We start from the raw sequence: 55137 nt of genomic DNA, 5'->3' as shown, positions 1-55137 counted from the left end.
GGTTCAATTGTTTCATTGGTTTCTTTCAAAGATAGTGTCAAAGTGTAAATTATCGGCTCACGTGATTGTTTGATTGAAGTGATTATGAAGTTTGTCTTGATGGAGTTATGCCTCTTACCTTAAGAAAAGGTGGAATTTAAGGTTTAAAAAATTTTTTTTGAAAAGTTTTTAATATACGACTGAAACTGTCGTATACTTATACTATAATTGAATCAAGAGGTGGCAGATATGAAAAAAAGCAGCTATTCAATTAAAGAGTTTACCCAGGAAATGCAGATGGATGATATTCAAGAACTGATGAGACAATCTAAACTTCAGTTTACGAAGCGTTTTGGTTTAGAGTTCTCCAAGGATATATCGGTAACATTGGTGTTTGAAACGAGTTATGATGCGAATGATTTTTATAATGAAATTCGCTTCAATAAAGCCTACAGTATGTTATATCGCGTTGCGTTCAATACGTCTAAAGCGAACAGTTTGATTGTGAGTGGTCAAGCAACTTTATTTGATTACTTTGGAACCAATGAACCCAATCTATTAACCGCAAGTCGTGACTTAGGGCTACAGTTTACCATTGATTTTGTCCAAGATTATACTGGATCGACCTTTAAGGGCAGTGTGATGAATGGTGAATTGCTTGCACGACAATGTATCGTTGAGGTAAGTAGTGTACTTCCTGAGTTAACATTGGGCGGGTTATGTCAGATTGCTGGTTCGTTTGAAGAGTTTGATTTACTCTTAACACGAATCTATACTGTGAGAAGTGAAGCGTTATTATGAGTCGACTTACTGATACCTTACTGATGCTTGATATGCTTTCAACGCGATCAATTGTGTCCATTCAAGAATTGGCCCAAGAATTCAATGTGACACCACGAACTGTACAGCGCATGCGTGATGATTTGGAGTATATCGGTTATCGCATCGAAACGATTATGGGCCCAGGTGGGGGATATAGGCTCATGAATTCATCACAGATTCATCCACTAGCCTTTACCACTGAGGAAATAAATCATGTGAGACAGGGCTTAGAGACGCTGTTGTCGCAACAAGACACTTCCTTTGGAAGTGATTTTGTGCGTGCAATTTCTAAGCTCTATCATCAGTTTGATCTATCCGGAAATCATGTGTCCGTTTCTGCATTTAAAAGTGTTCGTCTGAATGTGGATGGCGTTCAATATCAAACCCATATTAAAACATTAGAACAAGCGATTGAACATCATCAACGGGTATCCATTACCTATCAAAAGAACCCACGTCAAACCAAGAGCTATATCTTTGAACCCTATGAACTGATCTTAGTGGATCAGATATGGTATGTCCATGGGTATATTAAAAACAGCCATCAAGTAAGCTTTAGAGTATCCCGCTTAGTGTCCGTGGACTTATTGGATGAATCGTATCTTGTAGATACTCAATATTCATCAAAAGGTGTCATGAGTGATTTTGGATTTAAAATTAATCCAGTTCGACTTAAAGTCTTAATATCAAGTCGTGATTATTTCAGCGAATACATTTGGGGTGATGATCAAAGGATTGAATGGCTTGATGATAAACAGTATGTGTTGGAAGTAACCTTCCCAAATAAATTTGTGGCGAAGTCCTTTATTTTAGAAGGGGGATCTTCAATGGCAGTCATTGAGCCAGAATCGCTGGTTTCATGGATCAAAGAAGAAGCACAGAAAATAATTCAAACATATTTGTGAAAAGGTTGCCTAATTGAGAATTCTATAATATGCTTTTATAGGACGAAAGAAATTAGGGTGATGAATTTGAGAATTAATTATTCAGAAGTGCTCAATAAAGTTCAAGAAGGAGTGTATGACGTGATTGTTATTGAAGGTGTAGTGGGCGTAGGAAAAAGCTCATTAATGCATATCTTAGGCGATATGGGGTATTTAGAATTCGAGGAACCGGTTGTAGATAATCCGATTTTGGATAAGTTTTATTATGATCGCAAACGCTACTCATTTCCGCTACAAGTGTTCTTCTTAAATAAGCGTTTTGAACATATTAAAAAAGCAAGTCAAGTTAAACATGCCGTGATGGATCGAAGCATCTATGGAGACGCAATCTTTGCACGTATGTTAAACTTAAATGGTGAAATGAGTGATGAAGAGTTTGGCATTTATGTTGAACTGCTGGAGAACATGTTGGAACATGTTGCACGACCAAAGCTCATGGTCTACTTAGAAGTATCGGTTGATGAAGCAATGCGTCGGATTCAAAAACGAGGTCGTGATTACGAATTGGTGGTTGAACGTGATTATTGGGAAAAACTCAACAAAGAATATACAGAATATTTTGATGCGTATACCCTGTCACCCATCCTTAAGATTAACGTAGATCACTTGGATTTTGAAAATAGCGAAGAAGACAGAACGTATGTGATTCAATTAATACAAGAAGCACTAGAAAATAGGGTGAATTAAATACGATGAAATGGATTGAAACCGCAAGAGCCTATAAGAAAATGGATCCTGCTGCACGGTCAATCTTGGAGATTATCCTTTTATATCCAGGATATCATGCGAGTGGGTATTATAGGGTTGCTCATTTCTTTTACACGCATAAAATGTTCTTTATAGCTCGATTTGTATCACATGTCGGGCGCTTTTTCACGCAAATTGAGATTCATCCAGGGGCAACCATTGGTCGAAGATTTGTGATTGATCATGGAGCAGGTGTTGTAATTGGTGAAACTGCGATCGTGGGTGACGACGTCTTTATGTACCACCAAGTAACCTTGGGATCAAAGAGTCATCATGATGAAGGAAAACGCCATCCAACCATTGGCAATCATGTAGTCATTGGTGCGGGTGCCATTGTGTTGGGGGACATTGTGATTGGCGATCACGCTGTGATTGGCGCAAACTCTGTTGTCACCAAAAGCGTGGAACCCGGGTGTGTTGTCGCTGGGAATCCTGCGAAATTATTAAAACGAAATTAAAATGATTATATCTTGACATATCAGCTAAATTTGATAATATATAAGATGTATTAGCACTTATTGGTTTAGAGTGCTAATTTCTAAGGAGGGATTGTATGATAAAACCATTGTATGATCGTGTCTTATTAGAAAAAGTTGAAGTTAAGGCACAAACTGAGAGTGGCATTCTATTGCCCGAATCAAGTAAGGAACAACCAAACCTTGCGAAAGTTATTGCGGTAGGTGAAGGGAAGCGCACAAAAGATGGAACCCTGATACCGATGGGTGTAAAAGTCAACGATACCGTCATCTATAAACAGTTCGCAGCAAGTGACGTTAAATATGAACAAAAAGACTATTTAATTGTTGAGATGAAAGACATTCTTGCTGTTGTAGAGGAGGACGTATAATGCCAAAAGAAGTAAAATATTCAAGAGATTCACGGTCTTCTTTATTAGAAGGCATTGATGCATTAGCAGATGCAGTTAAAATCACATTGGGGCCAAAAGGTCGTAATGTTGTTTTAGAAAAATCCTATGGTTCACCCCTGATTACCAATGATGGTGTAACGATTGCAAAAGAAATCGAACTGGAAGATAAATTTGCCGATATGGGTGCGAAATTATTGTATGAAGTTGCTAATCGAACCAATGATGCAGCAGGAGATGGTACTACAACAGCAACGGTCCTTGCTCAAGCAATTATTCATAAAGGCCTAGAAGCCATTGATAAAGGGGCAAATCCTGTATTAATGCGCGCAGGTATTGAAAAAGCTTCAAAAGAAATATCAAATCACCTCTTATCACAATCCATCAAGATTGAATCCAGCGAAGACATCATGAATGTTGCAGCAATCAGCGCAGGAGATCCTGAGATTGGAAAAATCATTGCTCAAGCAATGGAAAAAGTGGGGCAAGATGGTGTGATTACCGTTGATGAATCCAATACATTTGAAACAGAGTTAGAAGTTGTTGAAGGACTCCAATATGATAAAGGATTTATCTCACCGTATATGGTATCTGATCGTGAAAAAATGGAAATTGAAATGGAAAAACCATTTATCTTGGTCACAGATCACAAGGTCTCAAACATTCAAGAAATCTTACCATTGCTTGAATCAATTGTAAAAGTAAACAAACCATTCTTTGTAATCGCAGAGGATATGGAACAAGAAGTTGTGACAACCTTAGTGTTGAATAAACTTCGTGGTACGTTCAACGTTGCTGCAACCAAAGCACCAAGCTTTGGGGATAACCAAAAAGCAATGCTTGAAGACATTGCCGTTGTAACTGGAGCACAGTTTATCAGTAAAGATTTGAATATGGATCTTAAGGATGTTACCATTGACGACTTAGGAACTGCTCAAAAAGTATTGATCCGTAAAGATGATACAACCATCGTTAAGGGTCAAGGAAACGTGGATGACATTTCAAAACGTGCGGATATGATTCGTGCTCAGATTGCAAACACTGAGAGTGAATATGATATTAAGCGTTTAAATGAACGATTAGCAAAATTAACCAGTGGTGTGGCAGTGATCAAAGTAGGTGCTGCGACAGAATCTGAAATGAAAGAAAAGAAACTACGTATTGAAGATGCACTTAATGCTACCAAAGCAGCGGTCGCTGAAGGGGTTGTATTAGGGGGTGGTTATTCACTTGCTCATGCTTACAAAGATCTTAAAGATAAAGTCAAAGGTGATAACCCAGACGAACAAAAAGGAATTTCTGCTGTCTTTGAAGCAAGCCTCAGACCACTGTGGCAAATTGCTGAAAACGCAGGGTTTGATGGTAATGAAATTGTAAATACACAACATCTCAAAGAACCAAACATTGGCTTTGATGCAAAACGTGGTATCTGGCAAGACCTACAAAAAGAAGGGATTGTTGATCCGACTAAGGTAACACGCAATGCCTTACTCAATGCTGCATCGATTGCAGCACTCTTCTTAACCACGGAAGCAGCAGTTGCTTCAGTTAAAGAAGCACCTTCCAGTGGCCCAGTAATGCCAGAAGGCATGTACTAAGACCAAAAGCACTCAACTTGAGTGCTTTTTTTTGTGCACAAACAAAAAAGACACGTGATTGTGTCTTTGGAGTTATGATTATCTTCGATTCATAATTTGGGATCGTTTAGGTCCATTGGAGACTAAAGCGATGGGTGTTTCAATTAATTGTTCAAGGGCGTCAATATAAGCCTTGCAATTTTCTGGTAATGCATCATAGTCTGTGATATCTGAAATATCAACATTCCACCCTGCAAAAGATTTTATAACAGGCGTTGATTTTTCTAAAACAGATACTGCCCCAAAGTCTTGGGTGATAACGCCTTCGTATTCATAGCCTGTTACGACATTAATCTCATCAAGATAGGAAAGAACATCAATGTTTGTGAGTGCAACATGAGTTGCCCCTTGAACTTTGCACCCATAGCGTGTTGCCACGGCATCAAAGTATCCAACACGACGTGGTCGCCCAGTTGTTGCACCAAATTCCCCAGCATCCCCACCAAGTCTACGGAGTTGGTCTGCTTCTTCGCCAAAGATTTCTGCAACAAAAGGTCCACTTCCAACACAACTTGAATAGGCTTTGGTAACAGCCCATACTTCGTCAATTGCTTTGGGTAACCCTGCTCCAATTGAACCATAATAAGCGAGCGTTGTTGAAGAGGTCGAGTATGGATAAATTCCAAAGTCTGGATCACGAAGTGCTCCAAGTTGACCTTCAAGTAAAATTGTTTTTCCTTGTTTTTGCATATCATCCAAGAGATTGAACACATCCACAACATAGGGTTTAATTAAGTCACGGTATTCATGGAGTTCACGTAAGATTGCTTCTTTTGTCAGTGGTGCTTGATTGTATAAATGCACCATGAGTGCGTTTTTCTGGTCAATAATGCGATCGATTTTTGAGTCTAGCCAAGCATCATTAAAGAGTTCAGATACTTGAAATCCAGTTTTTGCGTATTTATCGGAATAAAATGGTGCAATCCCTGATTTTGTTGAACCAAATTGAGCCTTCCCCAAACGCGCTTCTTCAAGTTCATCAAAGCGAACATGATAGCTCATAACAATTTGAGCACGATCACTCACAACAAGCTTTGGCTTAATGCCTTTTTCTTCAAGTTCACGTAATTCACTGATAAAGGATGGAATATTCAATGCCACACCATTCCCAATCACATTTACCGTATGGTCATAAAATACTCCCGATGGAAGCATGTGCAGTGCAAACTTTCCATAATCATTGATGATTGTATGTCCTGCATTATTTCCCCCTTGAAAGCGAACGATGACATCTGATTCATGTGCGAATACGTCAGTAAGTTTCCCTTTACCTTCGTCACCCCAATTTGCTCCAACAATAGCCTTAATCATTTTGTACCCTCCAGTCAATTAAAATGGGACACAAAGCTGTGTCCCGATGTACACGCATTAGGATACCAAGAACATCCCTTGTTGTCAATGAAAACACGTTGTAAAATGTACCTTTTTTGATGCGTGTGTGGTAAAATTAAGGAAGTCGAAAGGAGATACTCATGAACAAATTTGACAAAATTTATTGTGGTTTTGTAATTGTGCTGGCAGTGACTCTTTTCGGGGTTTCCAAAATCGTTGCAACCGCAATTTCAGTAGATGAAGCAATGGCAGTTGTCTACCATAACGATAAAGAAGTATTGCGTTTACCCATGAATCAAGATGGCCGCTTTAGTGTGAATGGAACATTGGGGGATGTTGTATTAGAGATTAAAGATGGTAGGATTCGCGTGGCAGATGAAATATCTCCGCTTCATTATTGTCAAGTGCAAGGATGGGTAGAACGTACAAACGTCCCAATTGTATGTTTACCAAATGGAATCAAGATTGTGATCGAAAGCGATGATTCACTGATTGATCCAGATGATGGAGATATAACGGTTGGATGAAACGAAATAAAACACGAAGCCTAACGGTTCAGACGATGCTTCTTGCGATGGCGATCACCGTGAGTATGGTTGAATCACAGATTCCACTGGGATTACCAGGCGTACGTCTTGGCCTTGCGAATGTTTTGGGACTGATTGCTTATTATTTCTTTGGCGTTAAAGAAATGATCGTATTAAATATGATGCGCGTATTACTTGTAGGACTAATGCGCGGAACCTTTTTGTTTAGTCCAGGATTCTGGATTAGTTTTTGCGGAACACTGTTAAGCACAATGATGGCAATTGCTGCAGCAAAGTCAAAAGTGTTCTCAGAATATGGAATTTGCCTCGTATCTTCTACATTTCATAATGTTGGACAAGTAATATTTGTAGCATTTCTCACAAATGCACCCATGTTGGTGTTTACTTACCTCCCTTTTTTATTAATTATGGGGATTCCAACAGGAATTGTGACCGGAAAATTGGTAAAGTCACTACACGAACGGTTCAAACAAATGATATAATCTACATAAGGCAAATTAATTGTCTGTTTCTTTAGATATCAGGGGGTTTTTATGGAATTATTAATACATGATTTGCAAGCAATTCAAAATGAGTTGGATTCACGCATTTTCACACTTCATGATACAACACGCGAAAAAACACGCAATGATCGTATTTTAGCATTGCTTGTGGAAACCGGTGAACTTGCAAATGAGACACGCTGTTTTAAGTATTGGAGTCTTCGAGCACCATCTGATAATGAAACAGTGTTTGAAGAGTTTTCGGATGTTTTACACTTTACCTTATCCTTAGGCATTGATATTGACTTCAGTGATGCGTGTATTGTGTATGAGAAATCGAGTTTGATTTTAAACGATCAATTTCATCAAGTATATCGATTAATTCAATTATTCTCTACATCAAATCGTAAGGAAGATTACCGGGCGTTATTTGCTTCGATTTTGAGTTTAGCATACAGCTTGGGGATGAATAATGAAGTGATTCGAAATATGTACTTAATGAAGAATCAAAAGAATCATCAAAGACAGGATGATAAATACTAGGAGGATAGTTTTATGTCTAAAAAGAAAATGGAAGAAGCATACGGTGATGTATCACTCGAAATGCTCGCTGATCTCACGCTAACCAATGGTATTTCAGGACATGAAAGAGATGTTCAAGAAGTATTTAAGGATTGGGTTAAAGAAAGTGTTGACTCAATCGAATATGATAACTTAGGGTCCATCATTGCCATTAAAAAAGGTCAAGAAAATGGGCCGAAAGTGATGTTTGCGGGTCATATTGATGAAATTGGATTTTTAGTTAAGAATATTGATAATAATGGCTACATTCGTCTTCACCCAGTGGGTGGATGGTGGCCCCATGTATTGTTATCGCAACCTGTCACAATCACGACCCGTAAAGGGCATGCATATGTGGGTGTTGTGGGATCAAAAGCACCACATGGTATGAAACCAGAAGTGCGAAATAAAGTATTATCAATGGATGAAATCTTCGTGGATATTGGAGTTTCTTCAAAAGAAGAAGTAGAATTAATTGGGATCCAAATTGGTGACATGGTGACACCGAAAGCTGATTTCCATGTTCTCGCAAATCCTAATTACTTGATGAGTAAAGCATGGGATGATCGTGTGGGAGCTGCAATTGTGATGGATATTATGCGCAACCTTAAAGGGCTTGATCTTGTTTCTACAGTCTATGGTGTTGGTACCGTTCAAGAAGAAGTTGGACTACGTGGTGCAAAAACAGCGGCACAACGCATCAATCCAGATGTGGCAATTACACTTGATGTCACCATCGCAACAGATACACCCGGTGAAGACAACCGCATTAAGTTAGGTGTAGGTGCAACTCTAGAAGTCATGGACGGTTCATACATTGGCCATAAGGGACTGTTGTACATGCTTCAAGATCTTGCAGATGATCTCAAGATTGACACGCAATTTGAAATGCTTGCTGCTGGGGGTACTGACTCAGGAGAAATCCATAAAGTACACGATGGTGTCATTGCACTGACAGTGTCGATTCCAGCGCGATACATCCATTCACATTATGGAATCATTCATCGCAAGGACTATGCCGATACTGTGAAGTTATTAACAGAATTTGTTAAGACATTCGATAATAAACACTTGATAACATTACAAGAATATAAAACAATGCCATTTTAAGCACCCTTCTAGGGTGTTTTTTTATGGGATTGGTGGTATAATATCCTTAACCAAAGTGTACTGGATAAGTACGGATTGCTGGTTAACATTAACTAAGGAGGATAATGCAATGATCTATGTACAATCACCACAAAAAAGAGATTTCATAAAAGAATTACTCGATGGTCAAACCGTTGATGGATGTAAGTTTACATTCGCTAAAATGGATGGTATGAAAATCTACTTTGAAACTGAAGGAGTAGAGCTTGAAAAAGCTGTTTCTATCGCGAAGAGTGAAGTTAAAAAGTCTAAGTATGGGCCTGCATTATATTTCACAGTTCAAATCGCAAAATAAGACTAACGGTCAATTGGCCGTTTTTTTTATATGTTTATGACAGGGTAAACGGTTGTAAAATGTTTCAAAACGTTATAGGTATTGAAAATTCTTTTCATTATATTGAAAATTTATTGAAAGATTTTCTTGACACAGATTTTCACAAGTGATAACATCTTGATATATTAAAGGAGGTTTTTTTATGAAATCATTATACAAGGGATTCATGATTGGGCTTGTGATGCTGTTACTCACTGCTTGTGGATCAGGTGACGGGGATAAGGAATATATTATTGCATCAGACAACGGATATCCACCGTTTGAATGGGCAGAAGCAAGTGGTACATATGTTGGGATTGATGTCGACATTATGAATGCAATTGCTGAAGACCAAGGAATCAAGATTAAAATGGACTTTATTGGATTCACCGGTGCAGTCGCAAGTTTAAAATCAGGACAAGCAGATGCGGTTCTTGCTGGGATGACAATCACAGACGAACGGTTAAAAGTGTATGATTTCTCAGATCCTTATTATGATGTATCCGTTACAATGGCTGTTGCAATTGGCAGTGATATTACTTCATATGAAGATCTCCGAGGAAAACGCGTTGCAATCAAGACTTCAACAAACGGCGCTGATTTCGCAGAATCAATTAAAGAACAATACGGATTCGAAGTGGTGTACTTCGATGATTCCGCTACAATGTATACCGAAGTGGTTTCAGGAAATGCAGTTGCATGTTTTGAAGATGCGCCAGTTATGGAATACAGCATCGCCAAAAATGGTGTCCAACTTGTTACAACAGGTGTTTCTGAAATACCAAGCCAATATGGATTTGCTGTTATGAAAGGTGAAAATGCTGAATTACTTGAAAAATTTAATGCAGGACTTGCGAATATAAAAGCGAATGGAAAATATCAAGAAATTGTAGATAAGTACACGAAGTAGGTTTTTATGATTGACTTAATTATTGAAAACTATCAGTCACTTTTAAGTGGGTTCTATAATACAATCCTCTTATCTGTGGTTTCTATGCTACTTGCCACAATCATTGGACTATTAAGTAGTCTGATGACTTTATCCAAATCAAAAATACTCAATTGGATTGCGAAAGCATATATTTCACTTGTGCGAGGTGTCCCACTGATTGTACTGGGGTTCTTTGTTTACTATGGGATTCCAGGGTTACTAAAAAGTTTTGGAATCAATTTTAGATTTGAACTGTATTATGCAGCAATAACCATCCTGAGTCTCAACTCAGGAGCATACATGTCCGAGATCATTCGTGGAGGGATCTTATCGGTTGATCATGGACAAATGGAAGCAGCGCAAAGTTTAGGGTTACCCCATAAACGAGCGATGCGATTAATTATATTACCACAGGCATTCAAAACCATGGTGCCTTCAATTATTAACCAATACATCATTGCATTTAAAGACACTTCCTTGCTGTCTGTTATTGGATTTGGTGAACTTACCAAACAAACCCAAATTATCATCGGGCGTAATCAACGTCTCTTTGAGATGTGGGCAATTACTGCAGTATTATACTTTGTAGGATGCTCATTGCTTGGGTATTTGGGCCATGTCGTTGAAAGGAAGTGGAATTATGACGCATAAGATAGAAGTAAATAAGCTGAATAAACACTTTGGCCAATTACATGTCCTAAAGGATGTCGACTTAACCATCGATAAACAAGAAGTGCTGTGTATTATTGGCCCTTCAGGAAGTGGAAAGAGTACACTGTTACGGTGTATGAACTTGTTGGAGGATTATGAAAGCGGACAAGTAATCGTGGATGGTGTTGACTTAAAAGCGCCGGACACAAACATTAATAAAGTGCGCGAGAATATTGGTATGGTATTCCAACACTTTAATCTGTTTCCTCATTTGACTGTGCTTGACAACATTACACTCGCACCCGTTCAATTAGGAACCATGACACAAGAAGAAGCGGAAGTAAAAGCGATGGAACTTCTGAATCAAGTTGGAATTCCTGAGAAAGCCCATCTCTATCCACGAAAACTATCAGGTGGACAAAAACAACGGGTTGCGATTGCACGTGCACTCGCAATGAATCCCGATGTGATGCTCTTTGATGAACCAACATCTGCGCTTGACCCTGAAATGGTTAAAGGGGTCTTGAATGTTATGAAAGATCTTGCCTATCAAGGCATGACCATGGTTGTGGTAACCCATGAGATTGGATTTGCACGCGAAGTGTCAGATCGGATCATCTTCATGGATCAAGGGATGATTGTTGAACAAGGCAATCCCAGTGAATTGTTATCCAATCCACAAGAGGAACGAACTAAGTTATTCTTAAGTGAAATTCTATAGCTAAAAACAGGGTGTTATCGATGACATTTAATCATTGATAACACTTTTTATGTGAGGATGGTATAGTTTAGTCGAAAAGTTTGATAAAATAGTACCTAGAAATAATAAAAGGAATGTTAACCTATGAACCATGAAATGAGAAACTCAGTCTTAAAAACATATCGTAAAGAACTGTGGTCACGCTTTATGCGTGCAATCACCGATTATGATTTAATCCAACCCAATGACCGCATCGCAATTTGTATATCCGGAGGCAAGGACTCAATGTTAATGGCACTTATGTTTAAAGTACTTCAAACCTTTAGTGAGGTTCCTTTTGAAGTAAAATATGTAGTCATGGATCCAGGGTATAAAAAAGAGCATCGACAACAGATCATTGATAATGCTCAGAAACTGGATATACCCATCGAAATACATGATTCTCGTATCTTTGAATATGTCGATACATTGCCTAAAAGCCCATGCTATTTGTGTGCACGCATGCGACGTGGTCACCTTTATGCATTTGCGGAAAAGCTTGGGTGCAACAAAATTGCATTAGGACACCACTACGATGATGCCATCGAAACAACACTTCTAAACATCTTCTATGGTGGGCAATTTGGTACAATGCTCCCGCGCCTCAATTCCACCTCCAATCAAGGGATGGAATTAATCCGACCCCTTTATCTTGTGCGTGAAAAATCAATTATCAAATGGGCAACACGCTATAACCTTGAATTTTTGAACTGTGCGTGTTCATTCACTGAAAAGAAACAAACCGACAGTAAACGACTCGAAATCAAGAAACTCATCGAAACACTGTCTGAAACAAACCCCTTCTTAGAAGCGAATATCTTTCGCAGTGTTGAACATGTAAATTTAGGGAAAGTCATGTCATATTATGATGACGATATTGAAGAAGTTAGTTTCTTGGATCAATTCAAAAAAGATAATACATAAATCGAAAGTACTGTGCTTTATGTGTCCATTGTGAACACACAAGACACGGTGCTTTTTGTTTTATGAACTACTTATGAATCAGTGCGCCTTCAAGTTCAAGTAAATATATCTTACGATCAATACCACCTGCATATCCAGTTAGACTACCATCTGTTGAAATGACACGGTGGCAAGGAATGAGGATTGAGAGTGGATTATGACCGACAGCACCACCAACAGCCTGAGATGACATGGAATCAAGTCCTTTACGTTTCGCAAGAATGCGAGAAATCTCACCATAAGAACGTGTTTGTCCATAAGGAATCTCCATCAATATATCCCAAACATCCCGTCTAAAGGGTGTTCCAATTGGGTTGAGGGGTAAGGTGTTAATGCTCGGGTTTTCACCCCTAAAATAAGCATCAAGCCATGCTGTACAGCGTTTAAAGACTTCCAGATTATCAAGCGTGTGTAACTGATCACGCCATACACCCCCAAAATATTTCTGATCTTCAAACCAAAGACCAACTAAATGATCTGTTTCATCACAGCCTAGGGTAATCGTCCCTAAGGGTGATTGATATGTTGTGCAATAAATCATTGTAACCCTCCTTGTTTTAGCGCAAAATAATGATTGAAAAATGCGTAAGAGCGCCAGGGACTCATGTCCTTGAGCTGATCTTGTGTTTTATGTTTTGTTATTTCAGGCAAATCATGAAATACACGGGTTGGATCGATGTAGAGATCGAGCGCGCCTGTTGTTCGAATTGCAAGATAATCTGCGGTCCAACGAGACATACCACAATCTGATTGAAGGGTTTGTATGAGGCTGTCTTTTTGACGGTGAGGTTCGAAACAAACGACATGATCTACGATCCCTTTCGCAAGCAAATAAATGTTTGAAGCATCCTTGTTTGAAAATCCAATACGATTCATACAATCAAAAAACGAAGCACCAAGTGAAACGATATGGTGTGGAGTACAAAATGTATGGGTGATTGTTGGGTTTTTAGTGGGGATTAAAGAACCAAACGCCTTTACAAATTCATGCATCAAGACTGACGCAATATACGCAGGATAATTTTGGTACAAAAGCGTTTGAACTGCTGTTTCAAAAGGATCAATACATCCAGGGATGCGCGTTCCTAAGTAACAACAATCTTTGAGATCATCATGGGATGACATAAGAGACTCATAAATTGTATGCGGTTGACACGATAAGTCAAAGAGGTTTTGAACACGGCTGATAATATATGGGAGCATCACGATTAGAGACTCACTGAGGGTAAGTGATAAAGCATGGTGGTCTTCTTGGTGGCGAACACATATTGTTCCCGAGATTTCCGTATGATCCTTTTTTAAAATACGCAGTGAGCGAAGATACATGTGATCATCACAGTACTCAACACCAGGGATGAGATGGTCTCTTAGGAATTGAAACTGTTGATCCCAAGGGTATGGATCGCGATAGCTCAGAAGCAACGTGAGTTCACGGGTGGGATTTGGGTGTATTTTCTTTCGAATTTGAGAGGGTGTGAGATTGTAACGTTCCTTAAAAAGCGCATTAAATCGACGTAAACTTCCAAACCCACAGGCTAGTGAAACATCTATAATTGATAAATGGGTTTCAGTTAAGAGTTGTTTTGCTAAAAGAAGGCGACAGGTCTGAAGGTATTGGGTTAAAGTAACGTGATATTGATCAAAGAAAACGCGCCGTAAATGACGTGAAGAACATTCAAGTTTATCCGCAATGTCTTCCATCGATAAATCATGACTGCAATTCATTTCAAGTAACACAGCCGCAGCAGTGGCGATCGAATGGGATGCATCCATGACTAAATGACCGGGTGCTAATTCGGGACGGCATAATAGACAGGGACGAAAACCGTTGAGTTCTGCCTCTGCGCAGGTTGCATAAAATGAACAATGTTCAAAGCGTGGCTTCCGTGCTTTACAAATCGGTCGACAATAAATGCCGGTGGTACGGATTCCGACAAAAAACTCACCATCAAACCGTGCATCTTTTGAAACAAACGCTTCGTAGAGACTTGTTGTTTGAGTCAACATTGTAATCACCCCTTTCAAAAGTATCATACCACTAAATGAAACAAATGCTCGCCATATTCGGACATCAAAGTAAAAAAATCGATAATTTAGAATACTAACAAACGCTTATGTGTATTGCGTAGTGTCATCAAGGATTTGTGATAAGTAGCTCAAGGCTTCCTACAAGTGTAAGAGACCAATCATCTCATCCTCCTATGGTCTTCTGATTGGATTAATAAATCCGATCAAGTCATCCTGATAGAAGTCCATACCGTATATGTGAGAAGAGTGCAAAGGATCGTATAGAAAAAAACTCCCAACAAGTGTAAGGAGTTTGTGATTTAAAATTGGAGCGGGTGAGGGGAATCGAACCCCCGTAGCCAGCTTGGAAGGCTGGAGTTTTACCATTAAACTACACCCGCATAATTTAATTTAGATGGTGACCCGTGTAGGACTCGAACCTACGACCCACTGATTAAAAGTCAGTTGCTCTACCACCTGAGCTAACGGGTCACATCGATGGTGGGCAGGGACGGATTCGAACCGCCGAACCCTAAGGAGTAGATTTACAGTCTACCGCGTTTAGCCTCTTCGCTACCTACCCATTAAAAATGGTGCCGATTATAGGACTTGAACCCACAACCTACTGATTACAAATCAGTTGCTCTACCAATTGAGCTAAATCGGCATTTTCTTTAAAAAAAAAGAAATGGTGGAGGATGACGGGCTCGAACCGCCGACCCCCTGCTTGTAAGGCAGGTGCTCTCCCAACTGAGCTAATCCTCCATTGCTTAGTGCTTATATAATATACCATTTAGAAACTTCATAGTCAACAAGAAAATAGAAAAAAATTCAAAAAAATTTTCAGAGCTCTTAATAAGCATGATTTCGGTGTTTTGAGTCCGTTTCGCAGATGAACAAATCTGCTTTATTTAGTAAGGGTTATCGCAATGTATAAGTTTCGAAGTCGATTATTTTGAGAATAACATAGAAATTTACGCACTGTATGTAAATCATTTATAATACTCAGAAACTACTTCAGGGAAGGGAACTCTTGATATAAATTGAATTAATAGATACAAAGCGCTGTGATTACTCACGAATAACTAGGGATTTTCTTCTTTATCCCAAAGATCATAAAAAGTGTACTGTTTAAAGGGTATTTCAAATACAGCACGGGTTTAATATACACCATGAATAAGATATAATATAGAATAGAAAGAGGATTTATAGTCTAAAACTATCGTTTGGTTGTTTCATTGAAACATACAATTTGTTTTTATTTGATAGGTCGCCTATGATGTACGTGATAGTTATTTCACAAGCTAAGGGGATGATCAATAGACGCTTAAGGTGAATATATATGAACTATAGTCAATTACAGTATTTCCTAACATTATCTGAAACATTGCACTTTACCCATGCTGCCCAGTTGCTCTATATCAGTCAACCCAGTTTAAGTGTTGCGATAAGTAACTTAGAAGAAGAATTGGGTGTACCTTTGTTTGAACGAAGCGGTCGTCATGTTGTCCTTACTGAATATGGAAAGGTATTTGGTGCGTATGTTTCAAAATCGATGCATGAGCTCCAACAAGGCATTCAACATCTTAATATCATGAAGGAAAAGATGTCAGAAACCTTGAGGATTGGATTTTTATACTCATTAAGCTCACAATTTATCCCTGAGATTGTAGCAGGGTATAAAAAAGGCGCACCAAAGATACACTTTGATTTATTCGAAAGTGATACAGCAACAGCAGAATGTACGATTGAATTACTGGATGGCTTGAAGCATGGACGCTTTGATTTGGTCTTTATAAATCGAATTTTAAGAGATGATAAAGATCTGAAGTTCATCAAAGTATTTGAACAGAATTATGTAGCGGTTGTGTGTGAAACTTCCTTGCTCAGTCAAAACCAAAGTATAGATTTAAATGACACGATAGGAATCCCATTGATTCAATACAAACGAAAGTTTGGAACCAAAGCAGAAATTAATTCACTCTTCGAAAGTATCGGATGTCCATTTGAAGTAGGTGCGGAATTAGAAGATGAGTCAAGCATCATCAATTATGTAAAACGCGATTTGGGGTTTGCGATTCTCCCTTACTCAGAAAATTTGGAACAACCCGGTGTCACCGTCTTGGAAATTCACAACCCACAGTTTGTGCGCAGTATTTATGTTGGCTATAATAAAATAAAACATGAAAATGTTACAGTAAAACATTTCATTGATTGGATATGTAATCACTTAAGTGTTTAGACATTATTCCTTTTGGAAGTAACACTATCCAGGAGGAGCGTATGAAAAATAATCAGTATTTTAAAACATCGCTTGGGCTTTATATGAATTATTTCGTCCAAGGGATGCAAGCCATTATCATTTCCCAAAATGCATCTTTTTTTGCAGATAAATGGGGAACAGATAGTGCAGGTGTTTTAGGGGTCATTGCGATCATTGGTATTGGAAAAGTCATTATCCTATTGTTTTCAGGATTTCTATCCGATTATTTCGGAAGAAAACCCCTTGTGTATATTGGGATGGCGGGCTATTTATTCTTCTTTGGAGGATTGCTCGTAGCCAATTCAGTAACAATGGCATCAATTGTTGCCTTTTCTGCGGGAGCAGCGACATCCTTTTTAGATGCAGCGACATACCCAGCTTTGATGGAAATCTACCCCGATAAATCCAGTGTTGCAAGTGTGATTGTGAAAGGATTTATTTCGGTTTCTGGATTTATATTCCCCTTGTTTGTGGGTCTATTAACAAAGAATAATGTATGGATTGGTATTTCGATTTTAGTACCTCTTGTTATTGTGGCACTCAATGTTATCTATATGCTGAATAAACGATTTCCGGACAGTGATTTAAAAGAAGGCAACGAAAAGAAGGTTTCAAAACTCATTGAAACACACTTTGCAAACCAACCACGATATTATGTTGAAGGTGCAATCCTCTTAGTATATGCATTTGTGTGCATGGCTTGTTTCTATTCCTATCAACAAGTCATTACTTTGTATGGTCAACAGATTTTAATGATGGATGATTTTTCATCACGCCTTTTACTCTCGCTTTATACATTAGGGTCATTTTGCGCAGTCATTTCTACATCAATCATTATGGCTAAGTTTAAAAATTCGGGATATCGCGATCCTTGTCATCTATACATGTATAACTGCAATCTTTTATATGCTCATTTACTTTGTGCCAAGTCAACCAATGGCACTTGTCGGATCCTTTGTAATTGGGTTTACAGCTGCAGGGGGTGTGCTTCAAATTGGTACTGCATTGATATCGCAGTTCTTTCCAAAATATAAGGGGATTAATACATCTGCATACAGCTTGTTTTTCTCTGCAGCTACGTATGTGATGCCAATCTTGGCAGCACAAACTATTAATACAGATTTCACAGTATTCTTGAAAATTATCATGATTATCTCAATGGTTGGATTTGGATTAATGGTTGTTCTATCATACTTTTATAAACGCACATTTGGTGTGAGTGCATTTTCTAGAAAAGAGGTCGTATAAAAATGAACGTTACAACAATCAAAGGACTTGATAAGAAAGTATCCCGTGTCGTGATGGGGACAGGATGGTTTGCTCCAGAATTTAAAACAGTGATTTATGATTTATTGGATCGCTATGTCGCAGCCGGTGGCAATGTGATCGACACAGGTCGTTTCTATAATGGTGGTAAAAGTGAAGCGATCATTACTGAATGGTTAAATGATCGCAAAAATCGTGACCAACTGATCATCATCAATAAAGCGTGTCATCATTATGTGGACGAAAACAATGTTCATTATCCTGAAAAGAGTCGTGTAAAGCCTGAATACATTACCGAAGATCTTGAATACAGTCTTCAAAATATGGGTGTTGATTACTTCGACATTTACTTACTCCATCGCGATGATGTGAATGAACCGGTTTCAGGTCTGATGGACACCTTGGAGAAGCACCATCTCGAAGGGAAAATTAAAACATATGGTATGTCAAATTGGTCCAATGAACGCATTCAAGAAGCGGTTTCTTATTGCAAGTCAAAAGGATACACAGGGATCCGAGTAAACAGTCCTTCGTACAGCCTTGCAACCATTAATAAACCACGCTGGGTAGGTACAGTTTACGTAGATGCTGATTATGTACAATCATCCAATGAAGAAGGCATCACAATTCTATCATGGGCTGCTCAATCAGCAGGATTCTTTGTGCCTTTGTGGTCCTCAATCGATAGTGAAGCTCCTGAAGATATTAAAAATGCTTACTTTACAGAAGATAACTTTAAGAAACTCAATCGCGTGATTGAAGTTGCCACCAAACGTGGTGGGGGCATTGAACCAGTGAATGTTGCCTTAGCGTATGTCCTTCATCCTAGATTTAATGTATTTGCATCGATTGGTCCTCGTAACATGCATGAACTTGAATCAAGTCTAAAGGCGCTTGACATTGAGCTTACGAAACAAGAAATCGAATATTTGGAACTTAAAACCGATAAATGTGTATAAGAAAAGGGAAGCATTGAACGTGCTTCCCTTTGTTTTAGTCTAAATTATTTCAGTAATGTTTGTGCTGCAGTTATGATTGATAATTTATATACATCTTCTTCATTACAACCACGTGATAAGTCGGACACTGGTTTATTGAGCCCTTGTAAGATTGGTCCAATTGCTTCAAAATCACCAAAGCGTTGTGCAATCTTATAACCAATGTTTCCAGATTGAATTTCAGGGAAAATGAATACGCGTGCTGTTCCAGCAACTTTTGAGTCTGGTGCTTTTAGTTTTGCGACTACAGGCACAAACGCTGCATCAAATTGAAGTTCACCATCAATTTCATATTGTGGTGCAAGTTCTTGAGCGATGCGTGCTGCTTCACTTACTTTATCAACACTTTCACCTTTTGCAGAGCCTTTGGTAGAGAAACTTAACATTGCGACACGAGGATCGATGTCAAAGAGTTCAGCAGTTTTTGCACTTTCAACCGCAATTTCAGCTAATTCTTGAGAATTTGGATTGATGTTGATTGCACAATCTGCAAACAAGTATGTTTCACCACGACGTGACATAATAAATGCACCACTTGTACGGCTTACACCAGGTTTTGTTTTGATGATTTGTAGTGCAGGACGTACAGTATCACCTGTTGAGTGAATTGCACCACTCACCATCGCATCTGCTTTTCCAGTATAGGTAAGCATTGTCCCGAAGTAGTTGCCATCTTTCAGTAAATCACGGGCTTGTTCCACAGTGACTTTACCTTTACGACGTTCAACAAATGCATCAACAAGCGTGTCAACATCATCGTAAGTTTCTGGGTTGATGATTTCAACTTTATCCGTAATAAACCCTTGGTTTCTTCCGATTTCTGTGATTTCTTCTGGGTTTCCCAGTAATATTGGTTTAACAAGACCATCTGCTGCTAAACGTACTGAAGCACCAATAATTCTTACATCATTTCCTTCTGGGAAAACAATGCGAATATCTTTGCCGCTTACTTTATCTTTTAAACGTTCAAATAATTCCATAATATCCTCCTTTAATACACGTATAACTATAACCTTAAATGGCTTTTCTTACAAGGAAACATCATGGATTTTAAGTGGTTTTTGGTCTGTTAAGTAGGTCTAAAAGAATTAAGCGGAAATTTAAGGTGAAAATTACTCGAAATTACTTGCATTTGTTGGCGTGTATGCTATAATTGAAAACGCACCACAGGAAAAAATTGGGCTATAGCCAAGCGGTAAGGCACCAGACTTTGACTCTGGCATTTCCCTGGTTCGAATCCAGGTAGCCCAGCCAATATAAAGAAACACCCACTATCGAGTGGGTTTTTTATTGCTTGGATTTCCAATTGTAACAAATTTGTAACATTTTCGGTTATATTTTATCTAGTTTATCATTTTTCAATTATTGCTGTTCGTCGAAGATGTGTTTGTAATGGGCGTTTAACGTTTCCGCGCTATGGCCTGTCCGTTGGGCAATCTCACAATCTTTTATTCTCCGGTCTTTTTGATGATGTCTACCATCTATTTTATAATTGATCGCATGGTGGGAATTTCATAATTTAACCATAACGCTCATAATGTCTATCTCTTTTGATGGGCACGATTTTTTTATTACAATTTTAATGCTTTGAGACACCATTTAAGCATGCATTGTAGTCTTGCCGATCCCTCTTGCTTTTGATAGCACGTATGCAATTACGCTTTTTTAGTAAATCTTTGAGATTTGATTCCAGTTTGATAGGTGTTGATTTCTTCATAGTGCGAGCCTTTAACCGATCCCTCTTTACACACAATAATAAAAACCCTTGCAGTAGCTGAGGGTTTATGATAGGAAAATAAAAATCTTCTTATTATAGAAAGCATTTTGTATCGCCACTGTATCGCCACAGTGTTTTAGGGTATTAAAAAACCCACTCTTTAGTGGGTTTGAAGACTACTGGTGCCGCCACCGAGATTGTATTAAACGTTATTTATTGTTGAATAGTATCGTATTTAGTGGCTTTTTGAGCATTATAGGCATGCTATTTTATACAGTTTTTAAAAATGTATACCCATTGTATACCCACGCTATAGATTTTTAGACACAATTTCTTCTAACACTTTCAACGCTTCTTCTTCAGTGTCTGACATAGCATGAGTGTACACATTTAATGTAGTGACAACGCTTGCGTGACCAAGTCTTTTAGCTACTAAATTTATTGGAACGCCATTCTCAATGAGATAGGTGGTGTGCGCGTGTCTTAAATCGTGGAACCTACATCCTAGGTTCATCCCTTTGAAGTTGTTCTGAATTGTATTGTTTGGGAAAGCAGAATCATATCCTATTAATAGTTTATCGTCATCATACAATTCCCATTTTACCAGGATTTCTTTCAGCCTTAAAAGCTCATCATTGGTGTATGTGTCTACATTTACAGTTCTGTTTCTAGATGGCCTCTTAGTAGGACCTTTTTTATTGCGATCGCGCTTATCTTTTCCGGATATCGTGTCAATGATTCGTAGTTGCTTATTGTTGAAATGTTTACCGGATAGACCTTTAATTTCTGCCCTACTAAGTCCACAGGTGTACGCTATTAGGACTGTCATTTTAAACCAAACATTATTAGGTGTCTTTTCTTTCAGCTTGTGGTAGGCCTCAAAAAAGGTTTCAGGAGCAGGAACATTATAGTTGAGATTATCTCTTGATGTTTTCTTATATAAGTTCATCCGCAAAGTGGGATCTATTTGGATGTAATCATATGCAATAGCATACTTAATGATAGCTTTGAACATATGTATCATTCTGTTCTTATAAGTAACACTTAGGGGTTTTCCATTTTGCAATTTAAGTTCGTCTAGATCGTTGCGCCATTTTACAGCCTTTGCTGAAGTAATGCCGCCAATAGGTTTATCTGGCATGTAATCATTAATTTGCTGGATACGTTGGTCTTTCGTTTCTGGGAGAATGTCGACAGATTTTTCTTCAATCATCTCTAATCCTATATCCCGCATGGATCGTGTGCTTTTAGGTAGGTCTTCTTTTTTGATATCTCTTAGCATCTTCCGTTCTGCTCTTTCGGCAATCCCTTCGGTTTTGAAGCCTCTGCGTTTTAGACTCTTTCCTTTCCCAGTAGAGTCACGATACTGTATATCAAAGTACCATGTGCCACGCTTTTTATCTTCATATACTGCCACTTTAATCACTCCTTTATATATGATATAATTGGAGTACAGAAAAACCACCTAGCAGTAGTTTAATCTGTACTCATTCACCTCTGTTTGCGCAGGGGTTTTTTATATAATAATCACTTCACTTTAAATTATTAATCTCACTATCTGTCAAAAAAAGGTTAAGCGGATTAATGCCGTATATCTTTGCAAATGGCAACAACCATTCCGTAGGCATTTTGTATGTTCCGCTTTCTATTCTAGAAAGTTTTGACTGTGTGATTTTTATTCCGATACTACTTAACTGATCTACAACTTCAATCTGTGTTAGTCCGGCATTAATCCTCGCCTCTTTAACTAATTCACTAACCTTGCTCATATATTCACCCCTTTATGCTGTATACGCATATTTTAGTATATTTATAACGGAAAGTAAAGGAAAATATGCTATTTTCACATTTTTCTATTGACAGATATGTGATTTTAGCATAATATGTGATTACAGCATATCGCTGTTGAAAGGAGAGCAAAATGGAAAATAGAATTGTTGATGTCTTCGAAATGATTCGAGAAGAAAATAATCTGTCGATGACAGCTATGGCTAGGGAGATAGATATGTCTCAAAGTGTTTATTCACGTAAAGTGAGCGGTGAATATTCGTTTAGCCTGGATGACTTGCGAAATCTGATAATTAAGTTTAATCCACCTTTAGAATTAATTAAGAAATGTATTGGGTATGAGTAAAACATAATTTTTTTAAATATAAATATGCTATTAAAGCATATTACTGAAAGAAAGGAGAATAAACATGACTCAAGAACTAATCTTAAATAGCAAAGGAAATCCTAAGCGCTACATATATGTAACAGACATACGCAACTACATGCAGTGTGGCATCCCCAAATCTAAAGAGATATTTAGCTACGTAAAAGATTATGAACTTGAAACGTATCAATATGAAATGTTTGAAAACAGGGTACCACAGGAGTTATTCCACGAATGGCGTAGAAAGAAGAGGAGAGCGAAATGAAAAAACTAATTAGAAAGATTATCTTATGGGCTTTAGTCGAAGAGAAACTTAAAGCAAAAGTGATACTTACTACCAATCAAGACTATCCAAATGTAATTGTGTTCGAAAAAGAAAACACCTAAATAGGTGCCTCCGTTTTATTTGTTTAGCCATTCGTGGTATGCGCGAACATATTCTAGTGGCAAACTATGTAATCCGATCATCAAGTCATTTGTTAGTTCTACATTACCTTGACTGTCTGTCGAATCGCTTAATACATTATCGAATTCCGCTTTTTTCCCGCTAGACTCAAGCCATTCGATAAAATCTTCGAAAGATTTTCCCATTTCTACACCCCCTTTCTATAGGGGAAGATTACCATATAACAAATTGAAAATAGATAACATTATTTTCTTATAAAAGAAAGGAAATTACTATGAGTAATTTAATACCAATTGAAGCAACAAATAACAGAATTACAGTCAGCGCAAGAGAGTTGCATTTCTTCTTAGAAATTGGAACGCAGTTTAAGGATTGGTTCCCTAGAATGATCGAATACGGTTTTGTTGGAGGCGAGGATTTCAACCCGCTCAAAAAAGAGCAGGTTCGAACCGAAGGAAATCGTGAGGTCAAAAGAGAAATTCAAGACTATCAACTAACCATAGACTGCGCAAAACAAATTTCCATGCTTCAACGTAACGATAAAGGAATGCAAGCACGCAAATATTTCATTGAAGTTGAAAAATCATGGAACACACCAGAGAAAATCATGGCCAGAGCTTTAGAGTTTGCAAAGAAAGAACTAAGCACTCTAGAAATCGAAATGAAAGAGATGCAACCAAAAGTTGAATTCTTTGATCAAGTCGCATCAAGCAAAGATGCAATTGAAATGGGAAAGGTTGCTAAAACATTAAATATTCCAGGATTAGGGCGGAACAAATTATTTGAATTACTAAGGGATAAGGGAATCCTGATGAAAAACAACCTTCCTTATCAAAAATACTGTGATTCTCGTCATTTTAGAGTGATTGAAACAAAATACACGACACCTGACGGAGAAGTGAGAATTAACTTTAAGACGTTGGTTTATCAAAAGGGTTTAGCATATATTAGGAAAATCGTAACAGAAGGACATGATGCGAAATGAAATACGAAGCACAAGAACATGTAAGTGTCTTGGACGGCCAAGGAAACCCCTATTTAATCATTGAGGGTGAAATTGTCATATTAAAGTTTGAAGCGCTGCACAGGGCTTACATTGAATTTAATGGAAAATCGTATAGATTAGATCAACAAAGTTTTAGAGATTCATTTATCAAGGTACCCAGGAGGATTGGCAATGAAATCTAGTAAGGTAATAAAAAAAAGAACACTCATGCTTGCAGGCTATACGGTGTTCTCAACAATTGCGGTTTTAATGCTTTTGTTCATATTCATTTTACAACAAAACAACATCAAATTGCAAATGGAAGTGGATGCATCACTTGAAAAGAGTCAACAACTTATCGAGGTTGCTAAAAGCGAACAGAACGCTTTAGAGCGTGATTTAGCAGAAGTTGAGTATTTATCAAAGTTAGGCTCAAACATCTCTGTATGCGCGCCAAATTCAACGTTTAAATCGTTCATGGACTATCGAGAAATAACTGACGAAACTAGCAATCAATTCGCTTTGCTGCAAAAAGGTTTCTCAATCAGCACTCATGGAATACTTGTCCAGGATGGACGATTTCTAGTGGCTATGAGTAAAGAATATGGCCCTATCGGCACTGACTTAACAATCGTACTAGAAAACGTCACACTGCGCATAAGAATTGCTGATATCAAGCATCAAGGATGCACAAGTGACGACGGTTCAATGCTGGAATTTCTAGTTGATGCTAATAAGGTGTACCCAAACATTCTTGATGATGGCAACTTCAATCTTCTATATGAAGGGCCAATAAAGGAGATACGTTATGGAGATTAGATTTACGTTTGATCAACTGCAGGACATGAAGCAGTGTGTGGGAATTGGAACTATACAAGGCCTTCCAATGATGTATCGGAACTCGTTTGAGTTAGATGCTGACGGAAGTGATAGTTGGGATGAATTAGTAGAGTGGGGATTTGCTCGAAAATTTACTTGTCCTGATACATCAACCTGCTATCAACTCACGGACAAAGGAATCCGTCTCATGGAAATTTTATTTGATGTCAAGAAAAAAGAGTAAAGGAGTGGTTGCATGGGAAAACCGAAAAATCTTAATAAGGAATCAAATCGTCAGTTTTTATTAGACCAAAGGCGCATCATTGATGAAAAATTGAGTGAAGAGCGTGAACTGTATATAGAAGATTTTGAAAGATATCTTGAATTGTATCATAAGGCCCTTGTGAATGCGGAGTTTGCTGAAAAATCGCGTGACAAATACTACCGCAATGCAAAGTGGTTTGTTGAAACGTATACAAAGGATGATGATCCACTCGAAAAGCAAGATGTTATTAAATTCAAGGAAGACCTTCAAAAGAAGTATACCAAGGTATCGACCATCAACAACTATATAACCACAATCAACCGTTTCTTGCATTTTTGTGACTTGGGCAACCTAACAGTTGCTAAGACTAAACAGCAGACCGTGAACGTACTAGATGACCGCTTGTACGACCATGAAGTGGTCCGATTAAGAAACAGGGCCAAAAAGGTAAATATGCAGATGTATTTCATTATTCGCATCATGTCGGAAATGGGCCTGAGAGTCGCAGAACGAGAGTTTATCACTGTTGAGAATATCAAGACAAGGAAATTATCGGTTGAAGTCAACAACAAAGGAAAATGGCGGACTGTTCCGATGCCGCAAGAGTTGGCCAGAGACCTGAGAAAATATGCAAAAGAAAAAAAGATAGAATCAGGTCCGATACTATCTCTAAGTTATGACGATATATACGCTGGTTTAAAGCGTATTGCTGGTTGTTGCAAGATCAACAAAAGCAAAGTGCATCCTCACGCATTAAGGCACTATTTCGGATTTAGATTCGTCCAGGTTAATGGTAATGCATCCATCACTCAGTTAGCAGATATCATGGGCCATGAATCGATACAAACCACACAGATTTACACTCGTGGAACAAGCCAGGATTACAGAAAGGCCATCGAGAAGATGGTTTAGGAGGGTAACTTATGAATGCATCATTAATAGTAACGTACTGCGCTTTAATATCAATACTCGTTACAAAAAAAATAGACAAAAACAATACAATGCCTTGGTTTCCATATTACGCATTGGTCGTTTCAACTCTATTCATTTTACTTAATTAAGTTTAATTCATCTCTTAAACATTCAGCAATTTCAGAGATTTTCTCGTTTAGCAACACCGCTTTTTCATTCCTTTCTGGACTAGAAAGAGCTCCTGGCCTTTCAACTATTTCATCAATTACTCTTAATGTTCTTATTGAATTAGGTTCAGCTAATATCAATACACGTCCATATAGCTTCTTGTATTCGATTTTAGCTGCATAGTTTCCACTAGAGGAATTTAAAGTCACAATATAATCCGCTAATGTTTCCATATACTCCAGATATAATCCTCTCTTTACATCTATTATGTCTGACCTAATTTGTGTTTGTAATTCTATCCTTTTCATAAGTGCAAGATGTCTGTTATTTATAAAGGCAGTAACAGATGGTGCAAACAATGCAACAATTGCCAACACGATTGAAATGGTAATGGTGGAGTCAAAGTTTGAAGATTCGGCTGCAATTAAGAACATAAAAAATACCTCGTTTCCTAAATAAATATACCACACTTCTAGGTATCAAAAAACCTAATAAGTATGATTTTAGAAAAATACACTCACACCCACTTATAAGTGGACGAAATGCAATAAAAGAATTTCAAAATAATATACAGGTTATCTGTCACAGAAAAGGAGTCTAAAATGGACGTCAAAGACAAAGAATATTATGAAAAAAAACGCAATGAAGTGATTGAACGATTAAAGCCAATTGGCGATCAAATCGGTATCAAAGTAGATTATGTAATTGACTTTGAAAACAATCGAGAATACTTGACTTGCAACGGACAAAACATATGCACTAACAGCACGAGTTTATACGGAATCGAGAACGAGTTTTGGGGTTATGTGTTCTTGAATAAATACGAGAGATATCATAGCTTTAGAAAACATCAAGAGAACGTTATTAAAAGGTATTGGTATGATGATAATTTCAATCAGCCTTGGTGTAAGTGGAATTGAAATAGTTTTAGGAGGAAATTATATGGTAGACAATCCAAGTTATTACTCTGTAACACCTGCAGACGTCAGATATGACAATAGATTAACGGATAGTGAGAAGTTATTGTATTCGGAAATCACAGCTCTGACACAATCAAGTGGTGAATGTTGGGCAACTAACGAATACTTTGCAAATTTGTATGACGTACACATCACAACCATCTCTAGGCGCATAGCAAATTTAAAGAAATATGGCTATATCGATGTTGTAATGATCTACAAGCAAAACAAAAAACAGATAGAGAAACGTATTATCAGAATTGCTAATACGTATACGCAGGATTGCTTAGGGGGTATTAGCAGAAATGCGAACACCCCTATTAGCAGAAATGCTAAGGAGAATAATACAAGTAATTACAATAATACAAGTATTAATAATAATACTAAAGTCGAAAAACAAGACTTTACAGGTCATATGAATGAGTTTTGGAGTGAGTATCCTAGAAAAGAAAAAAGGAAGAATGCATTTGAGAAGCTAAAAAAGATTCTAAAACAGGAACCGAGTGTATTCAACCAAATCATACTAGATGTCAGAAAGAGAAAAAAATCGGAACAATGGCTAAAGGAAAACGGAAAATACATTCCTATGCCAACCACTTACTTGAATGAAAGAAGATGGGAAGATGAAGATTGGAGCGTAAATGAAAAAGATAAACACTCAAGTGAAGCATTTTAAGCTCACTGACGAAGATTTAAGAAAAATTGAGATTGCTAGACAACGTGCGCTCAAATATCTTCCAGATGGGATGAAACTTAGACATCACGATGCAACAGAGGATGATGATCCAACCTACATCACTTTTGAAGATGAGATTGGGTATGAATATCACCTAAGAACACCAGAAGGGAATCGTATTAGAGCGATGCGCAGGCTTAAAGCCAGTGGATTAGATAGCGTTGCTGAACGGTATACATTCGATGCATTCACGACAAAGGAACCGTTCCAGGCAAAAATGAAAAAAATCGCATTGCAGTTCACAAGCGATTATCAAGGCAAATGGTTTTCTATGTTAGGACAGTCTGGAGCAGGAAAATCACATTTATGCACTGCTATAGCAGTTGAGCTTATAAAACTCGGCTGTGACGTTGAATACATGCTCTGGGTTGATAAATTGAACGAGGTTCGGTACGACACAGATTATTATCGAAGTTTCATGTATCGAATGAAAAATTGCGAAGTCTTATACATCGATGACCTATTCAAAACAGGAAGAGGGTTCGATAAATTATCCGATTTTGAAGTGAAGGCTGCATTTGAAATATTGAACTACCGTTATAACAAAAGATTAACAACAATCCTCTCAACAGAATTGGGATTTCATGATTTTAAAGAATTAAACTCAGCAGTAATTGGCCGTATCAAAGAAATGTCAAAAGGATACTATGTTGAGTTGGTTTACGACGAAAAAAGAAATTACAGACTACTAGATAAGTAGAAAAAGGAGAAAACAAATGATCACGCAAATTGAAACATATAAATTGGTACCACATCCAGGAAACCCACGAAATGATATGGGAGATTTAACCGAATTAGCAGATAGCATTCGAGAAAATGGAATATTTCAAAACTTAACTGTTGTAAATGCATCGACTGCTGGTGTTTATAAAGTAATCATCGGTCACAGACGTTTAGCAGCTGCAATCTTAGCAGGACTTGAAACTGTGCCATGTGCAATCGTGGATATGGATGAGAAAACTCAATATTCGACAATGCTCTTGGAAAATATGCAAAGGAGCGACCTGACACCTTATGAACAGGCGCAGGGCATCCAACAATGTCTTGATCTCGGAATGTCTGAGGCTGATATTTCTAAGAAAACTGGCTTCAGCAAGAAAACGGTTAAACGCAGATTGAAGATGCTAGAACTTGATCAAGATTTGGTTCGTCAATCGCAAGGTACAATTGATGATTATATCGCTCTAGAAGAGATTGAAGATATCGATGTTAGAAACTCTCTATTAAAACATATCGGTACAAATAATTTTAGGATGGAAGTTGAAAAGGCAAAAACAAAACAAGAAGCATCAGCAACTGAAGTTGAAAAAGCAGAAGTTGAAACTCAAAACGACACTAGTATTGAACAAGAAGAAACAAAAACAATTGAAATGCGTGTTATCGCTAGAGGATTGCGCAAAAAATTTGTGTCGGAAGTGTTCAAAAATAAAATCACTCCAAATCAGGTTGCAACAGCAGTTGGAGTAATTAACGAATCATTTATAGATGGAAATTACAAAAATGACTCAAATATTTTTAATGAATTAACTAACCCTCACAAGTTAAGTAATGAGGGCGCGAAGGAAAGGATGCTTAAGAACCGTTCAAATTATCTAGTTGTAGGAGCATATTCACTTCTCGAAAGAAACAATGACTTAGGGAAATTATACAGCTACTTGGAAGTGTTTGAATATCCAGTCAGTGACGATGAGAAGGAGTTGATTAAAAATGCTTAAGATCCAACTTGATTTAGAAAAAGAAACACATCCTAGTATTGTACGGATTGCACAACATTTACTTGATAACGCAATGAAGGATTCTAGCGTATCAGAATCTCTAGACAAGCCAAACAAATCCTTAGAGGGTATGTATAAATTCGTTACATCTGAGGCTAAGAAAGTCTCACAGAATGGAGCAGCAATGGTTGAAGATGAAACGGTATTTGGGTGGGCCCAACATTATTACGATGAGGATTTGCTAGACTTCGAACCTAAGAAAGGAAAAGACACATCAATGCAAAAAACAGAAGAGTTGGTGCTTCCGGACGAAGATGAAGATGTGTTTGATTTCTAATTATGGATCTATTAGATAAGTTAGCGACTCTCAAATTAAAGGAATACACAGCAAATTCATTTAGAAAATATTGGATGGAAGAAGAAACGTATGGCTCGAGCAGAAAGAAACGCATTCATAAAAAAACTATCTTTGAGGTTTATGAGATTTGGAGAGGGCGGTTAATTTGCCGTCTCTTCTATCTCGAAGAAGGATGCATCAATAAACAAATTTATCGTGAAGCAAGGGAAATAACTAGATATCTAGCAGGCTCAAATAAAAAAATAATAAGCGGAATCATCGCAGGAATGAGCGGAACATTTCCGAATACAGCATTCAGCTTCAACAGTGACACAGGGAGTCTAAAGTGGAAAAAAGTGAACCTTCATAAATATGTACCAGGTGCAAGTTGTGGTTATTACATCGGTACACAGATTACGTGGAAAACTCTCAATGATTATTTGCCAATTCTTAACCAAAGTTGTCACAAATATAGTGCTGCAGAATATGTGTATGACAGAACAGATCATTATCCCGATACATTATTTTATTACCTACACAAATATGACAAGATTCCAATCTTAGAAGTCCTGGTAAAAAAAGGTTTGAACCATTTATTAGACGAAACAAAAATTATGAGGTGGAGCAAATCGACTCTTCCAGAGATATTAGGTATTTCAAGGCAAGACTTTTGCTTCTTAGAAGCTGGGGTATCACTACAATTTTTAAGAAAAAACATTGATTTCATCAAACAAAAGAAATTGAGTTGCGAAGAAACTAAATTATTTGAAGAATTTCATAACGGCAAGTACAAATATTTAAGTGAACACATTACGGTATTGAATAAAAAAACGTTGTCATACATAGTTGCAAATGACTATGAAGTCTCTATTTACAACGATTATTTACGGTTCGCAAAAAAGTTGGGATATGAGCTTTACAGAAATAGAGTTTTATACCCACCTGATCTACACCGCGCTCATGATGATGCATATAAAAATTTAAATGAAGTGGAACTAGAAAAGTATGCAGAGGGATTTAAAATTCATTTCGAAATGAATAAAGCACACATATTGGAACGTGATGGATTATTGATTCGACCTGCTCAGGAACCCTTTGAATTAATTAATGAATCTAAGTTTCTCAAACATTGCGTCAAGTCATATGTAGATAAAGTTGCGGATGGAACGGCTGAAATATTATTCGTTCGAAAAAAGGACACACCAAATGAACCGTATATAACGGTTGAAGTAATGGGGAAAAGAATAACCCAAGCACGAGGGAAAAACAATTGTCCGGCCCCAAAAGAGGTGCAAGAATTCTTGGTTAATTGGAGCAAGAAAAATAAAATAGAATATCATTTCTAGGAGGAATTAAAAATGATAAACAAATCAATATTAGTAGGGAGAATCACCAAAGATCCAACCCTTAAAAAGACACCAACAGGGAAATCGGTAGTATCGTTCACGCTTGCGGTTAATAGGAAGAAATATGGAAATGACAAAGACCAGGCTGACTTTATTAACTGTGTAGCTTGGAACAGTCAAGCAGATTTTCTAGCAAACTACATTGGGAAAGGTAGATTGCTCGGAATTGTTGGGAAGCTTCAAAGCAGAACCTATGAAGATGCAAGTGGTAGAACGGTATATGTGACTGAAGTAGTCACTGATGAAGTCCAAGCGTTGGACTATGCGGAAAACAGAAGAAATACACAATCACAACCAGAGCCTGAAACACATTATCCAAATTATGAACAACATGAAGGACCAATTATCGACATCACATCAGATGATTTACCATTTTAAAGGAGGATGAATATGACATTTGAGAAAAAAGACTACGAAACACTATATGCAGCGGTTGGTATTGCTGACGAAGTCTATAAAGATTCTGTATTAAATATGAGAGCCTTACATGAACAAACGATACATTCGCTTAGATGTGAGATTGTAAAAGAACTGGAAAACAACTTACGTTTAATCAATGTTTATGAACCTGTGCACATTCCCAAACAGCGTCAAACTGTTCATTCAATGAGCGTAACTGTGATTAAGAAAGATTACCTTGAATCGTTATTGGAAAAAGAACAGAAATACGAACGCATCAAAGAGTTCTTATCGTCACTAGAAACGGACGAAAGATACACAGAATCAAAAGAAATCATTAAGGAGCAAGAAGAATGAAATTGTTAAAAATTGGGGATAAGGTTAGGTTTGACGATGGGGAGCAAAAGGGTATCGGTACGATTGTTGCGATTAAGAGAGAGACTGCACCTTATCTCGTTCATTCGGAAGATATAAAAGATGGGCATGATGGGTATCTACAAGACAACAATAACAATTGGTGGTTTTACGAAGACGACTTGGAACTGATAAAGGAGCATGAAGAATGAATGATTTAAGAGAATTGTTGCAAGTGGGGTATATAGTCAAAAGAAGAAGAGAATATGACCTTTGTGTCGGTGAAGATATAACTCAAAACCGTAAAAAGTTTTACAACAAAGACTTAACTCACACCACTCATGAGTCCTATGACATTATGGAGATTCGAAGACCAACTAGCGAACATGGAAAACCTGTAGAATGGATAACTGTATGGGAACGTGAAGCGTCTAAGTATTGGTTGATAGTCAAAGATACAACCGTTGCAAAAGCGATTGGAAACGGATGCTTAAATTATCGTAAAAGCGAAGATGAATACATTTTCTTAGGTCCGTTGGAGAGTGTCGATTTCCAAACTAAATTCACACGATCTGAAATCGAGAAGATATCACCAGTGCTAAGAGATATGTGTGAAGAGATTGAAGTAACAAATGTAACACCTAAAAAAGGAGAAGGAAAATAATGATGAACAAAATTAAATTAAACGTAGAGACCAAAGAAGTAAAAACAATCAATCTATCTGAAATTGAAGCTGGCCAAGTTGTCATGAAGGATGATGCATTCTATCTTTGTCACAAAGATGATCGTGGGGAGTTAAAATTGATGTCACTAAGTACAGAAGTGCCTATATCAAAAAGCATTACTATATTTTCTGCTTCAGGGTGGATTCCTTGTGATGCTACATTAACAGTATCTGCATCTGACGAAGTTTGACACGAAGTAAGAAGGGAAAAGATGAATGATGATAATTGTTGAAGTTAGACGTAATGGTCAGAACTCTTGGTTACATAATCTACCAAGCTTGAAAGCACTACAAGTTAATACTCAAACAGAACGGATGGAATTGTTGGATAAGCTTCATCAAAATAAGTATGGCATAGGACTAAGGGAATATATGCGTTCCCTTCCTGTATCACCCTTGACTGCTCGTGAAAGAAGAGGGGAAAGAGAAACTAAGTACAAGAAAATAGAACTGGAGGTAAAGGATCATGAGTAATTTATGGCCATTCTTGTTTGGGTACATTCTAGGTGGGCTTACTGGCATGTTGGTATTATCAATAATCATTGGTGGCTCCAGAGGTGATTCCGATGACCGATGAACAACGTCAACAAATCAACTATGCTAAGAATGAGTTGAGAAACTACATGTATCTGCTCAATGTTGTGCATGGCTTCGAAGGGAAGATATTGGAAATCGAAACGGAGCTTGAAGGTGTTAGGTCACCTTCTGCTCCAAAAACTCCAGGCAAAAGCTTTATAAGCCCTGAGGAACGTAAGCAGGACTTGCTAACGAAGCTGCAACGGCATCAGTATAGTTTAGCAATGTACAAACACCGAACGGATCATATTGCACAGTTCCTTGACGGTTTATCCTATGAAGAGCGTAAGATTGTGACAGAGGTGTATGTTAACAATGTGAACATAGAAAAGGTAGCAACACTGGCATTATGCAGCGTTAGTAAATTGAAGAGAGATCTAGATAAAATGCTTGAAAATTTTTGAAAGATGACACTCAGTCCGCTATTTTCCGTGATATTATGGTAATGTGGTCTTTTGGCCAAGAGGGACCGCCCTTTTCTAAAAATTCATAGGTTTTCTCCTTATGCTAAATAAAACTCACTGTAGCCCAACGGTGGGTTTTATTGTGTTAGGGGGTGGGGGTGTAGGTGTAAAAAGACCAAAACACACTAAATAAAGGCTGAAATGCAATTTTGCACCCTAAATAAGTGTGGAAAACTCATCAAAAATGTGGAAAACTCGCTCAAAAAGTGACATTTTTATTCCTTTTTGTGATATATTATGGGTGTCATGAGGAGAAAAAGATTAATGGAAAAGATGTGTCAAATTATTATTGCAGAGGGAAATGAGCAAGTAATAGCTCCAAATGGAGCAGTAACAAATAGACTCGTTCAACCTGTTTTAGCTTTTAGGTTACCGTTTGTACCTTCGGCTTTATCATTTCACGTAATGTTTGTTACGACAGGGTATACTTTTAAAGAAGGGTTATCATTTGGGTTTAATATAGAAGATCCAGAAGGTAATAGTGTATTCGGACAAGCCCCTCAAACAATCCCGCCTATTGGACAAGATTTTGATAACTTTAATTTAAATCTTGATGTTAAAAACACTGCATTTATGAAAGTGGGAATCCACACTATTATTGCAACAATTGATGGTGATGTATATAAACTTCGATTTACTATTGAAGCTGATAAAATCTATAAATATGAAGATTGAGACTAATTCAATAACCCTAATCATTGATAAAAATAATGGTAGTCACTACAGAGAAATCATACAAGATTTATCAGATAATAAAACATTACAAAAGGGTAAGTCTCATGCTTCAATTCTATTTCTTACAATTGGTATTGGATTTGCCTCGCTAATTCATGGAAATGTGAATCCCGGATCATTAAAATTGAATGATCCGAAAACTACTGAAAATTATCCGCTATTAAACAATAGTGACACTAGTGTAGGAGGGTATGATATGAGCAACAATGTAAGTCAGGAGACTTTTAATGTATACAAAGATTCTAACGAAAAAAGACTTGAGAATATTGAAAAAAGACTTGATAGTATTGTTATCCTGTTAGAAAAAATTGATGATAAATTGATTACAAAAGAAAGTTTAGAAACTAAATTAGAAAATACTGAAATAAGGTTAAGAAATTGGATTTTAACAACAGCGTTTATCACTGTTCTTGGGTTTTTAGGATGGCTATTTATTTATCTATTCCCAAACGTTGATAAATTATTCAAAGCAATAGAAGCAATAAAATAGAGCCGAACGGCTCTTTTCTTTTACCCAATCATTGGAGGTGATTCAATGGCAAAAGACTTTGCGAAGTCTTTTTATAAATCAAAACAGTGGAGAGTATGCAGAGATGCATATTATGAGTCACAATTTGGAATATGCGAACGTTGTGGTCGTGCTTGTTGGAGACGTAATGATCCACAGTATCTTAAGCTTCGTAAAGAAGGTAAGGAAGTATATTACGGAATCGTGCATCACATTGAAGAACTTAATCCGCGTAATATATCAAACCCATTCGTATCATTAGGATGGAACAATCTAGAATTATTATGTCAAGATTGTCATAATAAACATCATAATTCGAGCAAAGAAGCAATCCCAAACGATGTGTTCTTCGATGAAAATGGGCGATTAACAAAGAAAAAGAGCAGTATTTAAAGCAAGATACCCCCCTATTTAAAAAAAACTCCGTTCCCAAGGGGACCGTCGGTGGGGAGTATAAATTCACACAACCTCGCGCGCGAGGGGGGTGTGGTGTCCGGAAAGGAGGAATTAACGAAAATGCGTGAAATAAATAAAAAAACCGGAGAGCCGTTCACATTGGATGAACTAGTTACACGAGCAAAACGAAAAATCAAAAGCTCATACAAAGCGATGAATCCTGAGAAAAAGAAAATTGCTGAAGGATTGATTGAAAACGGAGCTTTTCTTTATGTCCATCTTTATGAGTTGCAGGAGGCAATTAATGATGAAGGAACTACCATTGAATACCAAAATGGAAAAAATCAATTTGGCACAAAACAAAATCCAGACATATCTACATACAATGCTTTCTTAAAACAATACAAAGAAATCATTAAACAATTGACGGACTTGCTTCCGGAAAATGAAGATATATCAGACAACGACGAATTGCGTGCATTCTTGAAAAAAGGAAAACCGCGATGAATCCAATTTATGAATATTATCAAAAGATTTTGGACGGAACAGAAATTGTTCCGCGCAAGGTGCGAATAACCTATTGGTTTATTATCACAAATGTACTGACTTCCAAAAAATTTGAATATAACGAAGATCTAGCAAATCACGCACTTGATTTTATTCAAACGTTCTGTAAGCACTCAAAAGGTGAAGTTGGTGGAAAACCGTTTATTCTTGAACTTTGGCAAAAAGCATTAGTTGCTGCGATGTTCGGTATCGTACATAGAGGCACAAACATTCGTAAATATCGTTTTGTTATGTTTATGGTCGCACGTAAAAATGGAAAGTCTACCTTGGCAGCGGCAATCAGCTTATACCTTCTCATCGCAGATGGGGAACCTGGGCCTGAAGTATATGCGGTTGCAACCAAACACGCACAAGCCAAGATCATTTGGGAAGAAGCTACGAAGATGATTAACAAGTCTTCTGCTTTGAAAAAATTCGCGAAAGTTAAACACTCCGAAATTATTACAGCTTTCAATGAAGGCAAATACGTACCTTTGGGACGTGATTCAAAATCTCTCGATGGTTTGAATGTGCATGGAGCAACTTTGGACGAAATCGAAGCATGGAAAGACATGAACATGTATGATGTAATGCTTGATGCTACGTCAGCACGTTTGAACTGGATGATTTTTGGAACTACAACGGCAGGAACGGAAAAAAGCGTCGTGTTTGACCGTTTATATTCCGATGCTGAGAATCAAATAAACTTTTTTGAAAAAGGCGAAGATATTGATGAAAACACATTGAATATTATTTACGAGCTTGATAAACGCGACGAATGGAAAGACTTTGAAAATATTCGAAAAGCAAATCCTGGGTTAGGTACAATCAAAAAAGAGAAAACGATTCGAGAAAAGCATAAAAAAGCCTTGCGAAAGCCTGAGCTTGTTCGAAACTTCTTAGCAAAAGATTGTAATGTTCCGGATACGAGTGCTGAAAGTTGGTTCAGTTTGGAAGACATTCAAAACGATGAAAGATTCGTATATTATGCGGATGAACCAAACAATCCGCTCGCGGTTAAACCTAAATATGTATTTGGTGGTTTTGACTTATCTGAGACGATAGATATGACATGTGCCACAATTTTATTTATGTCACATAGTGATGAAAAAATGTACATGGATCAAATGTATTGGATTCCGGAGGATTCATTGGAAGATAGAGAATCAGATGGAATTGTGCCCTATCGAAAATGGATTAATGATGGTTATTTAAGGACGTGTCAGGGAAACAGAGTCAATCATAAGGATGTACTCGAATGGTTTGTTGAAATGCAACGCAAACATCGGTTTATGTATTATCGAATCGGTTATGACCGTTACTCAGCAAATTATCTTGTGCAAGAAATGAAAGATCAATTTGGTGATATCGTTATGGATCAAGTTATTCAAGGTGTTTACACGCTGTCTGCACCGATGTATCAACTAACGGCCGACATGAAATCGAGCAAACTGGTATATAATCAAAACCCTATTTTTGAATGGTGTAGCATGAACGTTAAGGTTATTCCAGATAAAAACGGAAATATTATGCCAATGAAAATCAAAACATCGAAACAACGGATTGATGGGTTTGCATCTGCATTAAATGCGTACGTTTCAATGGAGCGTAACAGAAGTGAATATATAGGATTTATTAGATAGGAGGTTAATGTGGGATTCTTTGATTTTTTATTCAAACCGAAAGAGAAAGATTTACAGGCAGTATCAATGGGCCAATTACTAAAAATGCTCAATTTTGAATCACCTTATTTTTTCAATCGGAAACACTCAAGTGTTTACGAGTCAGATTTGATTCGTTCAGCAATACATGCTAAAGCAAAGCACACTGCAAAGCTTAAACCGTTGATTATTGGGGATATCAATAAAGAATTAGGATTGATACTGTCAACAAAACCAAATCCCTTCCAAAGCACATACGATTTCCTATACCGTTTGAGAACGTTGTATGAAACTGATACATGTGTTTTTATTTTGCCTTTGTATCGTGATGTTGAGCAAACTGTGATTAATGGTTTGTACCCTCTAAAAGCATCAATGAGCGAAATAGTCGAATATGAAGGAGCGCTTTATCTTCGATATACATTTGCAAATGGCCAAAAAGCAGCGATTGAATATGATCGTGTCGGAGTGATCATGAAAATGAATTATGCGAGCGAACTGTTTGGTGATACCAATCAAGCGCTCGATTCGACACTCAACTTAATAGATATGCAAAATCAAGCGATTAATCAGTCAATCAAATCTTCTGCAGCGATACGCTTTATTGCTGCACTTTCACAACCATTGCACGAGGATGATTTAAAAAAGGAACGTGAAAATTTCTCAATGAAGAATCTTTCAGCTGAGAACGACACTGGAGTAATGATTATAGATGGTAAATACAAGGATGTTAAGCAACTTGAATCGAAACAATTTGTAATCGAGACGGCCCAAATGGAGTATATAAAAAACAGTATATTTTCATATTTTGGAGTTAATCAAAAAATACTGCAAAATGATTTTGATGAAAATGTTTGGAATTCATTTTATGAAGGCGAGATAGAGACTTTTGCAATTCAATGTAGTCTAGCAATCAATAACATGATTTTTACCCTTTCCGATATTAAAAAGGGAAGCAATCTTTACTTCCAATCAAATAGGCTTCAATACGCATCCAATAAAACAAAATATGAAGTTACTTCAGGATTGTTTGATCGTGGAATTTATGGTGTTGACGATGTTGCAGAAGCATGGGGATTACCAATCACTGGTAATAACAAGAAGTACATACGGAAAGAATATGCTGAGATTGGTGAAGATGGTGCTATTAAATATGACCGAAAAGAAAGCGAGGTAACCAAATGACGGTAGGAACAGTAAGCAATGGAAATAAAGATTCCTATGAATCGATGCTTATGGATAAAATCGCACGCGGTCGAGAGTTTCGCGGCGCGTTCGAGGTAGAAACAAAAGGAGATTACATTGTCGAGGGCTATGCAACAACATTCGATAAACCATATGTACTCTTCGAATATGATGGCGTTAAGTATTATGAAGTAGTTGACCGTAACGCATTCAATGGTGCAGACATGAGTGATGTTATTTTTCAATACGATCATCAGGGCAAAGTGTATGCAAGGATATCGAATGAAACACTCTCGTTGAAAGTGGACTCGCACGGATTATATATTCGTGCCGATTTATCAAAAACGGAGACATCACGTCAGATGTACGAAGAAATTGAAAGTGGACTCGTTACAAGAATGAGTTTTGCTTTTACCGTATCACAACAAGAATTTAATCGTGATACAAGAACACGGACGATTCAGTCCATTAAAAAAGTTTTCGATGTGTCCGCTGTGAGTATTCCAGCGAATCCTGACACCGAAATAAGTGCTCGTTCCTTTATTGACGGAGTGATTGAAAAGGAAAAGCAGGAGTTGCTTGAGCAAGAAATGAAAAAACGCAAACTGATGTTGCTATTAGAACTATAAAAAACGAAAGAGAGGAAATAATATGGACATCAAAATTATGAATTTGGAGCAAGTACGCGCTCGAAAAATGGAAATTAAATCACAACTGGAATCAGGAACACTTGAAGCAAACGATGCTCTTGAAACAGAAATTCGGTCATTAAATGATCGTGAAGATGAAATCTTGGCTGCTGCAGAACGTCGCACACAATTGTTAAATGATGTTGTAGTAAGAGGCGGAGTGGTTGCTCAAATGCAACCAATCAATACACACGATAACCTTACACAAGAAAATGAAGAAACTGTATATCGTTCTGCATTTTTAAACAACATTCGTGGGGTAGCTCTAAGCGAGGCTGAACATCGTGCTTTCTCAACAGCACAAGAGAGTGCTAGAGCGGTTGTTCCAACTGTTACACAAAACAAAATTATTGAGCTACTAGAACAATCAGCTCCATTATTGAGCGAAATCGACCTATTGCGCGTTGCTGGAGGTATTACTATTCCTGTAGAAGAGCCAATCTCTGAAGCATCTAAACACGCAGAAAATGCTACCATTACTGCATCAGAAGACAAGGTTATTGCTGTTAACCTCTTCGGTTATGAAGTAACTAAATTATTAAAAGCATCTAAGTCTATCACCAGAATGTCTGTTGATGCGTTTGAAGACTGGTTAGTAAAAAATCTTGTACGCTCAATTTCACGCAAACTAAAAAAACTAATTTTATTTGGAAGTGGAACTGGGGAAGCTAAAGGAATTGACAAGATTGTTTGGACAGCAGATAACTCAGTTACTGTAGCATCTGCAGGAACGCTAACAGCTAATAATGTATTATCTTTGGTTGGATTACTTCCTGGAGCATATGATGCAGGTGCTAAATGGATTCTATCTAAGAAAACATTACTCAATGACTTCTTGCCTCTTCAAGATAAAGCTAAAAATGACCTTGTCCAAATCGTCAATGGAGAGTACCATATTCAAGGTTATCCAGTACTGATGGATGACGATGTGCCACGTGGATGTGCATACCTTGGAAACTTATATGAGGGGTATAAAGGAAATATGCCTGAAGAAATCAATGTTGTTTCCGATTTCTCATTGACATCTAACAATTATGAATTCTTAGGTGCAGCAATGTTTGATGGTACACCAGCGCTTGAAAAAGCATTTGTGAAGTTAATTAAGGCATCAGAATAACATTTAGAGGGGAGAAATCCCCTCTCTAAATATAGATTGGAGGATATATTATGAGTGATAACGATACATTCGAAACGAAAGAAGTAAATCTTCAACTAATGAGTAAAGTTAAAACTTCGCTGAGAATATCGCAGGCAAGTACTTCTTTTGATGTAGAAATAGAAGACTTAATCCTATCTTGTGTAGAAGACCTTTATATTTCTGGAGTTATACATATTGATGTATCCAAAGAAATTAAAGATCGATTAATTATTAGAGCGATAGTAGTATATTGTAAAGCCCACTTCGGAATGAGCAATCCAGATACTGAAAAATATGTTGAAATATACGATAAAATGCGTATACATTTGGCTATGACTCGTTATCGAAATCCCGATCCGATAGAAAAGGTTGATGCATATGTATTGGAATGAAACTGTGGAATTAGGAGCTGTCACTGAAATAGAAGTCAATGGCATATATAAGTCGACAGCGATTTATAGAGAAGTTTATTGCAACGTTCTGAAATTAAGTCGAGACGAGAAAAGTCAGGGTGCATCAATTGGACGTGCTCCATCTCACAAAATCGAAGTGAGATCAATTGAATATGCAGACGAAAGCAAAGTTCGATTCAGGGGCCACACTTATGATGTATCAACAACTAACGACAACCAAAAGTATGAAACGGTAGAACTAATTCTTATTGCGCCAACAGGTAGTGATTACAGTGGCTAAAAGGAAAAAATTCACTGTTGAGAGTAATTTGACGGTTATGCAATCTAAAATCGAAGAAGCTCCGCATAAAGTATTAAGCGTTATCGGACAAAATCTTGTTCGCGAGATACGGCCGGATATTCCTAGAAGACGTGGAAAGAACGGCGGTAAACTTAGAAGTTCCTTAGGATACTGGGCGAGAAAACAAGAGAAGGATCTTCAAATCGGAGTGAAACAGTTTTATGCACTTTGGATTATCAGACGAGATACTGATCCGATTAAGCCGGTTGTAATGAAAAACATAAGTACGATTCAAAGCATGATTGGGTATGCATTAGATCAGATTAGGAAAGGAAAATAACATGCGTCAAGAAGTTGAAATGAAGATTATTGAACTGCTTAATAACGAGTATGAAAATATAAAAATATATCGGTATAGCGCAAAGAAAAATTCAGAAAAGCCTTACGCTGTTATTCAAACCACTGGAAAGATTGATGCAACCATAACTCAAGACTATCAAATTTACATCCAACTCTTTGATGATGTAAATAGTTATAGTGATAGACTATTTGATATTGGCCAGAAAATCGAAAAAGTGTTGAAAAACAGAGTATTCGAGACTGATAATTGCTATTTTCATATGGTATACGATGCTGATCAATACACAGACGATGAAGAATTGGCAGGATTACAACTGTTAGAACAGAGCTACACCGTAAGAGTGTACGGAAAGGAAAATAATGACTAAAGCTAAAACAACAACACCTGATAAAATACTTTTAGGGTATGGTATCGTGGAAATCGATGGATCACCTGTTGGATTGACACGTGGTGGTTCAACATTTAATGTCGAAAGAACATTTAGAAATATTGAAGCAGATGGGGACAGAGGCCCTGTTAAAGGGAGAATTGCGTTTGACTCCGAAACTGCAAAGCTTGTCGTAAATGCATTGGAAATATTCGATATCGACACGATTAAAACAGTATATGCAGCAATGGGGAAAGATACAAATGTATTGTCTTCAAAACCTTCGATTAGCGAAGATGATTATCATCAAGTAGTCTGGCGCGGAAAAACACATGATGGAAGCGAAGTAGTTATTGAATTGCCACAAGCAATCAGCTTGTCAAATCTCGACTTTACTTTTGAAGATAAAAATGAAGTTGTTCCAGCATTAGAATTTACTGCAACATACAAAGAAGATAGTCGTGATGAATCTTCTTATTCAATTACATTTGGATCAACAACACCAGATGAAGGGTAAGCACAACGCTTATCCTTTTTAATTTAGGAGGTAATATGAAAAAATTTAAATTAAATGATTTGTTTTTGCTTGCTCGTGTCATTGAGGATTTAGGGCTTCAAGACGATTTAAAAGCTATTTTTGACCAAGCAGGAAGTGTACTTAAAAATTTTGAACCAAACATCGATGATTCTGTGCCTGAAGAGGAAAGAGAAGAACTGATTAAACAACAAGCAAATGTTCTCGTTGATCAAGCTCAGTCTGAAACTATTGCATCTTTAATCAGACTATTAATCAAAAATATCCAAAAGTCAAAAGGATCAGTAGCAGAATTGATTGGTTCGATCATGTGTGTGACACCGGATGAAGCATTACTTCTTGGTATTGGAGAAATTATAGCAGGGTTTAAGGAAGCGTTAGCGAGTGAGAATCTTTCCGAAATTTTTCAATCTGCAGTGGGGACACAATTGAACTAGAAGAGTTCCTACTGCGTACATATCCAAATTCAAATCGCATCTATAACATGAGATGCAAACAAGCTATTTTAGTTCTCGAAAAGGGAATCCAAAAAAGTGACAACGATAAATTGTTTGAAGTTTATTTAACTTCTTTACCGTATTTAAAAGAGACTCTTTCATTTGATAAATGGAAAGAAACTCTTAAGGAAGAAGCGTATCACAAGGAGACTACTTATTACACGAGAAAGTCTAAAGATGAAATAATCAAAGAAATATATGGAAGAGGGTGATTACTGTGGCTTTTGAATTATTTAAAGTTTTGGGATCAATCGTAATTGAAGATAAGAATGCACTTGATACTTTAAAAAAAGCGGATACCGAAGCGAAAAAAAATGCAGATTCATTGAATAAAGTTGAGGATAAGATGGCTGGCATTGGTAAGAAGATTATTGCTGCTTTCAGCATCGCTGTAATTACCAAATTTACCCAAACAATTATCGAAACAACTGCTAAATTGAACGCAATGGATGCTCAATTCGACCAAGTATTTGGAGCAGATGCAACAAAGATGATGGAAGATTTGGAAGAGCAATCTAAAGAATTAAACATCCACGTAGATCGATTAAAAACGAGCGCAAGTAAATTCGGAGCACAATTTAAAGGTGCAGGGATGGATGCTACTCAGGCCCTTAACAATACGGACACCGCTGTCAGATTAGCTGCAGATGGAGCTGCTTTTTATGATAAGTCACTTGATGATGTCACAGGATCAATGGCTTCTCTTATGAAAGGAAACTTCAGTGCAGGAGATGCTATAGGGGTATTTACCAACGCAACCGAAATGGGACGTAAAGCACAAGAAAAATTTGGATTATCATGGCAAGAATTAACCGAAGCTCAAAAGCAAGATTTAATCCTCCAAAAAATCGAGGAAACTTACGAGTTAAATGGTGCAATGGGCCAAGCTGCGCGCGAATCATCCAACTGGGATAACGTGACAGGCAACTTATCTGCTACGTGGAACCGTTTCTTAGCAAACATTGGCCAACCTGTACTAAATATTGCTACTGGACTGATTGAAGGATTAACCGATGCTGTTTCCTGGCTAGGTAAAAACCTAAACATCGTTATTCCGGTAGTCGCAGCACTTACTGCAGCTTTTTTAGCTCAAATGATTATTAACACTGTTAGCACTGCGATGTCTGCATATCGAGCAGTTTCACAATCTATGACCGTTGCTCAATGGTTGTTAAATGCTGCAATGAATGCTAATCCTTTTGGAATGGTCGCAATCGCAATTGGTGTATTAATCGGTGTAGGGATTGCGTTATGGAAGAATTGGGATTCAGTTACTGCGTGGATGATGGGTGCATGGTCAAAACTATCCTCTGTTGTTGGCAACGGTGTTAAATCCATGAACGAATTTGTTTCAAGTGGAGTTCGTAAAGTCAAAGATTTTTTCACTGGAATGTGGTCAAGTGTCAATGCCACATTTTCAAATATGGTTTCTGGAGCTAAGACTAAGTTTAACGAGATTAAAAAAGCCATCATGAACCCAATTGAAACTGCTAAAACGTTTGTTGGAAATACAATCGATAAAATCAAAGGATTCATGAATTTTAAGTGGGAGTTTCCAAAGCTTAAAATGCCTCACTTTAAAGTTACCGGATCAGTCAACCCGTTAAACTGGTTGAAAGACGGTACTCCTAAATTGAGTGTCGAGTGGTACGCAAAAGGGGGAATCATGACTAAACCAACTGCATTCGGACTGGATGGAGACAAAATTATGGGAGGTGGAGAGAAAGGCCATGAAGCAATACTTCCACTAAACAAGAGAACGTTGAGTAGTATCGGTGATGGGATTGTGGATAGCACAGGGATGAATACCGACGGACAAGAAGTCACTTTATCGGAGGCAAATATGAGTCGTTTTGCACATATAGTTGGACAATACCTTTCAATTGTATTCGAAAACTTTAATATCGTCCTTGATGACAGAATACTTGGGAAATTTGTGCTAAAGGTGGTTAAACAATGAGCCATCCAAAAATTGTATATAAGGGTAGAGGTGGCGAGGTTGATTTTACCAAACCTCCATTATTGTATGTCACCAATTCATTTGCTGATTCTGAGATAAGTATATCCAGTGAAATAAGTAGTGATGGAATTGGAACGTATATTTCTCAATTTCAATATGTAAAAAATGAATTCAAAATAAGTGTAGTTATTTGGGGCGATGTTACTTCGGTTTTGAACGAATTAAGCGTTATTTTTATGAATGATATTAGGCACAACAGTCCAGGTAAGTTATACGTAAACGACACTTATATTAATTGTTACATCACGGCATCTACTAAAACCAATTGGAATCGTTACCATGAAGCGGTTACTGTTGAGTTCAAGATATATGCTCCGACTCCATTGTGGATACTAGAGAAAACTTATTCGTTTTTTAATGGAGTTTCATCTCAAAATGAAGATGGATTTAGCTTTCCAATTTCATTACCAACACACTTTGCTTCCAAAGTCAGACCTTACATCATCGAAGAACCACTGTATTTTGATTTGTTGGCCAAAATTAGTTTCTTTGGTCCTGCAGTTAATCCAACGATATGGATTGACGGAAGACAATTTTCAGTAACAGGGGAATTATTAACGGGCGAACGGATTGAGATTGACCAATTAACAAAAAGCGTTGTAAAAATTACTGCATCAGGAGAAACGATAAACATGTTCAATTCAAGATTAAAATCACCATCGATGTTTACGGCCTTGATATTTGAATCAGGATTAGTTGAATATAATCGCTCATTTCCTATCGAAATAATTACTTATGAAAGGTTGGTTGAACCAATATGGAAATAATTCATTCTGTCGAGTCTGTAACTCCGAATGGGGTTCCAGAGTTGGTTGAGAAGGGAATCATCGATAATTTAGTTAAGTACAATTGCATCATTTCTGAAGGTGGTTCATATGATGAAAATGACTTTGAATTAGTGTTATCAAAAAAGTCTTGGGATGAGAATACTATCAGCATTGGTGATTGGATATACATTCCTGAGTCAGAGTGGGGAGGGAAAGTTAAGTGTATCCAATCAACATCTGATGAAACGATTAAGATTAGCGGTCCAAATTTTAGATCAGAATTGAGCAAAATCATCATTGCTCCTTTATTAAGGGTTAAAGAGCTTGTTGGATCAGTAGATATAGATGGTTTTGATGCGTACTTTGTGCTTAATGGAGAAGCCAACTTTGTAATTAATAAAATACTATTTAAGTTGCCTCTGATTATCCAATCAACAACAGGAACATATCAGCCAGATACAGAGGCATCAAAATTGAAGAACATAAGCGTTAATCAGGCTAGTTCAGGCATTGATATATCCGTTTCTTTACGGTTTCAAGAGTTCACAAATGCAATTGAGAAAGTTCTTCTATCAAGCAATGCGAGGCTTGATATCAGACATCAATATATTAATGACGGTTATAAATTGATTCAAATATCAGCACATCCAATCATTGATTATTCCGATGATATGTATCTAAGCACAGACTATCAGTCAGTTGTTACATCGAAAATTGATGAATCAATGAAATGTGATTACTTAATTGCTCTTGGAAAAGGGGAATTAGAAGAACGACAGATTGTAGTCTTAAGAGCCAATTATGAAACCAAACAACTATACGAGGTGTTTACTGGAACGGAAAGCGACATCAAAGATATCGTAGCTCAGAATTTCAACCATAACGCAGTTATTTATGATTATCCGTCTGTAGAGTCGATAGAAGAGTTAATAACTGCTGCTAAGGAAAAGTTTGAATCAGACTATTTACCATCAACAGAAATCAACTTTCAAATTAATAATACTTCATTAGAATTCAATCTTGGTGATATTGTCGCAGGTGAAGATGTTGTGACAAATGCAAAAGTAAAGGCACGAATCATCCAAAAAGAACTAACCATCGAAAAAGGGAAAACTCAATTTAACTACAAGGTAGGTGATATAACAATATGAGTCAAACATCAATAATCGTAAATACTCCAAACTCACCTGGGCACTCAGATGCTCAAGATTGGGCTTCAATATTCAACTCAATTATGGGTGCGAAAAGTGGAGTTATAAAGGGGTATCGTAATGAATTAGCATTATCAAAAATTAGTGATAACACTGTGAGAATGGCTGACGGAATTTATTCTTTACAAGGGCATCTTGTAAAGGTCGATGAATCGACAACTATTGATTTGAGCATCGATTCTGGAACGTTAGGTATGTATCGGAAAGATTACATTATTGCAGAATATCGCAAAAGTAATGACAGTGATGATGTCTTAGAATTTAGAGTTCTCAAAGGATCTACTAGCACTGGCGCAAATCCAACAGGCCCTACGCTCGAACAAGGGAACCTTAATGAGGGTGCTCTTGTAAGGCAAGAAGTGCTGTTTGAAATCAATCTAAACGGTACTACGGCATCCATCACAGACAAGAGAGTTTATGTATCAAACATGAACACTCTTCCAATTTTGATTGAATTACCAAAGCCAACAGGGATCCAAACAGTTTATGAAAACCGTTTAATTGTCATTGGGGACATTGCGATACTTCGAGTAAGTGGCGCGCCAATTACAACGGCTTCAGGAATCAAAACATTAGCAATTGTACCAGAAGCATATCGTCCTAAGTCTGCAAAATCATGCGTAATAGCATGCACACCGACATCCGGTCAACCAAGACTTGGAACACTTGCAACTGATGGAACATTAACAGGATATACCTCAACAAGAACCAAAGCAGTTGATGTGTTCTTGGTGTATTCATTGCTTTAAAAAACGAAAGGAAACGCTAAAAAGATGAAAAAAATCTTGACACACACGGAACTGTGTGACACACACACACACACACACACACACACCTATTACCGTCTTTACAAAGGGGGTGGACACGCACTAACTGTCCACTCGAAAGAGAGTGGGGTGAACGGCTAAAAGGTCGTTTGCAAGGGGTTGTTTGCTAATGGCAGTCGATACATCAAAAATTTATGATTCTAATGGCATATCAGAATTAAGTGATGAGGCCATAAAAGAATTGATAGAGTCTATTGACAAAGTTCAACTAGATTTCCTTGTATCAGATACAATTGTTGGAAATTGGAGAATAAGAAGATGGAATAGTGGCTACTGTGAAATGGAAGCAACTACAGGGAATTACACATTGGATGTAACGACTGCATGGGGTTCTGTGTTTTATGCAGAAGTAGGCGCTATTTCATATCCAATTATACTAGCGGATATTCCAAAAGTATTTGTGACAATTGCAAAAGGGCATCCTTGCGAAGTTATCGCAGGTGTTACTTCTGTATCGGCAAACGCCACCCCATCATTACGTGTGATGAGGCCAGTTTCTACTTCAGGTGCAATTGTTGCTTTTAATGTACTTGTAAAAGGACGTTGGAAATAACCCCCCATTAAACGACTTAGCCTATTATTATGGCTTTAGATGAAACAAAACTATTTGATTCCAATGATGATGCTGAATACAGCAACGAAGCAATGAGAGAACTTGCTAGAGAACTAAAGAGTCTAGCTTTGATAGATACCGGAGTTTGTTCAACATTCAATGGCTGGGCAGGAACAGTGACCGCGACAAAGGACCACACAGGAATGGTTAGCTTGCAAGGTATGTTAAATGCAGGCACAACAACCGTGAACACCGTAATGTGTAATGTTCCAAACGCATATAGACCTAAAGAAAACATAACTGTCATTGCTCGTTCTTATCGTGCATCAGGTGACGAAGTTCAACCTATTAGGTTGTCAACAGATGGAAATATTGCGATTGCAACAAGAACCGCAGGTGAAAACGTTCAAATCAACATTCAGTACAGAGTCTAACCCCACAAAGACAGTTAGTGTCATTTTATGGCACAAATAAATAAAACAACATTTAAAGACACAAACAACACCTATGAACACAGTGATGAGTTGTTTGATGCAATTATTGATAATAGTAACGATTTAGACTTTCGTGCGCCTTTATTTTCATTTCCAACTGCAGGAGGCGGAATTTCTAGTTATGCAACAAGAGTCGCAATAAGAATGGGCGATTTCGTTTTGATAAATATTGCAGGAACATTAAATAACAGCAGTGATTCAACAAAAACAATCGGAACATTGGCAGAAGGATACAGGCCAAGTGCAAACCGAACAGTTAAAGTGATTACTGTTACTAGTGCAAATTTAATATTGCACAGAGATGCAACGATCTTTACAAATGGTATGATACAAGTTTATACGCAAACACACGAACAAACCCTAGACATGACGTGTGTTTTCCAATTGACATAAAAGGAGGCATATATGCAAGAATTATTAACACAATTAACACCATTATTAATGGGTATAGCAACAATCGTATTGGGGTATGTGGCAACAAAAGTTAAAACATACGTTGATTCAAAGTTGGATATAGACCAACAAGAGAAAATCTATAAATTCGTTCAATCAACGGTTCTATACGTTGAGCAAATCGGAGTGAACCTTGACGGAAAAGAAAAACTTGCTCTTGCTAAAGAGAAGGTTCTGATTTGGGCAAATGAAAAAGGGATAACTATTAGTGATATTGAATTAAATATATTGATTGAAGCCTTTGTAAATGGCTTGGGAGGAAAATAAATGGAATACGCTAAAGAAAACTTTTCAGCATCTATTGAGATGCTTGACTTATGCTTAAAAACAAATGGGCCACACGTGTTGTCGTGCGGTTATGGATATCGTAAAGCGATTGCTTCCGCTGGTACATCAGATGGGATGCATCCTGGTATTGATAAGGCTCTGTCTGTCGGTACTAAAATCTATGCTCCATTTGATGGTGAAATTACAGCAACACGCAATCAACCGTCATATGGTCTTGATGTGTTTGTATACAACGCATCATTGGGATTAACGTTCTTTGCAGGACATTTATCACAACAACTCGTTAAGGTTGGCCAAAAGGTTTCTAAAGGTGACCTAATCGCATACTCAGGCAATACTGGTATGTCAACAGGCCCACACATTCATGCAGGTCTTTATAAAGGTCGTACTACTTCAGTAGACCGTAACGATTCTAAATGGGTTGATCCAGTAGGTTATGTTTTGACTTCAACTGCATCTGCTAAAAAATCAAATGATGAAGTTGCTAAAGAAGTATGGGATGGTAAATGGGGTAATGGAGCTGACCGTGTACAACGATTGACTGCTGCTGGTTATGATGCAAATGCGATTCAAGCAATCGTAAATAAAGGAGTTACATCAACACCGACTTCCGCACCTAAAACATTAACACTTCCTGCATCACTTGGAAGCGCTGTGCCTGTGTACAGTTATGCAGATGGGAAAAAAGTGGGAACGATTAATCCTAAGAAATTTGGTGGATTAACTTATGACCTTGTAACAATCACTGGGAATGGTGATCGTGTTATTGTGACACGCGATTATGGTAAAGTGCGTGTGAATCCTAAATACGGCACGGTGAAGTAATCCAACATGGAACATATAACACCTTGGATTGATAAAGTCATATGGGCCATAACTATTTACCTAGGTCGTACCGTTCAAAAGTTGCATAAGAAAGACAAAGCGCAAGGACATGCAATATTAAGTATCTTGCGTAAAGACATCATCGGAATATGGGAAAAGGCTCGTGATAGAGGTTATACGACCGATTACGAATATGAAACCATGCATTCATTGATATGCAACTATTATGATATGGGTGGGAATGGCTTGATTCACAAAGTGGAAAAAATGTATGATCAATTAGAAATGCGCACTGATCCTTTAGATAGAAAATATGAAAACAAAGCCACCTCTTAATTGGGGTGGCTCTTTTTCTATATACTAATCATTTGATTGAAGTAGCTGTTCTGCTTTTTTAACCTTGCTGCGGAATTCTTTTGCATATTGTTCAATACGCGCTTTTCCAAGCACACCTTTTGAGAAATTGACTCTGTCCGAGTGTGTCATTATCGAAGATAACGTTAAGTCGCTGACGGCTCTTATATACCGCTCTTGTCTTGATTTGGTGGTCATTGGCTCAATTCCAAAGTGATTAAATAGCTCAACATATCGCTCATAAGCGTAAGGTCCTTTGAACTCCGAAATAGGGAACGTCACTAACTCTTTGAACTTATCATGATCTAACTCAATTTTATTCCCTGTAAATGTGCATTCCAGGAAGTAGCGATATGGCCAAGTGTTCCCGGCTTCATCACCACCACCGTTGATCCAACGTAATACATATCCATACTCTTTCTTTACATCTCTTAAGTCTTTGCTTGTCATTGTTGTTTCCTCCTATTAACTGTAACGCTCAATGTTCAATACTGCTGATTTAGGTAACCATTGCAACCATTCACCGTGCAATTTTTCGTGTGCTTCACCTTTTGAAGGTTGGATGATTTTGATTTGAATTGCTTTTTCTGATTCGTTCACGATTTCGAACAGGTTGTCATTCCAATTTGCAACTGCGCATAATGCGCGATTCTTAGCCCATACCCAAGGTGCTAATTCAAGTTCGTGAAGTGGAAATTGTTGATTTGTTTTCATGTGTGACTCCTTAAGGGGGTTTCCCTCTGTACACATATAGTATACTACCATATGGTAGTAATGTAAAGAGTTATTTTAAGATTATTTTAAACTCGGTTACTTATTATAGAAATGAATTTGTATACCCACTGTATACCCACGGTGCTTTAGGGTATTAAAAAACCCACTTTTTAGTGGGCTTGAAGTCGTCTGGTGCCGCCACCGAGAATCGAACTCGGAACTGAGCATTACCATTGCTCTATTTTACCATTGAACTATGGCGGCATGCATTACAATAATACAAAAAAAATCAGGTAAAATCAATACTTACTTTTAGATTGTCCATACAAACCATTTTAGATTGGCACGTAAATCTTATATTCATCCTGTGTGTTTAGCGTTTTTCTTTCGTTGATGCTTGTATTGATATGACTTGTATGAAGCACTTTGAATGGTTTATATTCGTTAGGTTTAGCGCACACGATACGAATCATGATGGTGGTGTATGATCCTTAGATTCATCATAAAAGGAAGAATATGTCACTCTTGGTGTTTTTTAGAGGTAATGCAAGAAATGCTTGGGGGAAGACTGATAAAGTTTGGTTTATTTTTTGACAAATGATGAGCTATCGTTCAATCAAATAAAAAAAACATTGTTAATATGGTACAATATAACCACAACTAGGAGGATTGAAATGAAGGATTTAACATTAGTAATCTTAGCGGCTGGAATGGGTAGCCGTTATGGTGGTTTAAAACAAATAGACAAATTTGGAGCCAATGGAGAAGCAATCATTGATTTCTCAATCTTTGACGCGATTAAAGCGGGCTACAATAAATTAGTATTAATTATTCGCGAAGAACATAAAGACATTTTTGAAGAGGTATTAGTATCAAAGGTGCGTCCTTTCATTGAAGTGGAATATGCGTTTCAAAGTTTAGATGATGTTCCTGAATGGTTTAAACGAGATCCAGAACGTGTGAAACCATGGGGAACAACACATGCCGTTTTAGCAACCAAAGATCTTGTAAAGACACCATTCACTGTTATTAATGCAGATGATTATTATGGAAAAGCTGCGTATGTTGAGATGGCGCGTTTCTTACAAGAAGATGTATCCGATACACATTTCTCAATGATGGGGTACAGCCTTCGCAATACACTCACCGATAATGGAACCGTAACCCGTGGTGTTTGTGAACGTGTTGATGGCAAGTTAACACGAATTGTTGAGATGGATGGCATTAAAATGAGTGATGAAGGGGTTGTGGGTGGTGAACCTGCAGCATTGCTTCCGGAAGATAGCGTTGCTTCTATGAACTTCTGGGGATTCACACCGAAAGTATTTGAATTACTTGAAACGAAGTTTAACGCGTTCTTAGAGACTAAAACAGCTGAGAATCCATTAAAAGCAGAAGCCTTGTTACCCAGTGATATTGGTGAGCTTATTACTGAAGGAAAGATTGAAGTTGAAGTGCTTGAAACTCCAGATAGCTGGTTTGGCGTTACCTATCAAGATGACAAACCACGCGTCTTAGAACAATTCAAAACGTTCCAAGAAGAAGGGGTTTATCCAGCAAAACTTTGGGAGAAATAAACCATGAAAGATTTCACATTTTATAATCCAGCGCGTATCATATTTGGGAAAAATAGCCTGGATATGTTAGGCGATAATATGCATCATCTTGGTAAACGTGTGCTTTTACATTATGGTATGGCCTCGATAAAAAAGCATGGTATTTATGAAGACGTCATGAATCGGTTGAATGCACTTAATATTGAAGTGTATGAATTAGGGGGTGTGAAAGCAAATCCTGAATTTGATTTAGTGGCACAAGGGATTAAAATGTGTAAAGAGCATGCAATCGAAGGAATTCTTGCGGTTGGTGGTGGCAGTGTGATTGATTCTGCGAAAGGAATCGCAGCAGGTGTCTTATACGCTGGAAATATTGAAGAGGCTTATGTTGATAATTTGAATATCGATGATGCCTTGCCAATAGGGTGTGTTCTGACAATACCAGCAGCAGGGAGTGAAAGCAGTGCTTCAAGCGTTGTGAGTGTAAACAATGCAACACTGAAACGTTCCATTAAAGGGACCTGCCTCATTCCTCGATTCGCAATTATCAACCCAGCATACTTTGTATCTTTACGAAGTGACCAAGCTGCGGCGGGTATATCTGATATCTTCGCACACCTGCTTGAACGATACTTTACAAATACTGAACATGTTGATTATACCGATCGCTTACTTGAGGCAACCATGCGTACCATTATTCATTATGGACCCTATGTAGTCAATCATTTGGATGATATCGATGCATGGTCTGAAATTGGTTTTGCAGGAACACTGGCTCATAATGGACTGCTTGGATCTGGGCGAGAAGAAGACTGGGCAAGTCATCGCATTGAACATGAACTCACGGCGCTGTACCACATTCCACATGGAGCAGGACTCGCGATCGTATTCCCAGCATGGATGAAACACGTCTATCCTGAAAATAAAGATCGATTTGTTCAGTTTGCACAACGTGTCTTTGATGTTGATTATGCCACGCATGAAGTGGATAAAATCATTGAAGAAGGCATTTCACGTTATGAACGATTCTTGAAGTCCATGTTTTTACCAACACGACTTCATGAAGCAGGAATATTGAATGATGATTCTGACATCATGATCGAACGGATGTACTATAAGCGCAGTGAATCGTTTGGGAATTTTAAGAAACTATACGCTGAAGACGTTTATAAAATATTTAAATACGCGAAGTGAACAAGCATGACAAATGCTTGTTTTTACTAAGGTGAGATTTCTGTGTGATTTGGTGGGTTTCACTTTGAATTATTGACAATGCATATGAAAGAAGTAAAATATAACAGTATAAAAGGAAAAACAAATTATGAAACATAAAAAGAACTTTCTATCAATCTTTGTATTGATGTTGTCCTTTGCTGTTCTAATTGTGGGGGGACTCGTAATTTGGGATACATTAGGAAAAGAGACATCGGCAGAAACACCAATTATCAATACTGATGACTATTATTCAAT

General features: G+C 37.5%; 76 protein-coding genes and 7 tRNA genes (1 of these 83 cut by a window edge). 67 read left to right on the top strand and 16 right to left on the bottom strand.

The window, feature by feature from the left end; all coding sequences use genetic code 11:
- The first annotated feature begins 228 nt into the window (after positions 1-228).
- The 6 genes from AOC36_RS09870 to groL all read left to right on the top strand — a co-directional run bounded on the left by AOC36_RS09870 (position 229) and on the right by groL (position 4955).
- Positions 229-780: a hypothetical protein gene (locus AOC36_RS09870; RefSeq protein ID WP_067633810.1), complete on the top strand. Its 552-nt coding sequence runs from the start codon at positions 229-231 to the stop codon at positions 778-780.
- Positions 777-1706: a helix-turn-helix transcriptional regulator gene (locus AOC36_RS09865; RefSeq protein WP_067633808.1), complete on the top strand. Its 930-nt coding sequence runs from the start codon at positions 777-779 to the stop codon at positions 1704-1706. Before AOC36_RS09870 ends, AOC36_RS09865 begins: the two co-directional genes overlap by 4 nt.
- A gap of 66 nt (positions 1707-1772) precedes the next feature.
- Positions 1773-2432, top strand: a complete 660-nt coding sequence (locus AOC36_RS09860) for a deoxynucleoside kinase (RefSeq protein WP_099091562.1) — start codon at positions 1773-1775, stop codon at positions 2430-2432.
- A 5-nt stretch (positions 2433-2437) separates the two neighbouring features.
- Entirely contained in the window at positions 2438-2950 is a 513-nt protein-coding gene (gene epsC, locus AOC36_RS09855) for a serine O-acetyltransferase EpsC (RefSeq protein ID WP_067633804.1), read from the top strand.
- 95 nt (positions 2951-3045) lie between these two features.
- Positions 3046-3339, top strand: coding sequence for a co-chaperone GroES (locus tag AOC36_RS09850; RefSeq protein WP_067633802.1), 294 nt, complete (start codon positions 3046-3048; stop codon positions 3337-3339).
- Positions 3339-4955 carry a chaperonin GroEL gene (groL, locus tag AOC36_RS09845; RefSeq protein ID WP_067633801.1) on the top strand — a complete coding sequence of 539 codons (1617 nt, stop codon included), beginning with the start codon at positions 3339-3341 and terminating at the stop codon, positions 4953-4955. The genes AOC36_RS09850 and groL overlap by 1 nt, the downstream gene beginning before the upstream one ends.
- A gap of 78 nt (positions 4956-5033) precedes the next feature.
- On the opposite strand, the gene AOC36_RS09840 is transcribed toward groL, so the two are convergent.
- Positions 5034-6305 carry an adenylosuccinate synthase gene (locus tag AOC36_RS09840; RefSeq protein WP_067633800.1) on the bottom strand — a complete coding sequence of 424 codons (1272 nt, stop codon included), beginning with the start codon at positions 6303-6305 and terminating at the stop codon, positions 5034-5036.
- A gap of 161 nt (positions 6306-6466) precedes the next feature.
- On the opposite strand from AOC36_RS09840, the gene AOC36_RS09835 reads away from it, so the two are divergent.
- The 9 genes from AOC36_RS09835 (at position 6467) to AOC36_RS09795 (ending at position 12624) form a co-directional block, all read left to right on the top strand.
- Complete coding sequence (locus tag AOC36_RS09835) at positions 6467-6853, top strand: NusG domain II-containing protein (RefSeq protein ID WP_067633798.1); 387 nt, start codon at positions 6467-6469, stop codon at positions 6851-6853.
- Complete coding sequence (locus AOC36_RS09830; protein WP_067633797.1) at positions 6850-7356, top strand: Gx transporter family protein; 507 nt, start codon at positions 6850-6852, stop codon at positions 7354-7356. Before AOC36_RS09835 ends, AOC36_RS09830 begins: the two co-directional genes overlap by 4 nt.
- A 51-nt stretch (positions 7357-7407) precedes the next feature.
- Entirely contained in the window at positions 7408-7899 is a 492-nt protein-coding gene (locus tag AOC36_RS09825) for a dUTP diphosphatase (protein WP_067633796.1), read from the top strand.
- Between the two features lie 12 nt (positions 7900-7911).
- Complete coding sequence (locus AOC36_RS09820) at positions 7912-9027, top strand: M42 family metallopeptidase (protein ID WP_067633795.1); 1116 nt, start codon at positions 7912-7914, stop codon at positions 9025-9027.
- 109 nt (positions 9028-9136) lie between these two features.
- Positions 9137-9361: a hypothetical protein gene (locus tag AOC36_RS09815; protein WP_067633793.1), complete on the top strand. Its 225-nt coding sequence runs from the start codon at positions 9137-9139 to the stop codon at positions 9359-9361.
- Positions 9362-9542: 181 nt separating this feature from the next.
- A complete protein-coding gene (locus tag AOC36_RS12380) occupies positions 9543-10289 on the top strand; it encodes a transporter substrate-binding domain-containing protein (RefSeq protein WP_067633792.1) in 747 nt (248 codons plus the stop codon).
- A 6-nt stretch (positions 10290-10295) separates the two neighbouring features.
- The gene (locus AOC36_RS12375) at positions 10296-10961 is read left to right on the top strand and encodes an amino acid ABC transporter permease (RefSeq protein WP_067633791.1); all 666 of its coding nucleotides are present in this window, start codon (positions 10296-10298) and stop codon (positions 10959-10961) included.
- Positions 10951-11682, top strand: coding sequence for an amino acid ABC transporter ATP-binding protein (locus AOC36_RS09800; protein ID WP_067633789.1), 732 nt, complete (start codon positions 10951-10953; stop codon positions 11680-11682). Before AOC36_RS12375 ends, AOC36_RS09800 begins: the two co-directional genes overlap by 11 nt.
- A gap of 123 nt (positions 11683-11805) precedes the next feature.
- Positions 11806-12624 (top strand): tRNA 2-thiocytidine biosynthesis TtcA family protein, encoded by an 819-nt coding sequence (locus AOC36_RS09795; protein ID WP_067633788.1) that lies wholly within the window; start codon positions 11806-11808, stop codon positions 12622-12624.
- A gap of 67 nt (positions 12625-12691) precedes the next feature.
- On the opposite strand, the gene AOC36_RS09790 is transcribed toward AOC36_RS09795, so the two are convergent.
- From AOC36_RS09790 to AOC36_RS09760, 7 genes are all read right to left on the bottom strand, one after another.
- Positions 12692-13204 (bottom strand): methylated-DNA--[protein]-cysteine S-methyltransferase, encoded by a 513-nt coding sequence (locus AOC36_RS09790; protein ID WP_067633787.1) that lies wholly within the window; start codon positions 13202-13204, stop codon positions 12692-12694.
- Positions 13201-14697 carry a DNA-3-methyladenine glycosylase 2 family protein gene (locus tag AOC36_RS09785; protein ID WP_078055150.1) on the bottom strand — a complete coding sequence of 499 codons (1497 nt, stop codon included), beginning with the start codon at positions 14695-14697 and terminating at the stop codon, positions 13201-13203. The genes AOC36_RS09790 and AOC36_RS09785 overlap by 4 nt, the downstream gene beginning before the upstream one ends.
- A 300-nt stretch (positions 14698-14997) precedes the next feature.
- Positions 14998-15071, bottom strand: a tRNA-Gly gene (locus AOC36_RS09780).
- Between the two features lie 15 nt (positions 15072-15086).
- Positions 15087-15162, bottom strand: a tRNA-Lys gene (locus AOC36_RS09775).
- Between the two features lie 7 nt (positions 15163-15169).
- Positions 15170-15253, bottom strand: a tRNA-Tyr gene (locus tag AOC36_RS09770).
- 8 nt (positions 15254-15261) lie between these two features.
- Positions 15262-15337: transfer RNA gene (locus tag AOC36_RS09765), tRNA-Thr, on the bottom strand.
- A gap of 22 nt (positions 15338-15359) precedes the next feature.
- A tRNA-Val gene (locus AOC36_RS09760) sits at positions 15360-15435 on the bottom strand.
- A gap of 577 nt (positions 15436-16012) precedes the next feature.
- Between AOC36_RS09760 and AOC36_RS09755 the strand changes: the two genes are divergently transcribed.
- Genes AOC36_RS09755 through AOC36_RS09745 form a run of 4 tightly spaced genes read left to right on the top strand, consistent with a single transcriptional unit; the run spans position 16013 to position 19158 of the window.
- Positions 16013-16912 carry a LysR family transcriptional regulator gene (locus tag AOC36_RS09755; RefSeq protein WP_067633784.1) on the top strand — a complete coding sequence of 300 codons (900 nt, stop codon included), beginning with the start codon at positions 16013-16015 and terminating at the stop codon, positions 16910-16912.
- A 41-nt stretch (positions 16913-16953) separates the two neighbouring features.
- Positions 16954-17967 (top strand): MFS transporter, encoded by a 1014-nt coding sequence (locus AOC36_RS09750; protein WP_198401176.1) that lies wholly within the window; start codon positions 16954-16956, stop codon positions 17965-17967.
- Entirely contained in the window at positions 17918-18181 is a 264-nt protein-coding gene (locus tag AOC36_RS12370; protein ID WP_198401175.1) for a hypothetical protein, read from the top strand. The genes AOC36_RS09750 and AOC36_RS12370 overlap by 50 nt, the downstream gene beginning before the upstream one ends.
- Before the next feature lie 2 nt (positions 18182-18183).
- Entirely contained in the window at positions 18184-19158 is a 975-nt protein-coding gene (locus AOC36_RS09745; RefSeq protein ID WP_067633782.1) for an aldo/keto reductase, read from the top strand.
- 44 nt (positions 19159-19202) lie between these two features.
- On the opposite strand, the gene pta is transcribed toward AOC36_RS09745, so the two are convergent.
- Positions 19203-20177, bottom strand: coding sequence for a phosphate acetyltransferase (gene pta / locus AOC36_RS09740; RefSeq protein ID WP_067633779.1), 975 nt, complete (start codon positions 20175-20177; stop codon positions 19203-19205).
- 198 nt (positions 20178-20375) lie between these two features.
- Between pta and AOC36_RS09735 the strand changes: the two genes are divergently transcribed.
- Positions 20376-20451 (top strand) — tRNA-Gln (locus AOC36_RS09735).
- A gap of 773 nt (positions 20452-21224) precedes the next feature.
- Here AOC36_RS09735 and AOC36_RS09730 read toward each other — a convergent pair.
- The gene (locus AOC36_RS09730; RefSeq protein WP_067633777.1) at positions 21225-22331 is read right to left on the bottom strand and encodes a site-specific integrase; all 1107 of its coding nucleotides are present in this window, start codon (positions 22329-22331) and stop codon (positions 21225-21227) included.
- A 115-nt stretch (positions 22332-22446) separates the two neighbouring features.
- Positions 22447-22683, bottom strand: a complete 237-nt coding sequence (locus AOC36_RS09725) for a helix-turn-helix domain-containing protein (RefSeq protein ID WP_067633774.1) — start codon at positions 22681-22683, stop codon at positions 22447-22449.
- A 152-nt stretch (positions 22684-22835) separates the two neighbouring features.
- On the opposite strand from AOC36_RS09725, the gene AOC36_RS09720 reads away from it, so the two are divergent.
- From AOC36_RS09720 to AOC36_RS12595, 3 genes are all read left to right on the top strand, one after another.
- On the top strand, positions 22836-23048 hold the full coding sequence (locus AOC36_RS09720) for a helix-turn-helix domain-containing protein (RefSeq protein WP_067633772.1): 213 nt from the start codon (positions 22836-22838) through the stop codon (positions 23046-23048).
- Between the two features lie 64 nt (positions 23049-23112).
- Complete coding sequence (locus AOC36_RS09715) at positions 23113-23334, top strand: hypothetical protein (protein WP_067633769.1); 222 nt, start codon at positions 23113-23115, stop codon at positions 23332-23334.
- Complete coding sequence (locus AOC36_RS12595) at positions 23331-23456, top strand: hypothetical protein (protein ID WP_257721650.1); 126 nt, start codon at positions 23331-23333, stop codon at positions 23454-23456. The genes AOC36_RS09715 and AOC36_RS12595 overlap by 4 nt, the downstream gene beginning before the upstream one ends.
- 15 nt (positions 23457-23471) lie before the next feature.
- Here AOC36_RS12595 and AOC36_RS09710 read toward each other — a convergent pair whose 3' ends face one another.
- The gene (locus AOC36_RS09710; RefSeq protein WP_067633766.1) at positions 23472-23660 is read right to left on the bottom strand and encodes a hypothetical protein; all 189 of its coding nucleotides are present in this window, start codon (positions 23658-23660) and stop codon (positions 23472-23474) included.
- A gap of 89 nt (positions 23661-23749) precedes the next feature.
- Between AOC36_RS09710 and AOC36_RS09705 the strand changes: the two genes are divergently transcribed.
- From AOC36_RS09705 to AOC36_RS09685, 4 genes are all read left to right on the top strand, one after another.
- The gene (locus AOC36_RS09705) at positions 23750-24460 is read left to right on the top strand and encodes a phage antirepressor KilAC domain-containing protein (RefSeq protein WP_067633764.1); all 711 of its coding nucleotides are present in this window, start codon (positions 23750-23752) and stop codon (positions 24458-24460) included.
- Between the two features lie 192 nt (positions 24461-24652).
- Positions 24653-25279, top strand: a complete 627-nt coding sequence (locus AOC36_RS09695) for a hypothetical protein (protein WP_067633759.1) — start codon at positions 24653-24655, stop codon at positions 25277-25279.
- Entirely contained in the window at positions 25269-25523 is a 255-nt protein-coding gene (locus tag AOC36_RS09690) for a hypothetical protein (protein WP_067633756.1), read from the top strand. Before AOC36_RS09695 ends, AOC36_RS09690 begins: the two co-directional genes overlap by 11 nt.
- Before the next feature lie 12 nt (positions 25524-25535).
- A complete protein-coding gene (locus tag AOC36_RS09685; protein WP_067633753.1) occupies positions 25536-26456 on the top strand; it encodes a tyrosine-type recombinase/integrase in 921 nt (306 codons plus the stop codon).
- A 137-nt stretch (positions 26457-26593) separates the two neighbouring features.
- Here the strand turns inward: AOC36_RS09685 and AOC36_RS09680 are convergent, their stop codons facing one another.
- On the bottom strand, positions 26594-27058 hold the full coding sequence (locus AOC36_RS09680) for a hypothetical protein (protein ID WP_067633751.1): 465 nt from the start codon (positions 27056-27058) through the stop codon (positions 26594-26596).
- A 168-nt stretch (positions 27059-27226) separates the two neighbouring features.
- On the opposite strand from AOC36_RS09680, the gene AOC36_RS09675 reads away from it, so the two are divergent.
- The 37 genes from AOC36_RS09675 (at position 27227) to AOC36_RS09490 (ending at position 51379) form a co-directional block, all read left to right on the top strand.
- Positions 27227-27544, top strand: a complete 318-nt coding sequence (locus AOC36_RS09675; RefSeq protein WP_067633749.1) for a hypothetical protein — start codon at positions 27227-27229, stop codon at positions 27542-27544.
- Between the two features lie 22 nt (positions 27545-27566).
- Positions 27567-28259, top strand: a complete 693-nt coding sequence (locus AOC36_RS09670) for a helix-turn-helix domain-containing protein (RefSeq protein WP_067633746.1) — start codon at positions 27567-27569, stop codon at positions 28257-28259.
- On the top strand, positions 28225-29019 hold the full coding sequence (locus AOC36_RS09665; RefSeq protein ID WP_067633744.1) for an ATP-binding protein: 795 nt from the start codon (positions 28225-28227) through the stop codon (positions 29017-29019). The genes AOC36_RS09670 and AOC36_RS09665 overlap by 35 nt, the downstream gene beginning before the upstream one ends.
- Positions 29020-29035: 16 nt before the next feature.
- Positions 29036-30034: a ParB/RepB/Spo0J family partition protein gene (locus AOC36_RS09660; RefSeq protein ID WP_067633742.1), complete on the top strand. Its 999-nt coding sequence runs from the start codon at positions 29036-29038 to the stop codon at positions 30032-30034.
- Entirely contained in the window at positions 30027-30371 is a 345-nt protein-coding gene (locus AOC36_RS09655; RefSeq protein WP_067633740.1) for a Cas9 inhibitor AcrIIA9 family protein, read from the top strand. Before AOC36_RS09660 ends, AOC36_RS09655 begins: the two co-directional genes overlap by 8 nt.
- 2 nt (positions 30372-30373) lie before the next feature.
- Complete coding sequence (locus tag AOC36_RS09650; RefSeq protein ID WP_067633737.1) at positions 30374-31717, top strand: PcfJ domain-containing protein; 1344 nt, start codon at positions 30374-30376, stop codon at positions 31715-31717.
- 12 nt (positions 31718-31729) lie between these two features.
- Positions 31730-32155 carry a single-stranded DNA-binding protein gene (gene ssb / locus AOC36_RS09645; RefSeq protein ID WP_067633735.1) on the top strand — a complete coding sequence of 142 codons (426 nt, stop codon included), beginning with the start codon at positions 31730-31732 and terminating at the stop codon, positions 32153-32155.
- Between the two features lie 12 nt (positions 32156-32167).
- Complete coding sequence (locus tag AOC36_RS09640) at positions 32168-32533, top strand: hypothetical protein (protein ID WP_067633732.1); 366 nt, start codon at positions 32168-32170, stop codon at positions 32531-32533.
- A complete protein-coding gene (locus AOC36_RS09635; RefSeq protein WP_067633729.1) occupies positions 32530-32742 on the top strand; it encodes a hypothetical protein in 213 nt (70 codons plus the stop codon). The genes AOC36_RS09640 and AOC36_RS09635 overlap by 4 nt, the downstream gene beginning before the upstream one ends.
- On the top strand, positions 32739-33194 hold the full coding sequence (locus tag AOC36_RS09630) for a hypothetical protein (RefSeq protein WP_067633726.1): 456 nt from the start codon (positions 32739-32741) through the stop codon (positions 33192-33194). Before AOC36_RS09635 ends, AOC36_RS09630 begins: the two co-directional genes overlap by 4 nt.
- A complete protein-coding gene (locus AOC36_RS09625; protein WP_067633724.1) occupies positions 33194-33445 on the top strand; it encodes a hypothetical protein in 252 nt (83 codons plus the stop codon). Before AOC36_RS09630 ends, AOC36_RS09625 begins: the two co-directional genes overlap by 1 nt.
- Before the next feature lie 25 nt (positions 33446-33470).
- On the top strand, positions 33471-33728 hold the full coding sequence (locus AOC36_RS09620; protein ID WP_067633721.1) for a hypothetical protein: 258 nt from the start codon (positions 33471-33473) through the stop codon (positions 33726-33728).
- Positions 33729-33820: 92 nt separating this feature from the next.
- Positions 33821-34234, top strand: coding sequence for a hypothetical protein (locus AOC36_RS09615; RefSeq protein ID WP_067633718.1), 414 nt, complete (start codon positions 33821-33823; stop codon positions 34232-34234).
- Positions 34235-34558: 324 nt separating this feature from the next.
- The gene (locus AOC36_RS09610; RefSeq protein ID WP_067633716.1) at positions 34559-34969 is read left to right on the top strand and encodes a hypothetical protein; all 411 of its coding nucleotides are present in this window, start codon (positions 34559-34561) and stop codon (positions 34967-34969) included.
- Positions 34959-35519 (top strand): hypothetical protein, encoded by a 561-nt coding sequence (locus AOC36_RS09605; protein ID WP_157777179.1) that lies wholly within the window; start codon positions 34959-34961, stop codon positions 35517-35519. The genes AOC36_RS09610 and AOC36_RS09605 overlap by 11 nt, the downstream gene beginning before the upstream one ends.
- 45 nt (positions 35520-35564) lie before the next feature.
- On the top strand, positions 35565-35930 hold the full coding sequence (locus AOC36_RS09600; protein WP_067633711.1) for an HNH endonuclease: 366 nt from the start codon (positions 35565-35567) through the stop codon (positions 35928-35930).
- A gap of 123 nt (positions 35931-36053) precedes the next feature.
- Positions 36054-36440, top strand: coding sequence for a hypothetical protein (locus AOC36_RS09595; protein WP_067633708.1), 387 nt, complete (start codon positions 36054-36056; stop codon positions 36438-36440).
- Complete coding sequence (locus AOC36_RS09590) at positions 36437-38122, top strand: terminase large subunit (RefSeq protein WP_067633706.1); 1686 nt, start codon at positions 36437-36439, stop codon at positions 38120-38122. Before AOC36_RS09595 ends, AOC36_RS09590 begins: the two co-directional genes overlap by 4 nt.
- A gap of 9 nt (positions 38123-38131) precedes the next feature.
- Positions 38132-39325, top strand: coding sequence for a phage portal protein (locus tag AOC36_RS09585; protein ID WP_067633703.1), 1194 nt, complete (start codon positions 38132-38134; stop codon positions 39323-39325).
- A complete protein-coding gene (locus AOC36_RS09580; RefSeq protein WP_099091544.1) occupies positions 39322-39954 on the top strand; it encodes an HK97 family phage prohead protease in 633 nt (210 codons plus the stop codon). The genes AOC36_RS09585 and AOC36_RS09580 overlap by 4 nt, the downstream gene beginning before the upstream one ends.
- Before the next feature lie 22 nt (positions 39955-39976).
- Positions 39977-41131, top strand: coding sequence for a phage major capsid protein (locus AOC36_RS09575; protein WP_067633700.1), 1155 nt, complete (start codon positions 39977-39979; stop codon positions 41129-41131).
- Between the two features lie 50 nt (positions 41132-41181).
- Positions 41182-41544, top strand: a complete 363-nt coding sequence (locus AOC36_RS09570; protein ID WP_067633697.1) for a phage head-tail connector protein — start codon at positions 41182-41184, stop codon at positions 41542-41544.
- Positions 41531-41845, top strand: coding sequence for a head-tail adaptor protein (locus tag AOC36_RS09565; RefSeq protein ID WP_067633695.1), 315 nt, complete (start codon positions 41531-41533; stop codon positions 41843-41845). The genes AOC36_RS09570 and AOC36_RS09565 overlap by 14 nt, the downstream gene beginning before the upstream one ends.
- Entirely contained in the window at positions 41838-42185 is a 348-nt protein-coding gene (locus AOC36_RS09560) for a hypothetical protein (RefSeq protein WP_067633693.1), read from the top strand. The genes AOC36_RS09565 and AOC36_RS09560 overlap by 8 nt, the downstream gene beginning before the upstream one ends.
- A gap of 1 nt (position 42186) precedes the next feature.
- A complete protein-coding gene (locus AOC36_RS09555; RefSeq protein WP_067633690.1) occupies positions 42187-42573 on the top strand; it encodes a hypothetical protein in 387 nt (128 codons plus the stop codon).
- Complete coding sequence (locus tag AOC36_RS09550; protein ID WP_067633688.1) at positions 42566-43090, top strand: hypothetical protein; 525 nt, start codon at positions 42566-42568, stop codon at positions 43088-43090. The genes AOC36_RS09555 and AOC36_RS09550 overlap by 8 nt, the downstream gene beginning before the upstream one ends.
- 35 nt (positions 43091-43125) lie before the next feature.
- Positions 43126-43545, top strand: a complete 420-nt coding sequence (locus AOC36_RS09545; protein ID WP_067633685.1) for a hypothetical protein — start codon at positions 43126-43128, stop codon at positions 43543-43545.
- Between the two features lie 277 nt (positions 43546-43822).
- On the top strand, positions 43823-45565 hold the full coding sequence (locus AOC36_RS09535; RefSeq protein ID WP_067633681.1) for a phage tail tape measure protein: 1743 nt from the start codon (positions 43823-43825) through the stop codon (positions 45563-45565).
- Positions 45562-46392 (top strand): hypothetical protein, encoded by an 831-nt coding sequence (locus tag AOC36_RS09530; RefSeq protein WP_067633679.1) that lies wholly within the window; start codon positions 45562-45564, stop codon positions 46390-46392. The genes AOC36_RS09535 and AOC36_RS09530 overlap by 4 nt, the downstream gene beginning before the upstream one ends.
- Positions 46383-47543 carry a Gp37-like protein gene (locus AOC36_RS09525; RefSeq protein WP_067633677.1) on the top strand — a complete coding sequence of 387 codons (1161 nt, stop codon included), beginning with the start codon at positions 46383-46385 and terminating at the stop codon, positions 47541-47543. The genes AOC36_RS09530 and AOC36_RS09525 overlap by 10 nt, the downstream gene beginning before the upstream one ends.
- Positions 47540-48352: a hypothetical protein gene (locus AOC36_RS09520; protein WP_067633674.1), complete on the top strand. Its 813-nt coding sequence runs from the start codon at positions 47540-47542 to the stop codon at positions 48350-48352. The genes AOC36_RS09525 and AOC36_RS09520 overlap by 4 nt, the downstream gene beginning before the upstream one ends.
- A gap of 187 nt (positions 48353-48539) precedes the next feature.
- A complete protein-coding gene (locus tag AOC36_RS09515) occupies positions 48540-48983 on the top strand; it encodes a hypothetical protein (protein ID WP_067633672.1) in 444 nt (147 codons plus the stop codon).
- Between the two features lie 29 nt (positions 48984-49012).
- A complete protein-coding gene (locus AOC36_RS09510; RefSeq protein ID WP_067633669.1) occupies positions 49013-49417 on the top strand; it encodes a hypothetical protein in 405 nt (134 codons plus the stop codon).
- A 27-nt stretch (positions 49418-49444) separates the two neighbouring features.
- Positions 49445-49870: a hypothetical protein gene (locus tag AOC36_RS09505; protein ID WP_067633667.1), complete on the top strand. Its 426-nt coding sequence runs from the start codon at positions 49445-49447 to the stop codon at positions 49868-49870.
- 12 nt (positions 49871-49882) lie between these two features.
- Entirely contained in the window at positions 49883-50197 is a 315-nt protein-coding gene (locus tag AOC36_RS09500) for a phage holin, LLH family (RefSeq protein ID WP_067633666.1), read from the top strand.
- The gene (locus AOC36_RS12520) at positions 50198-51043 is read left to right on the top strand and encodes a peptidoglycan DD-metalloendopeptidase family protein (RefSeq protein ID WP_067633664.1); all 846 of its coding nucleotides are present in this window, start codon (positions 50198-50200) and stop codon (positions 51041-51043) included.
- Between the two features lie 6 nt (positions 51044-51049).
- The gene (locus tag AOC36_RS09490) at positions 51050-51379 is read left to right on the top strand and encodes a hypothetical protein (protein WP_067633661.1); all 330 of its coding nucleotides are present in this window, start codon (positions 51050-51052) and stop codon (positions 51377-51379) included.
- 24 nt (positions 51380-51403) lie between these two features.
- On the opposite strand, the gene AOC36_RS09485 is transcribed toward AOC36_RS09490, so the two are convergent.
- From AOC36_RS09485 to AOC36_RS09475, 3 genes are all read right to left on the bottom strand, one after another.
- The gene (locus AOC36_RS09485; protein WP_067633659.1) at positions 51404-51847 is read right to left on the bottom strand and encodes a hypothetical protein; all 444 of its coding nucleotides are present in this window, start codon (positions 51845-51847) and stop codon (positions 51404-51406) included.
- Positions 51848-51862: 15 nt separating this feature from the next.
- Complete coding sequence (locus tag AOC36_RS09480) at positions 51863-52111, bottom strand: hypothetical protein (protein WP_067633657.1); 249 nt, start codon at positions 52109-52111, stop codon at positions 51863-51865.
- 190 nt (positions 52112-52301) lie between these two features.
- Positions 52302-52375 (bottom strand) — tRNA-Thr (locus AOC36_RS09475).
- Between the two features lie 410 nt (positions 52376-52785).
- On the opposite strand from AOC36_RS09475, the gene AOC36_RS09470 reads away from it, so the two are divergent.
- From AOC36_RS09470 to AOC36_RS09460, 3 genes are all read left to right on the top strand, one after another.
- Entirely contained in the window at positions 52786-53688 is a 903-nt protein-coding gene (locus AOC36_RS09470; RefSeq protein WP_067633655.1) for a nucleotidyltransferase family protein, read from the top strand.
- Between the two features lie 3 nt (positions 53689-53691).
- On the top strand, positions 53692-54861 hold the full coding sequence (locus AOC36_RS09465) for an iron-containing alcohol dehydrogenase (RefSeq protein WP_067633653.1): 1170 nt from the start codon (positions 53692-53694) through the stop codon (positions 54859-54861).
- A gap of 127 nt (positions 54862-54988) precedes the next feature.
- Positions 54989-55137 carry the 5' portion of a hypothetical protein gene (locus AOC36_RS09460; protein ID WP_067633651.1) on the top strand. 523 nt of this gene lie beyond the right edge of the window, so the window shows 149 of its 672 coding nt (coding positions 1-149); the start codon lies at positions 54989-54991; the stop codon falls past the right edge of the window.

This window comes from Erysipelothrix larvae, assembly GCF_001545095.1.
Taxonomy (GTDB): domain Bacteria; phylum Bacillota_I; class Bacilli_A; order Erysipelotrichales; family Erysipelotrichaceae; genus Erysipelothrix; species Erysipelothrix larvae.
The sequence above is the reverse complement of the archived record's forward strand: the minus strand, read 5'-3'. Positions and strand labels throughout refer to the sequence as shown.

Bases quoted from the DNA above. Each gene is read 5' to 3' on its own strand.
- AOC36_RS09565 (WP_067633695.1), top strand. From the start codon at position 41,531: ATGTATTGGAATGAAACTGTGGAATTAGGAGCTGTCACTGAAATAGAA.
- AOC36_RS09695 (WP_067633759.1), top strand. From the start codon at position 24,653: ATGAAATCTAGTAAGGTAATAAAAAAAAGAACACTCATGCTTGCAGGC.
- AOC36_RS09600 (WP_067633711.1), top strand. From the start codon at position 35,565: ATGGCAAAAGACTTTGCGAAGTCTTTTTATAAATCAAAACAGTGGAGA.
- AOC36_RS09650 (WP_067633737.1), top strand. From the start codon at position 30,374: ATGGATCTATTAGATAAGTTAGCGACTCTCAAATTAAAGGAATACACA.
- AOC36_RS09575 (WP_067633700.1), top strand. From the start codon at position 39,977: ATGGACATCAAAATTATGAATTTGGAGCAAGTACGCGCTCGAAAAATG.
- AOC36_RS09835 (WP_067633798.1), top strand. From the start codon at position 6,467: ATGAACAAATTTGACAAAATTTATTGTGGTTTTGTAATTGTGCTGGCA.
- AOC36_RS09580 (WP_099091544.1), top strand. From the start codon at position 39,322: ATGACGGTAGGAACAGTAAGCAATGGAAATAAAGATTCCTATGAATCG.
- AOC36_RS09800 (WP_067633789.1), top strand. From the start codon at position 10,951: ATGACGCATAAGATAGAAGTAAATAAGCTGAATAAACACTTTGGCCAA.
- AOC36_RS09570 (WP_067633697.1), top strand. From the start codon at position 41,182: ATGAGTGATAACGATACATTCGAAACGAAAGAAGTAAATCTTCAACTA.
- AOC36_RS09850 (WP_067633802.1), top strand. From the start codon at position 3,046: ATGATAAAACCATTGTATGATCGTGTCTTATTAGAAAAAGTTGAAGTT.
- AOC36_RS09710 (WP_067633766.1), bottom strand. From the start codon at position 23,660: ATGGGAAAATCTTTCGAAGATTTTATCGAATGGCTTGAGTCTAGCGGG.
- AOC36_RS09525 (WP_067633677.1), top strand. From the start codon at position 46,383: ATGGAAATAATTCATTCTGTCGAGTCTGTAACTCCGAATGGGGTTCCA.
- AOC36_RS09795 (WP_067633788.1), top strand. From the start codon at position 11,806: ATGAACCATGAAATGAGAAACTCAGTCTTAAAAACATATCGTAAAGAA.
- AOC36_RS09485 (WP_067633659.1), bottom strand. From the start codon at position 51,847: ATGACAAGCAAAGACTTAAGAGATGTAAAGAAAGAGTATGGATATGTA.
- AOC36_RS09625 (WP_067633724.1), top strand. From the start codon at position 33,194: ATGATGAACAAAATTAAATTAAACGTAGAGACCAAAGAAGTAAAAACA.
- AOC36_RS09830 (WP_067633797.1), top strand. From the start codon at position 6,850: ATGAAACGAAATAAAACACGAAGCCTAACGGTTCAGACGATGCTTCTT.
- AOC36_RS09635 (WP_067633729.1), top strand. From the start codon at position 32,530: ATGAAATTGTTAAAAATTGGGGATAAGGTTAGGTTTGACGATGGGGAG.
- AOC36_RS09520 (WP_067633674.1), top strand. From the start codon at position 47,540: ATGAGTCAAACATCAATAATCGTAAATACTCCAAACTCACCTGGGCAC.
- AOC36_RS09720 (WP_067633772.1), top strand. From the start codon at position 22,836: ATGGAAAATAGAATTGTTGATGTCTTCGAAATGATTCGAGAAGAAAAT.
- AOC36_RS12595 (WP_257721650.1), top strand. From the start codon at position 23,331: ATGAAAAAACTAATTAGAAAGATTATCTTATGGGCTTTAGTCGAAGAG.
- AOC36_RS09870 (WP_067633810.1), top strand. From the start codon at position 229: ATGAAAAAAAGCAGCTATTCAATTAAAGAGTTTACCCAGGAAATGCAG.
- AOC36_RS09865 (WP_067633808.1), top strand. From the start codon at position 777: ATGAGTCGACTTACTGATACCTTACTGATGCTTGATATGCTTTCAACG.
- AOC36_RS09530 (WP_067633679.1), top strand. From the start codon at position 45,562: ATGAGCCATCCAAAAATTGTATATAAGGGTAGAGGTGGCGAGGTTGAT.
- AOC36_RS09820 (WP_067633795.1), top strand. From the start codon at position 7,912: ATGTCTAAAAAGAAAATGGAAGAAGCATACGGTGATGTATCACTCGAA.
- AOC36_RS09685 (WP_067633753.1), top strand. From the start codon at position 25,536: ATGGGAAAACCGAAAAATCTTAATAAGGAATCAAATCGTCAGTTTTTA.
- AOC36_RS09815 (WP_067633793.1), top strand. From the start codon at position 9,137: ATGATCTATGTACAATCACCACAAAAAAGAGATTTCATAAAAGAATTA.
- AOC36_RS09500 (WP_067633666.1), top strand. From the start codon at position 49,883: ATGCAAGAATTATTAACACAATTAACACCATTATTAATGGGTATAGCA.
- AOC36_RS09745 (WP_067633782.1), top strand. From the start codon at position 18,184: ATGAACGTTACAACAATCAAAGGACTTGATAAGAAAGTATCCCGTGTC.
- AOC36_RS09755 (WP_067633784.1), top strand. From the start codon at position 16,013: ATGAACTATAGTCAATTACAGTATTTCCTAACATTATCTGAAACATTG.
- AOC36_RS09715 (WP_067633769.1), top strand. From the start codon at position 23,113: ATGACTCAAGAACTAATCTTAAATAGCAAAGGAAATCCTAAGCGCTAC.
- AOC36_RS09505 (WP_067633667.1), top strand. From the start codon at position 49,445: ATGGCACAAATAAATAAAACAACATTTAAAGACACAAACAACACCTAT.
- AOC36_RS09840 (WP_067633800.1), bottom strand. From the start codon at position 6,305: ATGATTAAGGCTATTGTTGGAGCAAATTGGGGTGACGAAGGTAAAGGG.
- AOC36_RS09825 (WP_067633796.1), top strand. From the start codon at position 7,408: ATGGAATTATTAATACATGATTTGCAAGCAATTCAAAATGAGTTGGAT.
- ssb (WP_067633735.1), top strand. From the start codon at position 31,730: ATGATAAACAAATCAATATTAGTAGGGAGAATCACCAAAGATCCAACC.
- AOC36_RS09545 (WP_067633685.1), top strand. From the start codon at position 43,126: ATGAAAAAATTTAAATTAAATGATTTGTTTTTGCTTGCTCGTGTCATT.
- AOC36_RS12375 (WP_067633791.1), top strand. From the start codon at position 10,296: ATGATTGACTTAATTATTGAAAACTATCAGTCACTTTTAAGTGGGTTC.
- epsC (WP_067633804.1), top strand. From the start codon at position 2,438: ATGAAATGGATTGAAACCGCAAGAGCCTATAAGAAAATGGATCCTGCT.
- AOC36_RS09605 (WP_157777179.1), top strand. From the start codon at position 34,959: ATGAAGATTGAGACTAATTCAATAACCCTAATCATTGATAAAAATAAT.
- AOC36_RS09515 (WP_067633672.1), top strand. From the start codon at position 48,540: ATGGCAGTCGATACATCAAAAATTTATGATTCTAATGGCATATCAGAA.
- AOC36_RS09655 (WP_067633740.1), top strand. From the start codon at position 30,027: ATGCTTAAGATCCAACTTGATTTAGAAAAAGAAACACATCCTAGTATT.
- AOC36_RS09665 (WP_067633744.1), top strand. From the start codon at position 28,225: ATGAAAAAGATAAACACTCAAGTGAAGCATTTTAAGCTCACTGACGAA.
- AOC36_RS09690 (WP_067633756.1), top strand. From the start codon at position 25,269: ATGGAGATTAGATTTACGTTTGATCAACTGCAGGACATGAAGCAGTGT.
- AOC36_RS09490 (WP_067633661.1), top strand. From the start codon at position 51,050: ATGGAACATATAACACCTTGGATTGATAAAGTCATATGGGCCATAACT.
- AOC36_RS09595 (WP_067633708.1), top strand. From the start codon at position 36,054: ATGCGTGAAATAAATAAAAAAACCGGAGAGCCGTTCACATTGGATGAA.
- AOC36_RS09610 (WP_067633716.1), top strand. From the start codon at position 34,559: ATGGAAAAGATGTGTCAAATTATTATTGCAGAGGGAAATGAGCAAGTA.
- AOC36_RS09725 (WP_067633774.1), bottom strand. From the start codon at position 22,683: ATGAGCAAGGTTAGTGAATTAGTTAAAGAGGCGAGGATTAATGCCGGA.
- AOC36_RS09555 (WP_067633690.1), top strand. From the start codon at position 42,187: ATGCGTCAAGAAGTTGAAATGAAGATTATTGAACTGCTTAATAACGAG.
- AOC36_RS09680 (WP_067633751.1), bottom strand. From the start codon at position 27,058: ATGTTCTTAATTGCAGCCGAATCTTCAAACTTTGACTCCACCATTACC.
- AOC36_RS09615 (WP_067633718.1), top strand. From the start codon at position 33,821: ATGACCGATGAACAACGTCAACAAATCAACTATGCTAAGAATGAGTTG.
- AOC36_RS09465 (WP_067633653.1), top strand. From the start codon at position 53,692: ATGAAAGATTTCACATTTTATAATCCAGCGCGTATCATATTTGGGAAA.
- pta (WP_067633779.1), bottom strand. From the start codon at position 20,177: ATGGAATTATTTGAACGTTTAAAAGATAAAGTAAGCGGCAAAGATATT.
- AOC36_RS09510 (WP_067633669.1), top strand. From the start codon at position 49,013: ATGGCTTTAGATGAAACAAAACTATTTGATTCCAATGATGATGCTGAA.
- AOC36_RS09590 (WP_067633706.1), top strand. From the start codon at position 36,437: ATGAATCCAATTTATGAATATTATCAAAAGATTTTGGACGGAACAGAA.
- AOC36_RS09670 (WP_067633746.1), top strand. From the start codon at position 27,567: ATGGTAGACAATCCAAGTTATTACTCTGTAACACCTGCAGACGTCAGA.
- AOC36_RS09620 (WP_067633721.1), top strand. From the start codon at position 33,471: ATGATGATAATTGTTGAAGTTAGACGTAATGGTCAGAACTCTTGGTTA.
- groL (WP_067633801.1), top strand. From the start codon at position 3,339: ATGCCAAAAGAAGTAAAATATTCAAGAGATTCACGGTCTTCTTTATTA.
- AOC36_RS09470 (WP_067633655.1), top strand. From the start codon at position 52,786: ATGAAGGATTTAACATTAGTAATCTTAGCGGCTGGAATGGGTAGCCGT.
- AOC36_RS09630 (WP_067633726.1), top strand. From the start codon at position 32,739: ATGAATGATTTAAGAGAATTGTTGCAAGTGGGGTATATAGTCAAAAGA.
- AOC36_RS09750 (WP_198401176.1), top strand. From the start codon at position 16,954: ATGAAAAATAATCAGTATTTTAAAACATCGCTTGGGCTTTATATGAAT.
- AOC36_RS09705 (WP_067633764.1), top strand. From the start codon at position 23,750: ATGAGTAATTTAATACCAATTGAAGCAACAAATAACAGAATTACAGTC.
- AOC36_RS12380 (WP_067633792.1), top strand. From the start codon at position 9,543: ATGAAATCATTATACAAGGGATTCATGATTGGGCTTGTGATGCTGTTA.
- AOC36_RS09550 (WP_067633688.1), top strand. From the start codon at position 42,566: ATGACTAAAGCTAAAACAACAACACCTGATAAAATACTTTTAGGGTAT.
- AOC36_RS12520 (WP_067633664.1), top strand. From the start codon at position 50,198: ATGGAATACGCTAAAGAAAACTTTTCAGCATCTATTGAGATGCTTGAC.
- AOC36_RS09660 (WP_067633742.1), top strand. From the start codon at position 29,036: ATGATCACGCAAATTGAAACATATAAATTGGTACCACATCCAGGAAAC.
- AOC36_RS09675 (WP_067633749.1), top strand. From the start codon at position 27,227: ATGGACGTCAAAGACAAAGAATATTATGAAAAAAAACGCAATGAAGTG.
- AOC36_RS09640 (WP_067633732.1), top strand. From the start codon at position 32,168: ATGACATTTGAGAAAAAAGACTACGAAACACTATATGCAGCGGTTGGT.
- AOC36_RS09785 (WP_078055150.1), bottom strand. From the start codon at position 14,697: ATGATACTTTTGAAAGGGGTGATTACAATGTTGACTCAAACAACAAGT.
- AOC36_RS09790 (WP_067633787.1), bottom strand. From the start codon at position 13,204: ATGATTTATTGCACAACATATCAATCACCCTTAGGGACGATTACCCTA.
- AOC36_RS09480 (WP_067633657.1), bottom strand. From the start codon at position 52,111: ATGAAAACAAATCAACAATTTCCACTTCACGAACTTGAATTAGCACCT.